The organism is Parachlamydia sp. AcF125 (assembly GCF_018342475.1).
Taxonomy (GTDB): Bacteria; Chlamydiota; Chlamydiia; order Chlamydiales; family Parachlamydiaceae; genus Parachlamydia.
The window spans coordinates 346,030-403,700 of record NZ_JAEMUD010000001.1; the positions used below are offsets into that span (position 1 = coordinate 346,030).

Annotated in this window: 45 protein-coding genes and 1 pseudogene (1 of these 46 running past the window's edge); 9 read left to right on the top strand and 37 right to left on the bottom strand. The window is 41.6% G+C overall.

The features are described 5' to 3' along the window. Nucleotides 1–598: 598 nt before the first annotated feature. On the bottom strand, nt 599–988 hold the full coding sequence (locus PARA125_RS01415; protein ID WP_213156946.1) for a hypothetical protein: 390 nt from the start codon (nt 986–988) through the stop codon (nt 599–601). 75 nt (nt 989–1,063) lie between these two features. On the opposite strand from PARA125_RS01415, the gene PARA125_RS01420 reads away from it, so the two are divergent. Continuing rightward, on the top strand, nt 1,064–1,441 hold the full coding sequence (locus PARA125_RS01420; RefSeq protein ID WP_249274107.1) for a hypothetical protein: 378 nt from the start codon (nt 1,064–1,066) through the stop codon (nt 1,439–1,441). Nucleotides 1,442–1,443: 2 nt separating this feature from the next. Here the strand turns inward: PARA125_RS01420 and proS are convergent, their stop codons facing one another. The 10 genes and pseudogenes from proS to PARA125_RS01465 form a co-directional block, all read right to left on the bottom strand. Next, nucleotides 1,444–2,961 carry a proline--tRNA ligase gene (gene proS, locus PARA125_RS01425; RefSeq protein ID WP_213156947.1) on the bottom strand — a complete coding sequence of 506 codons (1,518 nt, stop codon included), beginning with the start codon at nt 2,959–2,961 and terminating at the stop codon, nt 1,444–1,446. Between the two features lie 342 nt (nt 2,962–3,303). Next, nucleotides 3,304–3,431: pseudogene (locus PARA125_RS10125) on the bottom strand (transposase family protein); the annotation flags it as partial. Nucleotides 3,432–3,600: 169 nt separating this feature from the next. After that, a complete protein-coding gene (locus tag PARA125_RS01430; protein ID WP_213156948.1) occupies nt 3,601–5,148 on the bottom strand; it encodes a DHA2 family efflux MFS transporter permease subunit in 1,548 nt (515 codons plus the stop codon). Beyond that, nucleotides 5,138–6,391: an HlyD family secretion protein gene (locus PARA125_RS01435; protein WP_213156949.1), complete on the bottom strand. Its 1,254-nt coding sequence runs from the start codon at nt 6,389–6,391 to the stop codon at nt 5,138–5,140. Before PARA125_RS01435 ends, PARA125_RS01430 begins: the two co-directional genes overlap by 11 nt. Continuing rightward, nucleotides 6,388–7,878 (bottom strand): efflux transporter outer membrane subunit, encoded by a 1,491-nt coding sequence (locus PARA125_RS01440; protein WP_249274108.1) that lies wholly within the window; start codon nt 7,876–7,878, stop codon nt 6,388–6,390. Before PARA125_RS01440 ends, PARA125_RS01435 begins: the two co-directional genes overlap by 4 nt. Nucleotides 7,879–7,956: 78 nt before the next feature. Next, nucleotides 7,957–10,590 (bottom strand): ATP-binding protein, encoded by a 2,634-nt coding sequence (locus PARA125_RS01445; RefSeq protein WP_213156950.1) that lies wholly within the window; start codon nt 10,588–10,590, stop codon nt 7,957–7,959. Nucleotides 10,591–10,598: 8 nt separating this feature from the next. After that, a complete protein-coding gene (kdpC, locus tag PARA125_RS01450; RefSeq protein ID WP_213156951.1) occupies nt 10,599–11,165 on the bottom strand; it encodes a potassium-transporting ATPase subunit KdpC in 567 nt (188 codons plus the stop codon). After that, nucleotides 11,162–13,255, bottom strand: a complete 2,094-nt coding sequence (kdpB, locus tag PARA125_RS01455; protein ID WP_213156952.1) for a potassium-transporting ATPase subunit KdpB — start codon at nt 13,253–13,255, stop codon at nt 11,162–11,164. The genes kdpC and kdpB overlap by 4 nt, the downstream gene beginning before the upstream one ends. Nucleotides 13,256–13,261: 6 nt before the next feature. After that, nucleotides 13,262–14,953: a potassium-transporting ATPase subunit KdpA gene (kdpA, locus tag PARA125_RS01460; protein ID WP_213156953.1), complete on the bottom strand. Its 1,692-nt coding sequence runs from the start codon at nt 14,951–14,953 to the stop codon at nt 13,262–13,264. A 13-nt stretch (nt 14,954–14,966) separates the two neighbouring features. Then, nucleotides 14,967–15,056 (bottom strand): potassium-transporting ATPase subunit F, encoded by a 90-nt coding sequence (locus PARA125_RS01465; protein ID WP_213156954.1) that lies wholly within the window; start codon nt 15,054–15,056, stop codon nt 14,967–14,969. A 347-nt stretch (nt 15,057–15,403) separates the two neighbouring features. Here PARA125_RS01465 and PARA125_RS01470 point away from each other — a divergent pair, with 347 nt between their 5' ends. After that, a complete protein-coding gene (locus PARA125_RS01470; RefSeq protein ID WP_213156955.1) occupies nt 15,404–24,244 on the top strand; it encodes a DUF3638 domain-containing protein in 8,841 nt (2,946 codons plus the stop codon). 6 nt (nt 24,245–24,250) lie between these two features. Here the strand turns inward: PARA125_RS01470 and PARA125_RS01475 are convergent, their stop codons facing one another. From PARA125_RS01475 to PARA125_RS01495, 5 genes are read right to left on the bottom strand one after another with little or no spacing between them, the layout of a single operon-like run. Further along, entirely contained in the window at nt 24,251–25,186 is a 936-nt protein-coding gene (locus tag PARA125_RS01475; protein ID WP_213156956.1) for a glycosyltransferase family 2 protein, read from the bottom strand. Beyond that, on the bottom strand, nt 25,183–26,124 hold the full coding sequence (locus tag PARA125_RS01480) for an NAD-dependent epimerase/dehydratase family protein (RefSeq protein WP_213156957.1): 942 nt from the start codon (nt 26,122–26,124) through the stop codon (nt 25,183–25,185). Before PARA125_RS01480 ends, PARA125_RS01475 begins: the two co-directional genes overlap by 4 nt. 1 nt (nt 26,125) lies before the next feature. Then, nucleotides 26,126–26,683, bottom strand: a complete 558-nt coding sequence (gene rfbC / locus PARA125_RS01485) for a dTDP-4-dehydrorhamnose 3,5-epimerase (protein WP_213156958.1) — start codon at nt 26,681–26,683, stop codon at nt 26,126–26,128. Beyond that, entirely contained in the window at nt 26,683–27,816 is a 1,134-nt protein-coding gene (rfbG, locus tag PARA125_RS01490) for a CDP-glucose 4,6-dehydratase (RefSeq protein WP_213156959.1), read from the bottom strand. Before rfbG ends, rfbC begins: the two co-directional genes overlap by 1 nt. Beyond that, nucleotides 27,813–28,673: a sugar phosphate nucleotidyltransferase gene (locus PARA125_RS01495; protein ID WP_213156960.1), complete on the bottom strand. Its 861-nt coding sequence runs from the start codon at nt 28,671–28,673 to the stop codon at nt 27,813–27,815. The genes rfbG and PARA125_RS01495 overlap by 4 nt, the downstream gene beginning before the upstream one ends. 378 nt (nt 28,674–29,051) lie before the next feature. Between PARA125_RS01495 and PARA125_RS01500 the strand changes: the two genes are divergently transcribed. From PARA125_RS01500 to PARA125_RS01515, 4 genes are all read left to right on the top strand, one after another. After that, nucleotides 29,052–30,263, top strand: coding sequence for a purine-cytosine permease family protein (locus tag PARA125_RS01500; RefSeq protein ID WP_213156961.1), 1,212 nt, complete (start codon nt 29,052–29,054; stop codon nt 30,261–30,263). Beyond that, nucleotides 30,244–31,329, top strand: coding sequence for an S-methyl thiohydantoin desulfurase family protein (locus PARA125_RS01505; protein WP_213156962.1), 1,086 nt, complete (start codon nt 30,244–30,246; stop codon nt 31,327–31,329). The genes PARA125_RS01500 and PARA125_RS01505 overlap by 20 nt, the downstream gene beginning before the upstream one ends. Nucleotides 31,330–31,339: 10 nt before the next feature. Then, nucleotides 31,340–32,902 (top strand): hydantoinase/oxoprolinase N-terminal domain-containing protein, encoded by a 1,563-nt coding sequence (locus PARA125_RS01510; protein ID WP_213156963.1) that lies wholly within the window; start codon nt 31,340–31,342, stop codon nt 32,900–32,902. Nucleotides 32,903–32,988: 86 nt separating this feature from the next. After that, nucleotides 32,989–33,294, top strand: a complete 306-nt coding sequence (locus tag PARA125_RS01515) for a hypothetical protein (RefSeq protein WP_249274110.1) — start codon at nt 32,989–32,991, stop codon at nt 33,292–33,294. Here PARA125_RS01515 and epmA read toward each other — a convergent pair. The 3 genes from epmA to PARA125_RS01530 all read right to left on the bottom strand — a co-directional run bounded on the left by epmA (nt 33,266) and on the right by PARA125_RS01530 (nt 36,990). After that, entirely contained in the window at nt 33,266–34,210 is a 945-nt protein-coding gene (gene epmA / locus PARA125_RS01520; protein WP_213156964.1) for an EF-P lysine aminoacylase EpmA, read from the bottom strand. The two genes, PARA125_RS01515 and epmA, sit on opposite strands and share 29 nt — an antisense overlap. A gap of 9 nt (nt 34,211–34,219) precedes the next feature. Further along, on the bottom strand, nt 34,220–34,789 hold the full coding sequence (gene efp / locus PARA125_RS01525) for an elongation factor P (protein ID WP_213156965.1): 570 nt from the start codon (nt 34,787–34,789) through the stop codon (nt 34,220–34,222). 851 nt (nt 34,790–35,640) lie between these two features. Then, complete coding sequence (locus tag PARA125_RS01530; RefSeq protein ID WP_213156966.1) at nt 35,641–36,990, bottom strand: hypothetical protein; 1,350 nt, start codon at nt 36,988–36,990, stop codon at nt 35,641–35,643. 564 nt (nt 36,991–37,554) lie between these two features. Between PARA125_RS01530 and PARA125_RS01535 the strand changes: the two genes are divergently transcribed. Together PARA125_RS01535 and PARA125_RS10045 are read left to right on the top strand one after the other, a co-directional pair. Continuing rightward, complete coding sequence (locus tag PARA125_RS01535) at nt 37,555–37,788, top strand: hypothetical protein (RefSeq protein WP_213156967.1); 234 nt, start codon at nt 37,555–37,557, stop codon at nt 37,786–37,788. 1 nt (nt 37,789) lies between these two features. Next, nucleotides 37,790–38,014 carry a type II toxin-antitoxin system RelE family toxin gene (locus PARA125_RS10045; RefSeq protein ID WP_349305663.1) on the top strand — a complete coding sequence of 75 codons (225 nt, stop codon included), beginning with the start codon at nt 37,790–37,792 and terminating at the stop codon, nt 38,012–38,014. A 108-nt stretch (nt 38,015–38,122) separates the two neighbouring features. Here the strand turns inward: PARA125_RS10045 and PARA125_RS01545 are convergent, their stop codons facing one another. The 16 genes from PARA125_RS01545 to PARA125_RS01620 form a co-directional block, all read right to left on the bottom strand. Next, the gene (locus PARA125_RS01545) at nt 38,123–39,553 is read right to left on the bottom strand and encodes an NADH-quinone oxidoreductase subunit N (protein WP_213156969.1); all 1,431 of its coding nucleotides are present in this window, start codon (nt 39,551–39,553) and stop codon (nt 38,123–38,125) included. Beyond that, the gene (locus tag PARA125_RS01550; RefSeq protein WP_213156970.1) at nt 39,550–41,007 is read right to left on the bottom strand and encodes a complex I subunit 4 family protein; all 1,458 of its coding nucleotides are present in this window, start codon (nt 41,005–41,007) and stop codon (nt 39,550–39,552) included. Before PARA125_RS01550 ends, PARA125_RS01545 begins: the two co-directional genes overlap by 4 nt. 8 nt (nt 41,008–41,015) lie before the next feature. Continuing rightward, on the bottom strand, nt 41,016–42,887 hold the full coding sequence (gene nuoL / locus PARA125_RS01555; RefSeq protein ID WP_213156971.1) for an NADH-quinone oxidoreductase subunit L: 1,872 nt from the start codon (nt 42,885–42,887) through the stop codon (nt 41,016–41,018). Between the two features lies 1 nt (nt 42,888). After that, nucleotides 42,889–43,188, bottom strand: coding sequence for an NADH-quinone oxidoreductase subunit NuoK (gene nuoK / locus PARA125_RS01560; protein WP_213156972.1), 300 nt, complete (start codon nt 43,186–43,188; stop codon nt 42,889–42,891). After that, on the bottom strand, nt 43,189–43,701 hold the full coding sequence (locus PARA125_RS01565) for an NADH-quinone oxidoreductase subunit J family protein (protein WP_213156973.1): 513 nt from the start codon (nt 43,699–43,701) through the stop codon (nt 43,189–43,191). Between the two features lie 6 nt (nt 43,702–43,707). Continuing rightward, the gene (gene nuoI, locus PARA125_RS01570; protein WP_213156974.1) at nt 43,708–44,181 is read right to left on the bottom strand and encodes an NADH-quinone oxidoreductase subunit NuoI; all 474 of its coding nucleotides are present in this window, start codon (nt 44,179–44,181) and stop codon (nt 43,708–43,710) included. Nucleotide 44,182: 1 nt separating this feature from the next. Beyond that, nucleotides 44,183–45,160: an NADH-quinone oxidoreductase subunit NuoH gene (gene nuoH / locus PARA125_RS01575; RefSeq protein WP_213157498.1), complete on the bottom strand. Its 978-nt coding sequence runs from the start codon at nt 45,158–45,160 to the stop codon at nt 44,183–44,185. A gap of 2 nt (nt 45,161–45,162) precedes the next feature. Next, nucleotides 45,163–47,457, bottom strand: coding sequence for an NADH-quinone oxidoreductase subunit NuoG (nuoG, locus tag PARA125_RS01580; RefSeq protein ID WP_249274111.1), 2,295 nt, complete (start codon nt 47,455–47,457; stop codon nt 45,163–45,165). 27 nt (nt 47,458–47,484) lie between these two features. Beyond that, on the bottom strand, nt 47,485–48,789 hold the full coding sequence (gene nuoF, locus PARA125_RS01585; protein ID WP_213156976.1) for an NADH-quinone oxidoreductase subunit NuoF: 1,305 nt from the start codon (nt 48,787–48,789) through the stop codon (nt 47,485–47,487). Further along, the gene (gene nuoE, locus PARA125_RS01590; protein WP_213156977.1) at nt 48,782–49,297 is read right to left on the bottom strand and encodes an NADH-quinone oxidoreductase subunit NuoE; all 516 of its coding nucleotides are present in this window, start codon (nt 49,295–49,297) and stop codon (nt 48,782–48,784) included. Before nuoE ends, nuoF begins: the two co-directional genes overlap by 8 nt. Further along, nucleotides 49,297–50,502, bottom strand: coding sequence for an NADH-quinone oxidoreductase subunit D (locus tag PARA125_RS01595; RefSeq protein ID WP_213156978.1), 1,206 nt, complete (start codon nt 50,500–50,502; stop codon nt 49,297–49,299). Before PARA125_RS01595 ends, nuoE begins: the two co-directional genes overlap by 1 nt. Continuing rightward, nucleotides 50,477–50,998 carry an NADH-quinone oxidoreductase subunit C gene (locus PARA125_RS01600; protein ID WP_213156979.1) on the bottom strand — a complete coding sequence of 174 codons (522 nt, stop codon included), beginning with the start codon at nt 50,996–50,998 and terminating at the stop codon, nt 50,477–50,479. Before PARA125_RS01600 ends, PARA125_RS01595 begins: the two co-directional genes overlap by 26 nt. After that, nucleotides 50,985–51,458 carry an NADH-quinone oxidoreductase subunit B gene (locus PARA125_RS01605; protein ID WP_213156980.1) on the bottom strand — a complete coding sequence of 158 codons (474 nt, stop codon included), beginning with the start codon at nt 51,456–51,458 and terminating at the stop codon, nt 50,985–50,987. Before PARA125_RS01605 ends, PARA125_RS01600 begins: the two co-directional genes overlap by 14 nt. Next, complete coding sequence (locus PARA125_RS01610) at nt 51,449–51,805, bottom strand: NADH-quinone oxidoreductase subunit A (protein WP_213156981.1); 357 nt, start codon at nt 51,803–51,805, stop codon at nt 51,449–51,451. Before PARA125_RS01610 ends, PARA125_RS01605 begins: the two co-directional genes overlap by 10 nt. A 159-nt stretch (nt 51,806–51,964) precedes the next feature. After that, nucleotides 51,965–52,864 (bottom strand): hypothetical protein, encoded by a 900-nt coding sequence (locus PARA125_RS01615; protein ID WP_213156982.1) that lies wholly within the window; start codon nt 52,862–52,864, stop codon nt 51,965–51,967. A gap of 643 nt (nt 52,865–53,507) precedes the next feature. Beyond that, the gene (locus tag PARA125_RS01620) at nt 53,508–54,533 is read right to left on the bottom strand and encodes an LOG family protein (protein WP_213156983.1); all 1,026 of its coding nucleotides are present in this window, start codon (nt 54,531–54,533) and stop codon (nt 53,508–53,510) included. Nucleotides 54,534–54,666: 133 nt separating this feature from the next. On the opposite strand from PARA125_RS01620, the gene PARA125_RS01625 reads away from it, so the two are divergent. Continuing rightward, a complete protein-coding gene (locus PARA125_RS01625; RefSeq protein WP_213156984.1) occupies nt 54,667–55,230 on the top strand; it encodes a class I SAM-dependent methyltransferase in 564 nt (187 codons plus the stop codon). A 468-nt stretch (nt 55,231–55,698) separates the two neighbouring features. Here the strand turns inward: PARA125_RS01625 and PARA125_RS01630 are convergent, their stop codons facing one another. Continuing rightward, nucleotides 55,699–56,931, bottom strand: coding sequence for a dicarboxylate/amino acid:cation symporter (locus PARA125_RS01630; RefSeq protein ID WP_213156985.1), 1,233 nt, complete (start codon nt 56,929–56,931; stop codon nt 55,699–55,701). Nucleotides 56,932–56,963: 32 nt separating this feature from the next. Then, a protein-coding gene (gene lpxK / locus PARA125_RS01635; RefSeq protein ID WP_213156986.1) for a tetraacyldisaccharide 4'-kinase crosses the window boundary here: on the bottom strand, nt 56,964–57,671 show its 3' portion. It continues 411 nt past the right edge of the window; the window shows 708 of its 1,119 coding nt (coding positions 412–1,119); its start codon lies beyond the right edge, outside the window — the gene reads right to left on this strand; its stop codon occupies nt 56,964–56,966.

Below are 57,671 nucleotides of genomic sequence, written 5' to 3' on the forward strand. Positions count from 1 at the left end.
AAGTACTCTTGGCGTATAAAATTAAAGCTATGGATCGAAAGAGGAGAAGCACCTTCTGGGTGCTTTTTTTATAGCTGTTTTTTTTATTTTCCATAAAGAACGCTAGGATATTTTGCACTATTCTCTAATGCAATTTTTTTCTTTATTACTTCTCAGCTTTAGCCTACCCAACTTTTTTAATGACAGCCCGAGTTTAAGATAGGGTATTTCCAAGAGAAAAATCGCAAGAAAAGTCCCTGTTGCTTGGATCAGTGTCATTCTTATTTTTTATCGTTAATTTCTAACTTTAACCTTATTGCTGGAGTTTTGATAAGCACGTTAAAATTTATCAAACCACCCTCCTATCTCAAATTGGGCATCCCCTAAAACGAGATGGTTTTTCCTCCTTTCACAAAATAGGAGATAAATCCTTTCATTTAAAAGAACCTTTGGAAAGTTGCGATCACGAATTAAAATTGAAATCTAACAGAAAATTGCTTTGTAATGAAGAACGCTTAGCGGATAAACAAAAGGGGCGGGCTAAGAGTTTCAGGGAAAAATCGAAAAGTCCTATAGACAATGCAAACTTAGGAGCTTTTGCTCGGAATAAGCTTCCTTTTTAAAAATGGAGCTGAGTATAGGAGAAAAGAGCCAAAATGAGCCCACCCCCTAAAAGGGATCCAACTAGCCAAAAGGAATATTTAGACTTAAAGGGTTTGCTTTTATCCGACATAGCCAAGGCTTGAATTTCTTTCCACAACGGTTCCAATTCTTTTTTAGCTGTTTTTTTAAGATTTTCAGCCGTTTCCCCTTTTAAAAACATTTTAGCCATAGGAATTTCTTCTAAAAAACGGGCAAAAACTCTCTCGATAGATTGGTCTAGCAAAAGGGAAAATTTTTCTTCTCTATCTAATATGTCAGGGTTCCTTTTTTTTCTTTTAGACCTACCGAAAAAAAAACAAGCTAAAATGGCAAATGCTCCCATTATTAAAGCAAAATAGAGAGTCATATTATTTTCCTTATACTTTTTTTTTGCTTGAAAAGAGCATCTCCTTTAAAATTAACGATAAAAAGGAGAAAGTTTATGTTATTTAATCAAGACCTTTTTAAAAATAAAACTCAAAAAAGCTCGGAAGATCTTTCATCTCAAATCGAGTCTTTGGAAAAAGCAATCCAAAAAAACTCTTTTAAAATTGAAGAGCTTTCTATTCGCATTGAGGCGATTGACCGGGAAGTGCAAACTCTTATCCAGGAAGAACTTAAAGTTACGGACGATCAATTAACCCAATTTTTGCACACAAAAGAGCACTTTACTCCCGAAAATTGGAATCAAATCCAAGAGGAAAAGGCAAAGCTCTCAGCAAAGCTTCAAACAGATCTTCAAAATATCCGCAATCCTCAACAACAACAAAAACGTTATGCTGATCTTGCGGTAGGGGCCCATTGGGTGTTTGTCAGATAGCTTTAATACGATTTTGCTAAAATCACATCTAACTTGGCTTTTTTTCCAGTCAAAATGCAGAGGCCTTCTGTATTGGATTGGGCTAAAGGCAAGCAACGAATCGTGACTTTCAACTCATCGAGCATTTTTTCTGTTTCTGGATCTCCACACCATTTAGCCAAAACAAACCCTCCATGAATTTCTGGCTTTTCTTGATTTTTTGGAGTAAAAAATTGCCTTAGCTCTTCAAGAGTATGCAGATCTTTTCGAATATGGGAGTCTCTGAACTGCAAAGCTTGTAAAAAGTAGTTGTTTTGTATTTCTTCTAAAATGAGGGGTAACCTTTCCCCTAATTCTGCTAAAGGAATCGTGATTTTGTTTTTGTGAGGCTGATCCCTTCGACAAAGGGTCACCACTTGATTTTCCACATCTCTCGGTCCAATTTCGATCCGAATGGGGATTCCTTTCTTAATCCATTCCCAATTTTTTTCACCGCCCCGTAAATCTCTTTTATCCACATGCACAGAAATCGGCTGATTGTTAAAGGTGGAAGCACGCAATGTCGCAGCGACTTTCTCTGCATGCTCCAAAACAGCTTTTTCGTGCTCCGGCTTTGGCATAATGGGCAAAATAACCGCTTGTCGATGAGCAATTTTGGGAGGAAGCCGAACGCCATCGTCATCCCCATGCGTCATAATCAAAGCACCGATCAAGCGTGTGGTAATCCCCCAAGAAGTCGTATAGCCATACTCCATCTCCCCTTCTTTATTACTGAAACGAATATTGGAAGCTTTAGCAAAATTTTGTCCTAAAAAGTGGGAAGTTCCCCCTTGCAAAGCTTTTCGATCCTGGACCATTATTTCAATCGTATAGGTGCTGACGGCCCCAGGAAATCTTTCCCCCGGAGATTTTTCGCCTACGATAACGGGAATCGCCAAAACATTTTCTACAAAATCGCGGTAAACTTCGAGCATTTTCAAGGTTTCCTCGAATGCTTCCTCGGCAGAAGCATGCACCGTGTGCCCTTCTTGCCATAAAAATTCGGCTGTACGCAAAAATATGCGGGGCCGCATCTCCCAACGAACCACATTAGCCCATTGATTAATTAAGAGAGGTAAATCGCGATAAGATTCCACCCAACGGGAAAAAGATTCTCCAATGATAGTCTCTGAGGTTGGTCGGACGATTAAAGGTTCTTCTAGTTCGCCCGTCGGAACAAGACGCCCATTTTTTTCTTCTAGGCGATGATGAGTCACCACGGCGCATTCTTTGGCAAATCCCTCAACATGCGCTGCTTCTTTCTCCAAAAAACTCAACGGGATAAACAAAGGGAAATAAGCATTTTCATGCCCCGTATTTTTGATCCTTTGATCGAGGTGTTTTTGCATATTCTCCCAAATTCCATAGCCCCACGGTTTGATTACCATACAGCCTCTAACTGGTGAATTTTCAGCTAAATCGGCGGCTTTTACTACTTGTTGATACCATTCTGGATAATTTTCTTCGCGTGTGGGACTAATCGCTGTTTTTTCTTGGGACATACAGATTCCTAAAATGAAAGATAAGAGTGAATGAGTAAGCATACAAGAATGGTGCAAAAACAACAAGATAGAGTGTTTTAGCTTCATTAGATCTGCTTCTAAACCTAAAAGAGGTTGAATAAGAGCTAGGGAAACAAGGAGCGCTTGAATCTCCGATTCAAAAATTTATAATTGAATAGGCGCCCTTTCGAAATTCACTCAGCTAGTTCCACATTTAGTCGCATCCTTGCCAAAATCCAGGCAAAAGATTGGCAGCTACATCAATCTGGATAAGGTACCTGTGGGCCAAACAAGTAAACATGAAACCTCTTTTAGTAACGCCCTACGGACTGGTAAAGCTCAATCTAGATGTTTAACCAAAATATCTTCAACCCATTTGGCTGCTTTGTAGAAATTGCTTTCACTCACACCCCAGTTTGGCTTACATGAAAATAGCTCCTCTATTCTCGCATGTGTTCTAGAATTAATAGATGAAGTTAAACGTTGACCCCTTATAGAAAGCCTATGGCTTAATGCCCGTTAGACGACAAAATTTTTCATCGCCTAGGCTCTTCATTCTTTCAGATTCCCTGGCACCTCGCTCACCTAAAATAAAACGCGTATACTAGGAGAACTTATTTTCGAAGGAGAGGGAAGGGATTAATGCTGAACAGATTGGGAAGCATCGGTTGAACGCTTATGTACCGGCTTGCAAAATAAAAGTATAGGGACCATGCAGATAAACGTCCAAGCCACAATCCAAGACAAATCATTGGTCGCAAGCATGTGAGACTGCTGGGCAATTTGCCTATCCAAGGCTTGATCAATCACACTTCTTGTGAAAGCTGTAGAAACATGTGGAAGCTGCTCATAAAGCTGGGCTATTGCGGGGTGATAAGAAGTGGCCAATTCCGTTAAGCGACCATGGTGAAAGATTTCAAGTCGATCCCACAAAGCCACCGATAAGGAAGTCCCAAAGCCGCTTCCCACTAAAATACGAATAAAATTAAACAGCCCAGAAGCTCGGGCGTATTCTTCATTGGGAATATTTCCTAGCGATAATTGGACTAAAGGAATGAAAAATAACGCTAATCCAATCCCTTGGATCAATCTCACGAACATAATATGTTGAATGCTTATTCCTGAAATAAAATGGGCTTGGATAAAAAAGCCCAGAGAAAAAAGGGCGAAACATAACGCTGTCCATAACCTCAAATCTAAGCTGTGTAGGTATTGACCTATAAAAAAGCTTAAGAGAACAGGAAAAATGCCAATCGGAGCAACGGCAAGTCCTGCACGGTAAGCCGTGTAACCTTGCGCCGTTTGCAGCCACAAAGGAACCACCACAGTACTTGCAAAAAAAGCCAAATAGCCAAGAGTTGTAATGATTGTGCCTAATGTAAAATTGCGGTAAGCGAAAAATTTAAAGCTGACAATAGGATAGGGTTGATAGAATGTCCAAACAATAAAATAGGAGATAGCAATGAGGGATACAATTCCCAATATGCAAATCACATGGGAATCAAACCAATCTAAATCTTCTCCCTTGTCTAGCATCACTTGCAAACAAGCGACCCCAATACTCAGAAGAAAAAGGCCGGTCCAATCGATCGGATTGCGCACAATTTCACTCTCACGATCGCTTAATAAAAGGGCTACCATGACGCCTGAAAAAATCCCAATGGGAACATTGATATAAAAAATCCACGGCCATGAGTATTCTTCGGTCAAGTATCCCCCCAAAATAGGTCCCACCACGGGCGCTACAACCACAATCATGGACCAAAATCCTAGGGCTGCCCCCCGCTTTTCAGGAGGATTGTTTGTCACGATCAAACTCTGTGATAAAGGGATTAAAGATCCTGCGACAGCTCCTTGTAGGACTCTAAAAAAAACTAAAAGGGTCAAATCTGTGGCCAATCCGCACAAAAAAGAGGTTAGGCTAAATAAAAATACCGAATAAACGAAGAGCTTCACTTTTCCAAAATAATCGGATAGCCATCCTGTCAAAGGAAGCACAATCGCATTGCTGGCAGCAAAGGAAGTAATCACCCAGGTACCTTGATTTGCACTCACGGCTAAAGAACCTGCAATATAAGGAATAGCGACGTTTGCAATGGAGGTATCTAGAATCTGGATAAACGTGCCCAACCCTAAGGCAATATTTAACAATAATAGCCTAGAGCCTGTCAGTAAATTATCCTTCATGGCAATCGACTTGGGAAACAGTTGTAAAAATGGAGTGAATCATTTCATCCATGCGAGCATTTAATTCCGTAAAGTCAAGTTCAAAAACACCTGTAACACCAACCGGCTGAGCTTTAATTTCCTCTACAAGCATGGGTAAAGAAGTATTTGCAATATCCACCGTCACGAAAGCTGAAAGCCCTAATCGCAAAGGAAATTTCTTCATTTTCTCAACGTCTAATCCAATTCTCACAGGAAGTCTTTGGACAATCTTGATCCAGTTCCCTGTGGCATTTTGAGGGGGTATTAAGGAAAAAACACTTCCTGTACCTGATCCTATGCCTAAGACTTTCCCCTCAAATTCGACACCTTTCCCATAAATATCAAAGGTCACAGTCGCTGGCTGCCCTACTCGCATATGGGTAAGCTCTGTTTCTTTGAAGTTGGCATCTACCCACATATAATCTTGCGGAATGATTGCCATTAAATTGCTTTGAGGTGTCACCGTTTGTCCAACCTCCACTGTTCGTTTAGCGATATGTCCTCGGCAGGGCGCATAAATTGAGCAGTGTTTTAAATGATAATAGGCCTGTCTTACCGCTTTTTTTTGCGCCAAGAGAATAGGGTGCTCTTCCCTGGGAGTATTCCCTGCAGCATCAAGGGCCACTTGCAATTGATCAAGAGCTTGTTGGTAGTCCAGTTTGGCTGTCATAAATGCATCCCGCGAATGTACGTAATCCTCATTGGTAACAGCTTTAAGATCCACCAGGTTTTTTCTATTCAAAAAGTCATACTGGGCCCGCTGTAGTTGAACCTTTTTATTTTCTACAGTAGATTGGCAAACCTTTACTGTATCATACATTTGCATCACTTGCAGGGCTGCGGAAGATAACTTAGCTAGTTCTTGCTCATATTGAATTTTGTAAAGAGTTGGATCTAACAAGACTAATAGTTGCCCCGCCTCTACTAAATCTGTATCATCTGCAAAAAAGGCAATCGGAGTTCCTGAAATCGCAGGAGTTACCTTGACCAGATTTCCATTCACATACGCATCATCTGTCGATTGATAAAAACGGAAATGAAATAACCATAACAATAGCCAACACAAAGCAATCAGTAAAATCGCGCTTGTCAAAAGGATGAGCGGTTTTTTTTTGGAGTTTGCACTCTCAGTTAATGGCTTGCGGCTTTCATCCGATGGAGTTAAAGCTTCTTTGGAAGGCCCGAGTTTTTTTTCAGCAAGAGTTTGTTTTGATTTTGTCATGGCGTTTTCTCTTCACAGGTATCATAACCGCCCCCTAATGCTTTTATTAAATTAAGTATGGCGGACAGGGTGTTATTAAGAGATACAGCTTCATTATCTAAGGCTGTAAGATAAGTTTCTTCGCTTAAATGCACGTCTAGAAGTGAGCTTAAATGATTTTTGCTCCTTTGGGTAACAAGCTCGAGCGCCTGTTGTTGAAGTTGGACATCTCGCCTAGCCTCCTGCAAACGCATATAACTTTGCTTGACAATCACCAGGGCCTCCAGCACTTCTTGAACAGCATTAATCACTCTTTGATTATATTCATAAATGGCTAGATCATAATTGGCTTCACTTCCTCGCAGATTGGCAGTCAATAAGCCTCCATCGAAAATAGGCAAACTGTAGGCTGGTTCAACCTCATAAACTGAACTCCTGGCTTCAAGCAATTTTCTCAAATGGGTGGTCTGAAAGCCCAGAAGAGTGGCTAAATTGAAATCGGGATAAAATCCTGCCTGTGCAACTTGGATTTGCCTACCCGCAGATTCAATCATCCAAAGTTGGGCCACAATATCTGGACGATGGGCAATTAAATGCAACGGCAAAACATGTGGTAAAGGAATGGTAGGCAACGCTTTATTTTCAATCAGAATAGAATCGATGGAGGTATCGAATTCTCCGCCTATAAAACCTAGCACTTGTAGCTCATCCTGGCAGGCAGTTTGTATCCGTTCAGACAAAGTTTGCTTGGCTGCCGTTAAAAGGCCTTCTGCTTGAAAAAGGTTTAGATCACTATCCAAATGATGCTCAATACGCTGTTGGATTAATCCCCGATTTTTTTCCTGCAGGTCGACAAGTTTTTGAGCTAGCTCTTGCCGATAACGATCAATTTGAAGCTGGAAATAAGATTGAGCAAGCGAAATACTCACAGTTAATTCAGTAAAAATCTTGTCGGCTAAAGTTGCCTGTAATTCGCCAAGAGCGGCTCGATAGGTATTTCTGCGTTTTTCCCAAATGTCAAAATCAAATGTTAAAAAGAAATTAAAATCGTATTGGGTAAAATAAAAAGGAATTTTTACTGGCAACAGCGGAGTTCCTCCCACAGGTGAGGAAGAGGCTTCCGATGGAATTAAAGAGTTTTTACTTAATTTTCGCCGTTGAACATCCGCTTCATGGTAAACATTCGGATAAAGAGAGGAGCGTTGAGCCTCTGAACGATAGAGCGCTGAATAAACCCGCGATTTTGCAGATTGTAACGTTTGATTGTGACTTAAAGCTTTTTCCATTAAGCCGTTGAGTTGCTCATCTTGAAAAAGGGTCCACCAGTCTTGGGGAACCCATTCAGCTTTTTCAAACAAAGGGAGGTCTTCCACATCTTTAACTGCTTTTATCAAAGGAGCATCGCCGATTTCAATTTTTTTAGCAGAGGGAGAGCGGTTTGAACAACCGCACAAAAAGGCCCAGCAAAAAAGTATACTGGTTAAAAGTTGCATGAGTTTTCGGTCCAAGGTGCCTATCCTATGAAAAAAACGATTTATTTTTTTTACATAAGCAAATCCTTCTTTTTTGTCTCTTAATTTATTAAATTAAATTTTTACAGGGAGATAGAGAGAGAATTTTGCTCCTCTGGCGGGCAAATTTTCTACTTTTAGCTTTCCTTTATGCGCCTCAGCAATCGTTTTAGCAATGGCTAGCCCTAACCCCATACCAGAGCCAGTTTCTTCAGGCAAACGGAAAAATTTCTCGAAGATCGTTTCGAGTTGATCGTCGGGGATTCCTTTACCCTCATCTGCAACTGAAATGACAATATAGGAATCAGACTTTTTCGCTTCGACTTTAACCGTTGAGCCTGAGGGAGAATATTCAAATGCGTTGAGAAGTAAGTGATAGAGCAATATTTCTACCAAACAAACATCGAGGGAAATTAAAGGCAAGTGATCTTCAATATAAATATTCAAGGTGTGCCCTTTTTGCCCTTTTTTCACATTGAAACAGCATTCGTGAATTAATTCTTTGATATCTTGTAAGCTTAAATTTAAAGTGACGATCCCCTCACTAAGCTTTACCATGGCTAAAATGTGGGTTAATCTCTTAGAAAGAGTTTCGGCTGCCTCATCAATTTGGTGAATTTCTTTGCTTACTGGATTTCGAGTTTTTAGCATTTGAGCGGAAGCTTGAATGCGGGCTATCGGAATGCTAAATTCACAGGAAATTTTTTCTAAAATTGTCTTGTGAATTTTTTCGATTAACTTCAGCTGTTCGTGCTGCTTAACTTCTTCTTCCGAAAAAGTGCGCTCTAAATAAGCGGTTAATTGTCCGATGATAGTATAAATAAAATTTTTCTCCTCAAGAGACAAATTTTTTTGGGTCTCAGATTTGAAAACAAGCACTCCCACCATACGATGTAATCCTTTAAGAGGAAAATAAAGATTTCTGGCAGAAGGCAGCGTTTCGGTAGACCAACCAGCTTCTTTGCCATTTTCGAATACCCATCTAGCTGTATTCTTTTCTAACTCGTTAACTAATAGCTGATTTGAAGGATCGAGTTTTAACCCGTTTCCCAATTGCTTAACTAAGATCTCAAATTTCCCCTTAAAAAACCGCTCTAATTCTTCTTTAACTGAGTTAAAGATCTCTTGAGTGGTAGGTCCACTCCCCATTTTTTTTACCACATCATACAATAAACGGGTCATCGCTTCATTTTTTTGAAGCATTTCTTTGTGAGCCCTGGCCCGATCGACTAAAACTCCTGTCGATATCGCTGTAATCACATACAAAGCAACTAAGGCCATGTCTTCTTTTTTACTCATTTCGAAAACAAACAGGGGAGGAATAAAAAAAGCATTCCAATATACGGCAAATAGAAGGGAAGCAAAAATGACGGGCCCTTTAGTGAAAAATAAACTTAAAAGCAAAATTCCTAATAAGTAAATAATTCCTACTGTTTCATATCCAATAAAGGGAACGAGGAAAAAATTGGCTAAATTTAATAAGCCCGCCAAGCCAAATACCCAGATATAACTCATCCAAGGAACTTTAAAAAAGGGGAAAAAGCTGATTTTTTTTGAGTACGAGGCATCCTTATCTTTCCTTAAAATATGGATATCTACTTCTGGACATTCGGCTGCTAAAAGGTCAGGCAGAGAAAAATAAGTAGCTGTACCAAAGAGCTTTTTTTCCAAGGAGTGTCCCAAAAGAATTTGCGTAACGCCTCTTTGCCTAACAATGCTTTGAATGGCTTCTGAAAGACTGGGATTTTTTATTGTCACCACCTCTGCGCCTAGATTGCGGGCTAACTGCAAATTGTAGGTCAATTGCTGGATAGCTTGCTCATCTAAAATCCGATTATCATTTACATATAAGGCAATCCAGGGGGCATCAAAATGGACTGCCATACGGCATGCTCGGCGAATAACTTTTTGAGAGTAAGGGCTTGGACTAACTGCCACCAGAAATTTTTCTCTTGCACGCCAAGGGACACGCCGTTCACTGCTGGGCTCCATGTGCTGTAAATCTCGATCGACCTTATTTGCCACATATCTGAGAACAATTTCCCGCAATGCGGTAAGCTTGTCTTTTTTAAAAAAATTTTGAACTGCGAGCTTGGTTTGATCTTGAAGGTAAATCTTCCCTTCTTTTAAGCGTTGCAGCAATTCATCTGGGGTTAAATCCACAAGGTGAACAGAAGTGGCTTTTTCAATGATCGAATCTGGAACAGTTTCTTGAACCGCAATTCCCGTAATTCCCAGAACCACCTCTTTTAAACTCTCGATATGCTGCACATTTAAAGTGGTATAAACATCCATTCCATGCTCTAATATTTCGAGCACGTCTTGCCACCTTTTAGGATGCCTTAAACCTGGAGTGTTGGTATGAGCAAGCTCATCGACAAGTACCACCTCTGGTCTTAAATGCAGGATAGCATCCAGATCCAATTCCTGAAATTCTCGATTTCTATAAGCAATCATTTTTGCTGGGATCTTTTTCAAGCCTAATACCAAGGCAGAGGTCTCGCTCCTCCCATGTGTATCTACGCTCCCAATGACAACATGCGCCCCTTCTCTTTGGAGCGCATGAGCTTCTTTAAGCATCGTATAAGTTTTTCCTACCCCAGCAGCCATGCCCAAGAATATTTTTAGTTGGCCTTTATCTTTGCTCTCTTGCGCTTCTGCTATCTTTAAAAAATCTTCTGGAGGGGGGCGCTGCTCTTGCTCACTCATCGTGCTTCCTACCTCTCATCCAATACATCCAAAGCCTGATTAAGGAGAAGGACATTGACATGAGGTTCTCCTAAAATGAAAAAGCGGGGTGGGATGGTAAGTTCTTGAAGCAATTGAATCAGGCTGTTTTCAGCTAATCCTCTTGCTTTCGCCACTCGGGGGATTTGAAATCGAGCAACATCCAGGCTGATGTGGGGATCTATTCCACTTCCCGAAGTGAATAGCAATTCTGCGGGTACTTGGGAGGTATCCACTTGGTGGGCACTGGCCATTTTGCTTCTTCTTTCTTCGATCGTTTTAACAAGAATTTTACTAGTAGGACCTAACTGACTGCCTCCTGACGAAAGGGGATTATAGTCGACAGCAGAAGGACGCGGCCAAAAATAACGCTCACTTTCAAATTTTTGTGCAATGAGGAGGGCGCCTAAAGCTTTACCTTCCTCTCTGATGATTCCTCCGTTTGCTTTGTCTTGCATCCCCACTTGAGCAATGACTGTAATCATTAAAGGATAGAGGATTCCTAAAACCAAAAGCATCCAAATGAGCATCCGAAAAGCTTGAACAAAGAGATTCATACCCATCCTAAAAAAGTAATCGCCAAATCAATCAGCTTGATTCCAAGGAAAGGAACGATCATTCCCCCAAGTCCATAGATTAAAAGATTATTTCTCAATAAATCATGAGCAGATTGAGCGGTATATTTAACACCTCGCAACGCTAGGGGGATCAAGGCCACAATCACTAAAGTATTAAAGATTAAGGCGCTCAAGATTGCACTATGAGGGGATTGTAAATGCATGAAATTTAGGATCGACAAAGGGCCTTTTTGATTTGGAGCAGCCGCATATAAAACCCCGAATATCGCGGGGATAATGGCAAAATATTTGGCCACATCGTTGGCTATGCTAAACGTGGTCAAAGCCCCTCTCGTCATCAGCATCTGCTTGCCAATTTCAATAATTTCTATCAACTTAGTTGGATTGCTATCCAAGTCAATCATATTTCCCGCTTCTCGCGATGCCTGCGTGCCTGTATTCATCGCTACGGCCACATCAGCCTGGGCCAATGCAGGTGCATCGTTTGTTCCATCACCGGTCATAGCCACCAGCCTTCCCCCTGCTTGCTCTGCCTTAATTTTGGCTAGCTTCATTTCGGGAGTGGCGTCAGCGATATATTCATCTACACCTGCTTCTGCCGCAATAGCAGCAGCCGTCATGGGATTATCGCCGGTTACCATTACAGTGCGAACGCCCATTTTACGCATTTCTGCAAACCGTTCTTTAATTCCACCTTTGATGACATCCTTCAAGTGAACAATTCCTGCAATTTTATCTTGATCGCTTACTAATAAAGGAGTCCCACCTTTATGGGCGATCGATTGGATCCCAGCATCTAAGTGAGGAGTATATTTTCCACCTAAACTCAAAACGTGCTTCTTAATTGCTTCTACAGAACCTTTTCTGATTGAACGAAGTACTTTCCCTTCGTTATCTTTAAAGTCGATTCCACTCATCCGGGTTTTGGCAGAAAAGGGAATGAAAGTTGAGGCTCCTGCTTCAACGGTTTCTCCTCTCAGACTAAATTGATTTTTTGCCAAGATTACGATAGAGCGCCCTTCTGGGGTCTCGTCAGATAAAGAGGCTAGCTGTGCAATTTTGGCAAATTCTTTCTCCTCCATGTCTGTAGCAGGTAAAAAAGCTACAGCCATTCTATTTCCGATGGTGATTGTGCCTGTTTTATCTAAAATCAACAGATCGATATCTCCCGCAGCTTCCACGGAGCGTCCGCTTAAAGCGATGACGTTTCGTCTAATAAGCCGATCAATTCCCGCAATTCCTACAGCATTTAAAAGAGCGCTAATAGTTGTGGGAATTAGGCATACAAGTAATGCGGCTAAAACAGGGATAGTTAAAATTTGGGAAAGGTCTTGCTTTGCTGCATAGCTACTGTAGTCCCCAAACATTTTCAAGGAGCATGTCGCCAATAGAAAGACAAAGGTTAAGCCAGACAAAACAATACTTAAAGCCACTTCGTTGGGGGTTTTTTGTCTTTTGGCGCCTTCGATAAGATGGATCATTTTATCTAAAAAACTCTGTCCCGCATCTGAAACGACCTTAATTTTTAAACGATCACTTAAAACTTTTGTTCCCGCTGTCACAGCACTTCGGTCCCCTCCGCTCTCTCGAATAACTGGAGCGGATTCCCCCGTAATAGCAGATTCATCCACAGTGGCAACCCCCTCAATGACTTCTCCATCTGCAGGGATAAGATCGCCCGCCTCGCAAATCACCATGTCCCCTTTTTTCAACTGGTTACAAGGAACCTTAATTGCTATACCATTGCAATCTTGTTTGGCAAAGATCTCGGTTTTAGCTTTTCTTAAACTGTTTGCTTGAGCTTTTCCCCGGCTTTCTGCAATGGCCTGGGAGAAATTTGCAAAAAATAAAGTGAGCCACAGCCAAAGGGTGATTTGGAAGTCAAATCCCGTTAAGTTTCCATAAAAGAGTTGCGATAAAACATACAAAAAAGTTGCAAAGGCTGCTACGTACGTCACAAACATGACGGGATTTTTAATTTGCGCTTGTGGGGTAAGCATACATACCGCTTCTTTTAAGGCCTTAAATACCCCCTTTGCATCTAAAATATTTCCTTTTTTTGGTGGCATACTTCCTCAAAATGACATTTTTTGTAGCATTAAAAGGTGCTCTGCGAGGGGCCCTAAGGTAAGAGCAGGAAAAAATGTGAGCCCTCCTATAATCAAAATTATGCCTCCCAAAAGGATAGCAAATAATAAAGACTCAACCGAGAAAGTCCCCATTGACGGAGGAATGGCTTTTTTTTCTGCTAACAACCCCCCAATCGCTAGGCTGGGTAAGAGGGTTGAGCCTCGGCAAATCAACATGACCGTTCCCAGCATTAAATTATAATAGGGAGTATTTGCATTTAGGCCGGCAAAAGCACTCCCATTGTTTCCTGCAGCCGAAGAAAAAGCATATAAAATTTCAGAAAGCCCATGCGGTCCCTGATTTGAAATGCTGCTCAAAGCTGTAGGTAAAATGCTTGTAATCCCCGAACCGAGTAAAATCAAAGCACTTGGCGTCAGGACAGAAAGCATCACCCATTTTACTTCTCTTGCCTCAATTTTTTTGCCTAAGTATGCGGGCGTCCTTCCTACCATCAAGCCCGAGAGAAAAATCGTTAAGAGGGTATACATCAGCAGTGCGCATAAACCCACCCCGATTCCTCCAAAAATAAGTTCTCCTAGCATAAGGTTGAACAAGGCGCTCCCTCCGGCCATTGGAGAAAGGCTTGAAAGCATGGCATTAACAGAGCCGTTGGATGTTCCCGTGGTGGTTACGCTCCATAAAAGACTATTTGCAAGCCCGAAACGGGTTTCTTTGCCTTCCAAATAAGGTAAGCTATTCAAAAGGGGGTTTGCTAAATTTTCTGCATAAATAGACACGCCAAGACTCCCCATCCATAATGTCAACATCAGCGCATATAAGATCCAGGCATGCTTTTTAGAACTAATCATGAGGCCATAAGCATAAACTGTAGCAGCTGGAATGATCAATAAGGCAAACATTTCCAAAAAGTTGGTGAATGCCGAAGGATTTTCATAGGGATGGGCACTATTGGCGTTAAAAAATCCTCCCCCATTGGTTCCCAGCTGCTTTATAGCCACTTGCGAAGCAACAGGACCCAGAGGGATCATCTGCTTATTTCCCTCCAATCCAATTGTTTCCACATAAGGAGAGAGCGTTTGCACAACCCCTTCATTCACAAGAAAAATGGCAAAGAGGATAGAAAAGGGCAACAATAAATAGACAATCGTTCGAACAAGATCGCGCCAGAAATTTCCGACTGTTTTCTCCCCTTGGCGAGTCATTCCTCGCATCAACACAAGCAATGTGGCCATTCCGGTGGCAGCGCTTAAAAAATTTTGAGTGGTTAACCCCAACATTTGAGCCAAGTAGCCTAACGTGGTTTCTCCTGCATAAGATTGCCAATTGGTATTCGTGACGAAGCTTATGGCTATATTATAAGCCAGATCACCTGATATGCCTGAAAAATGTTGGGGATTGAATGGAAGAAAGCCTTGCATAAGCAAAAGAAAAAAAAGAAATAAAAAACCCCATAAATTAAACATCCCTAGGGCTTTAGCATATTCTTTCCAGGTCATTTCAAGTTGAGGATCCACCCCAGCCGCCCAATAACAGCTTTTTTCCAGCCATCCCAAATAACGCTTCACTACCGTTTTTTTATCGGAAAAAATATCCGCGATATAGTGCCCGAGTAAAGGAGTAACGAGAAGAAGGAGCGCTATAAATACGAGAATTTGTATCCCATCCAAAGACGACATGCCTGCTACCTTTTCAAAATTTTTCAGGGTGTAACACGGTATAAATCAGATAAACTAAAAGAAGCATGACAATAATGCCTGCGAAAATAAAATGGGTGGGCATACTTCCCCTTGAGATCAATATCGGCCTTAACGAATATGAATAACAATTCTGCTAAAAAATTGCAAAATTTTTTTATATATTTTACGGTTCAAAATGAAGGTTAAGAAATGCCTTACCATCCGTTTAATTAACCCTTAAATGCCCTATATTTCGATGATTAGAGCCCCTCTATACCCTATTCACTCCTTAATCCCTTAACCAAACAGATGTGAGGAATTAAGGCTTTTTTATTTTATTCGAAAATCTATTCTAACTGGCTGCTTTCCGGATTAGATTTTTCTTACTTTTAAATAAAAAAAATAAAAGTTATAATTTTTCTTTTTTTTTGTTATAAATTAAGGCTTTTTATGAAATCGGTCTCGCGCAAAAAAGATCACCTGAATGCTTCGTTAAATTGCATCGCTCCAACTGTCAAAAACAAAAACTTTTGGATTCGTCCAATAGTCCAAACTTGTTCAACTATTTCCCTTTACCTTAAGCGTATTTTTTATTTAATCCTTTATCGAGAGTGGCATAACAACCAAAGCGCCCTCAAAATTGTAAGGTATTACTCTTATAAGGCCAAAGCGGCAGAAAAAACCCCTGAAAAAATAAAAAAAGTCGAAGCAATTTTTCAAAAACTTTCGCTTTTAAAAAAAGATAAGCAGCTCAAATTAAAGGGTCTTAATCTTTCTTTGCTGCAAGCCAGCCAAGCTAATGAGGCAGGCGGAACAACGCTCAAATTTCCGCGCATAAAAAAAATGCCAACCATTACTGCGCGAGAACTTTTTCATATTCACGGCAATGCTTTTGGGGCAAATAACAATTCTCTTGAGGGTTCTACCCTCCAAACCACGCTCAGCTATTTGCAGCTTTTTTTCACAAAGCGCCAATCGCAAGGGCTACCCTGCTACGGTTTAACAGAGGATCATTTGCGCCAGCTTGCCGATGCGGTCGAACTGGCCCGCGATTTTAAAAAGCATAGCTTAGCCAAAATCACGACCGCCTTTGAACATCAAAAACGCTTATTGCTCCCGGGCGGATGGACGGGTTTACCTGCTGGCCATGCGATGTGCTATGAAATTATTCCCACCTCTTATCAACAAGCAACCGTGAGAGTCTTTAACCTAGGAGCCGGCTCTGAGAAGCATTTTCGTGCGCTTGTCGGAAATAAAGTTAAAACTCTACCTTATGTCGATTTTGTGGGAGTTTCGAAAGAAGCTCTCACCGATCCCCACACTTTACAAGCTCTCTACGAGCTTTTAACTTATGCTCTTCTTCCGGAAGATGAAAGCCAAAAAACAAAATATGGCACTGAAGATATTTATACCGGGATCATATCTTTATTAAAGCCAGATAAAATGAATTATCCGGAGAACCCTCCTGCCTTAGATTTGCTTAAAACGCCCCAGCGTGCCGGCGTTTGCAGCATGCGCTCACCCCTGGTTTTTCTATCCACATGCATGCCTAAGAAGGCTTACAAACAATTCATTTGCGATCTACGGATGCAAAGTCTGTGCGATTATATCAGCCAAGTGCAAGATAGAGCTTTGACAAATGCAAACTGGCGCTTATTAGAAAAATCGCAAACGAATTTAAGCAAAAGAATTGCAAAAAACCTAAAAAACTCTATTTTAGACGAGCAATATGCCCTGAGTTCGGCCGCCAAATTGACAAAAATTTCCCATTTCCTGAAGGGCAAAAGAGATCAGGCCTTGTGCTCTCAAACAGCTTCTGCAAATGATAATCCAGGTTTTGAAATAAGAAGTGTTCATCTTCCGAAGGACTTAAGTACTCCTTTACATCTGTTAGCGAATGAGCAAAATAAGCCAGTCTCCCAATCTTACTCCTTTGTATTTCATGCCGTTAATCAACTGGATTCAAAAGATTTAACTCGTTCGCTCCCCGTGCTTATCCAACTGGCTGAGGAGGCTAAAGGTAGACAAGAATATCTGGCTTTGCACCATGCCCTTATCCATTTTTTTTCAAAAATACCTGTATTAGACACTTACCAGCTCACTGAGACTGAATACAAACAGCTCCTCACGCATTTGGGCAAAATTTCCGAAACTTTCTTTGAAACGTGTTTTCGGGTACCCAACCCTGAACGAATTCATCCAGAACGCTTGAATGTTTTGCTAAAAATTTTATACATGCAAAAACGTCTGATAGGATTTGAGGGAAATTTAGATTTAGGCTGTTTACGTTCTTCCTCTCCAAAAGACTCTTTGCTACAACCATTTTTCTTTAAAATTCTCGACTTCGAATTGCAGCGAGAATTTTACAATACGTTAAGTTTTTTTGATTCCTCCGCCGTTGAACACTGTTGGGGGAAGATGAGGCTCGATTTTTATCCAAACGGCGCTTTTACAAATCAATTGCCCAAGCTTTTCCCAGAAATCTCAAAAGAGCTAGCTAAAGAAAATGCTCAGTTTCTCTGTTTAAATGAAATAGGGCAAGCTGCATGCATTTATGCCAGCGATAAGCTTCCTGAGTGGTTCAAAAGCTTTAGAAATACCCATTTATATTTTCTTTATCTAAGTCACGGAGAGGCTATCAATCCTCCTACAGATAAGCTAGATTGCTCTATCTCATTTGATTTAACACATTCTTCACACGAATCAATCGTTAAGTTTTCAATAAAAGGCATTTCTGAAGATAAATTTCAGGAGCCAAATTTTCAAAAAAATAAAGAGTATTTTGAAAATTTAGTAAGACCGATCCAAAACCCTGAATTAAAAAAAATTACCGACTCTTTTTTAACTCGGAAATATTCCAAGGAATCAGAATTACTGAGCGATCATGTGAATAAACATTTTGAGGGGGTTTCGGATGAGTTGTACAAAATGCTCCGCCATATCCATATTCATCCACATCTCCAAATTTCCGAAACGTTAGCCTATTTTGAAAAAAATCCTAGCAAACTACACGATCCCGATTACCAAGTTCTTTTAGAAATTTTTTTCTTCCAGGGAAAGCTGCTAGCCAAGGAAATACAACTTCAGGGATTTGTTGGCCTGCTTGGAAATTTTTTAAGGCGTAACTACCAATCTGCCTGTGATAAAAATGCTATTCAAACAGCTGTATTTATATTAAAAATGCGCCGTTTATGCCAAGATTATCTGAGAGATGATCCCATTTTTGGTTATGAGCATCCCCTCTATGCTGACACATTCGATGACTTAAAAAGCCTTCTACGCCATGAAAACTTATCGGTGGAAGAAAAGAGCGTGATCCATGCCGAAATTGTGTCTCTGTTGTCAAGAAAACAAGATTTAGACCAACAATCAATTAAAGATTTACTTATAGGATCTTGCTATCTTCAACGCTATCCTGTCCCTGTGAAATGGATGTGCCCGGAAACGGATAAAAATGTTTTAAGTGCCATTCATATTCACGCTTATTCTATCAAAGAATTTTTCCTGAAAAAGGAAAAAAAGGAAATTTCCGCCTTCCTCTCCATTCTTTTAAAAGAAGTTCTAGGCATGGAAGAAATAAACAATTGGAATGCAATACGACAACCGGGCGAATTTCCTTACTTTGAATCGAATGATGGTACAAGAATCCTATATCATCCTCTTATTTCCCGTTTTTATATAAAAAATGAAGAGCTTATTCTTCCCATTGAAATTAGAGAACATGTGCATTTTAGGCAGCTATTTGGATCAGTCAAAAGGGGAATCCAACGAGCCAATGGAATTTATGAATTGCATTTAACTAATGGAAACCCAACTTTCATTCGATTACAAAACCGGCAGCTCATTATAGAACAACAGCGCCATCAAAAATGGTATCGCTTTATCCCTCAAGAAAGCTTAAGGGATGAAAACGGAAAATCCTCCTTTTTTAGCCACCATTTAGCTCGAAATTTTCAGCACTGGCTACCCCTTTCAGACTCTTCTCAGCTAGATTTGGTTCATCCTCAAACAGGCAAAACAACCTACCAAGCTCACCTATCAAACGACTGTATAAACAGAATTTTTAATCTCGAACAGAAAACAGCTCTACATTCTCCTTCCGACCGGGTTAGACATTTTGAAAATAAAGACTATATCCAGGAATGGTATTCAAAAAAATGGTATTCTAAAAATATTTGCACCCAAATCGAATTACCTCGTTTTGGCTTAAATTTTGAGCGCTATCTTAAAACAGGTAAACTTGTTTGTAGCCTATTTAAAGAGCAAGGCTTTTATCTCGCTAAAAAACAATACAGCCCCTTTCTTGGTGCCTATAAAAATGCTTTAATCCTGAAAAATGCTCAGGGAGCAAGAAAAGTTGTAATTCCTTACCATTTTTTTAAGAAACAGGAAGATGATAAACTAGAATCCCTTAAGCCTAAATACAGTTTGGAACAAAATATTTCGAACGCACTTCCTTCGGGGCAAAAGTTTTTTACCTACGATGTGAATAAGGAGGGAGAACTAAAAGCGCTCTCCAAAAAAGCGAATTTTTTTCTAGCCTATGTGCTGGCTGGCGTGGGAGAATATGCGACGGCCGCTAAGTACTTGAAGAAATACGGGACAAAATTAAGTGCTTATACCGAAGAAGAAAAAGAACTGCTTCTGCATTTAACCACCTTAGGCGATCTGATTGGCGATATGGATGGCAATGCAGTTGCCTTGCGCCTCTATGCGCACTATTTACTCATTAAAAATGGCGCTGATCACAATCAACCTGTTACAAAAAATGCTCTTAGCTCCTTCCCTGCCTGCTATAACACTTACTTGATGAAATACCATCACGCCACAGAGCTTAAACTTAACCGATACGAGGAGCTTTTTGTGCTTAAGTATTTGCTCAAGCAAAATTATGATCCCCTGCAATTTGTGCGCTTAAACGAGCTTGATTCAGCCTACGCTCAAACTTACGTTATTCCGCCAAAAGAAAACCCTAAAAATAGCTTTTGTTCCCCACATTCTTTTAAGAGAATGTTTTCCTCAAAATTTTCTAAAGAACACAAAACTTTTGATATTCAAACAGCCTTAATCACGCAGATAAATGTTTATATCCAATCTAGCTTTAACCAAATTTACGAAATGGCGCGAAATGGCTCGCTGCAAGAAAAAAAGTGGCTAAAAGTGGCCTTGCAATTTTACAAAAATGAAAAGACAAATTGGAAAGCCCTGATTGAATGTGTGATCAATTTTGCTGAAAAATTTACCCCGTTTGAAAAAACGCAAGCATGGTGGCAATCGATGCTTGAAACTGCCGATCAACTTGCAAAAGATGCTTTAAACTCTGAAATAGCGAAAGAATGTCCCCCAGATATTCCCCATCTAACTCCTCCCGATTTTAAGCTAGATGTTGAACTTGAGAAAATCAGCGCTATTCACCCCACTTATGCAGTTCCAAAGCTGCCCTTGTTTAAAACAGAATGTGAAAGGGAAAAATGTTTCAAACAAGCTAAAATTCAAGAAACAGGGGATCAAAATCTAAAAAATTGGTTAGAAGCTGAGGCTCTTCACCCCAGTAGCCCAGAACCGCTCTATCACCAAAAATTCGCTCAACTTAGCCAAGAGCTCAAGCAATTTAAACCTGAGCAGCCCTTTCAATATACGTTGGATAAAAAAGGGATTAAATCCATTGAGCAAATTTTAAATCGCGGAAAAGCAGAAGCAAAAGAGCAGCTACAGCGACTAAAAGTTAAAATAGCCGAAATTGCCAATACACGTTCATCTAATGCCTTTCAGAAGGTTTTAGAGCAGCACTTGCTCTTAGCAGGAGAACAAAAAGCATTAACTTTAGATGAGCTGATGGTTTGTTTTGGAAGAAAGGATACCGCTAGTCTGCTCAAAAAAAATCCCGGCCTTGATGCGCAGGTGATTGAAACCTTATTTAAATTAGTAGGGGAATACCTCGCCATTCAAACCAAAGAGCAGCAAAGACAGCGGGCAAGCGCACTTCTCAAGCAGGCCAAAGCTTGCAAGCCTTCCGAGGAAAAAAAAGAACTGACTCAGCAGCTTGCCACAGCTTTGCTTGAAACTAGGCAATACAACCCTAACGCTCACCCAGCCTATTTGGTATTTGAATATTACGCCAATATTTGCTTGCGCCAAGCCCAGGTGCAAAAGCTCGCTAAGTTTTTAGAAGCAGGGGATCTAAACCCCATCATGGAAATGATTATGGGCTCTGGCAAATCCAAAGTGCTACTTCCTCTATTAAGCTTGTTGCGCGCCGACAGAAACACCTTATCCACCCTGATCGTCCCCACTCCTCTTTTCAAAAGCGTAGCCACTGATACCCAAACCATCCTCAGCGAGACCTTCGCCATGCCCTTAAGAGCTTTGCATTTCGATCGCAGCACCACCTTCTCAGTGCATTCTCTGCAAACTATTCTAGACGATTTAAGAAGGGTTCAAAAAGAGCGAGAATGTCTGATTATGACAAGCAAAAGCTTGGAATGTTTTATTTTAAAATTTATGGAACGGTGCCACTATTTTATTCCCAAAGGGGAATTTCCTGAGGAATTAAAAATCATGGCCGAGATTCTCTCCCTATTAGCAACAAACTCCCATCCCTTGATAGACGAAGCCGATACTGTTTTAAACGTCTTACATGAAGTGTGTTTCAGCATAGGGGAAAAACAAGCTCACAATAAAGATGCCATCGTCACCATTTCGCTTTTATTGGAATTGCTTTTCACCGATCCCGAGCTCAAAGCCCTCGGCCAGTTAGATAGCGATCCACAGCCAGACTCACAAGCGCCTATTTTTACAGAAGAGCTGTATCACCAAAAGATCAAAGCGCTGCTCGCGGAAAAATTTGTAGAACGTTTGGAAAACACCCTCTTTGACACAAATTCTACCACGCATAACATACAGAATTTCTTAAAATCGCTTGATCGCACCCAAAAGAACCTAGTGCTGGCGTATTTATGTCGCGAACCTTCCCATATTTTTTCGGCGCAAAATTTTTACGATGCTCAGCAAGACGATGTGAAAAATATTCTAGCCCTCGCAGCCGAAGAGGTCTCTAGCTTCCTGCCACATACCTTAAGTAAAGGGATTAATAAAAAATACGGTTTAGATCTTGAAAGCCAAAGTAGTATTGCCATCCCTTATAGTGCAGCTAATACGCCAAGTAAAGGCTCCCAGTTTGCCAATCCGTTCATCACCATGAACTACACTTTTCAATACTATGCCAAAGAAAATGTGAGCGAGGCCATTATCATGCAAGAGATTGAACGGCTTCAAATCAAAGCTATGCATGAGATGAAGGATAGTCCTCACTTAACTCTTGAAAAGACAGACGCCTGGAAAACGTTTTGCAAGATTAGAGGCCCTTTAACGACTCCCTTATTTAATCTCAATCAACTGCATATCCAGCAGCTCACCCAGCATGTGAATGCCAGCATCCCGCAAAAAAATACTTTTGTGATGCATGCCATCTTGCCTCAGCTGGAAATCTTTAGCCACAAAATCAGCTGCAATCCCCACAATTTAATTGGACTATTTAAAAAGAATCTCTCTGGCTTCACGGGCACGCTTTGGAATAGCCAAAGCATGCATTCTAAGCTTAATCCGGAAGCCGAAGTGGGCACCGACATTAAAACCATCAAACTTCTTCATCAGCATAGCTTAAACGAAGTGTATGTGATCAAAGAGGGCTCAACCGCTGAAATGCTTGCTGAACTTGAACGGCAAAAAATCAAATTTGATTTAATGAGCGATGCGGGAGGCTATTTTAAAGAAGGGGGAAATGCGGCGATTGCTAAAACGCTTGCCCGGAAAAATGGAAACCCGGTCGTGTTTTACAACCGAAAAAATGAGCAAGTAGAAACTGATGGGGAACGGGAGATTCCTTTAAACGAATCAAAAACCTCCCTAGATAAAAGGCAAACCTTCCTCGACCAAAGCCATACGACAGGAGCGGATGTCCCCCAAAAAATGGGGGCTATTGGGATTGTGACCCTCGATCAAAATATGTTGCTGCGCGATCTTTTACAAGCTGCTTGGCGCTTACGCGGGCTTGAAAATAAAGCCCAACGGGTAAAATTTGTTTTAACCGAAGAAGTGGAATCCATTATTCAGCAAAAGCTCCAGATTGCACATAAACCAACCTTTTGCGATATATTGCGCTTTACCATCCTTAACCAAGCTAAACAGCAAGGAAACGATAATTTTAAGGCCCTGAGGCAAGAGTTAGAGCAGGCTTTCCAAAGTATTCTGCTAGATGCTTTGATCGATATGACCTATTCCGAGGAAGAAAAAAAGCTGCTTTTTAATTACCTGCAAAAAACATGGATTCAAGAAGACAATGCTCCTCCAAAAAACCTATATGGAACAATCAGTAGAGAAGAAGATAGCACTTTGGTTCGTCAAACAGTTGAAAGAGATTACTTAGAAAAAATTCAAACTCTCTTTTCAAATTTTCCTTTCCTCGAGCAAAAGGGACTTTCCTGCGAAGTCATCGAAACTAGCATTAAGCAAATTTGTAAAAAGCATCAACACTCGCTTGCTGCTAAAGTTTTAGTGCCCATTCGCTCGATTGATTCTGATCAAACCGCAGAACGAGAACAAGAAACCGAAATAGAAAACGAACTAGAAGTTCAAGCACAGAAGGAAAGGGAAAATATTCAGCTTGGCCGTATTGAAAGCTTCTTAGGCATATTTCCCCTTAAAATGCTCGAATTGCATTTTTCGGCTATCCCAGGCGATGTTTTAAGTAGCAGGACGCCAATCCCTCGGCCTTATATGGCACCTTATTTTGAAATGAAAGATTATTGCCCTTATGATCCCATTTTGAAAGACTATGCCGAGGCATTTGAGGGAATCAGCATTTCCATCAATGCAATTGAGTGGTATGAAGTTCATCCGGCCATAAAAGATTTCAAATTATTAGGCAATCACCGTGTCCCTTTTCACTATGTCCAAGTGATCGAAGGCCAGGCTGTCATCCTGAGCCAAGATGACGTAAGGGATGAGAAAAACGAAAAAAATAATTTATATCGCTTAGGTCTAGGATATTATGATCAATCCCGTCCTGTCCCAAAGGACCTTCTCAAAAAAATCGTCAAAATTGAATTTCTGAATGGAGAATCCTCTTATTCGGAAGAAAAACAGAAAATTTTAAGAGAATGGTTTGCTGAACAAGGGGTGGAAAAAATGCAAATGCTCTTTCAAAAACACATTTTAGCAGGATTTCCCGATAAAACCGCTGCTTATGCCCATAGTCACTTGCAGAAAATTTTCCGGGAAATGTCTAGCTGACTAAGTCTAATTTGAGCAGCCTTGAGTGAAATCTTGGGAAACCCAATAAAAATCTTGGCTGCTTAATTTCTTTTTTAACCATAAAGGAGCGCGGCAACTCATTCTGCCGATTTTATACCCCATCCATTTAGCAAGAATATGCAAAATGGCATAAGGGATCATCAAAGGCTGATTTTTTAAAAGCCTTTTAAACATTTCTTGAGCGTATCTTTTCCCTCTATCGCTATCTAAGCCCCCTCCTTGTAATAAGGCTTGAAGCTTTTTCCTCGCGAGTCCGGTGTCAAAATGACGTTCAAATTCTTGCTTCAAGGAGTAGCGATGGGAGTGATGGACAACCGCTTCTGCCACATAAGCAATGCGATGCCCTTTTCTTAATAATTGCGCCACAACAGCCGTATCTTCTCCTAAGAGAACTGCAGGAAATCCCCCTATTTCATCTAAGGCTTGGTTGCGATAAGCCGCACAGGAATTTGAGCAGAAAAAAATATAAGCTCCAAATTGGGCAGCATCCTCAATCCCTCTTAGATGGCTTTGTGCAGGGTAGTTAAATTCTCGGGGAAAGGCTTCAAAAAAGTCCGCGCCTGTATGGGCGATTTGGCGGGCATAGGTAATGGACGCTTTTCTTTGAAAAATAGGCTCTAGCAAATATTCTAACCCTTGCGGATGTGTCAGATACGCATCGGGTGTCATCATCACCACAATGTCGGTATTGAGATACTTCCGAGCCAATTCCCTGGTAGACCCGTGATTAAACAAAGCGCGTTTAATCACCAAAGTTTCTGCGCCCAGCGATTGCGCTAGCTCAACAGTTCCATCGTAAGAAGAGGAATTCACCACAAGGATACGAGGTTTCAAGGATGAATTTAAGAGAGGTGGCAAACAAAAGGGTAAATGCTTTTTCGCACAATGGGTGATCAATACTACACCTATAGACTCGGTCATGCGTGGGATTCTCCATATGTCTGTTGATAAAAAGAGGCCAACTCATCCCAAGCTTTTTGTTCACTCCATTCCAAATCATGAAGCAAACCTGTATTATAGCGCTCTTTTGGCTCACGAAAATCTGTCTGCATAAGCAATTCATATTCACAAGGTAAGCCTAAACGAGAACGTAATTCAGCCGCAAAACGGCTAGTAAAATCCCCTTGGCTTTCCACATACCCACTCGGATTGAACTTTTCAAATCCAGCTTCATCGCTAAGATTTTCGGCAAACTGAGCATAAGCTTTGGCAAGCAAGGATACATGGATATTATCGCGGATATAGGCAGGATGGCTTACCATGGCCACCTCTTTTTTAAACCATTTTTGGATGAGATAGGTGGTAAAACGCACCTCTTCGTAGGGACCAAAAGGATTAGGAATGACAAATTTTCCTAATTTCATGCTTAATTGTTCGGTATAAAATCGAAAAATGTCAGAAGTGACACCTTTTGATAACCCATAGGGGGAAAAAGCTTTTAAAGGGTGTACCCCTTCCCCCTCATTCTGTTCAAAAACAGTGCCTGTCAATAATACACGTTTGCAGTGTTTTCGCGAAAACGCTTCCAAGACATGCTTGAGATGAAAAACGTTATTGGCTACCGCTTTTCCCACATCAAACTCGGGACTTTTATAATTTGTCACGTCTGCTGCATGGTGGCAAAATAGATCCCAGGAACTTTCATTTTCAATCTGTTCTAAAAACTTTTGACTACCAAAAGTGCAATTAAAAACTGGATTACAAATCGGAAGAACCGCCTGAACTCGTTGTCCTCTTATTCCAAAATAATCAGCTAGAGGCCGTTTAAAAATGGCTGTTACCCGGTGCCCTTGTGCGACAAGTTGTTTTACAATCCACATGCCTGAAAACGAGCTAGCTCCCGTAAAAAGGATTCTCATTCTACCTGGCCACCTTATTTAAATGCTCACTCAAATCAAAGTCTGGATGGTTCTTATCCCGCTCTGAAATAAGGGCGGGCGCTGCAGGCCAACCAATCGCAAAGGCTGGATCATCCCACCGCACACCTCTTTCATACTCTTGGGAATAAAATTGAGAAACAAAATACATGATTTCTGAATCGGGCTCTAGCGTCATAAAACCATGGGCAAATCCTTTTGGCACATACATCATTAAGCGATTTTCAGAAGACAATACGGCTCCAAAAGCTTTTTTAAAAGTTGGCGAATCAACGCGCAAATCCACGATCACATCGTATAGGGCTCCTTGAATGCAGCGCACCAGCTTTGTTTCCTCATAAGGAGCAAGTTGATAATGCAAGCCTCGCAAGGTTCCTTTTTTAGCACTGAAAGAATTATTCACCTGCACAATACCCGACTCTAAACCATGCCGAGCAAATTCTTTTTGGCAAAAAAGGCGAGCAAAAAATCCCCGCTCATCTCCGAATTTATTTAAATCAATCATAAAAGCCCCTTCCAGGGGTGTGGGTATAAATTCCACTATTCCTCCACAGCTTGCTGATTTTTGGATTCCGCCCACCCTAATTTGCGCTTTTGGGCTTGCAAGCAATATTCTTGGATATGCTCCAGGGTCAACTGAAAGATCTTTTCATACTCCCCTTCCAGGGAAAATTTTTGGAAAGATTTAAACCAATTGACTGTATCTTTTAATGCCTCTTGCCAACCATACACAGGACTCCATTTTAAGCGGTGTGCGGCGTGCTCCCAGTTAAGGCGCAAAAGATTCATTTCCTTTTTTTGATTAGGCGCTTCCAAATTGATCCATCCCCCTTCTCCCCAATAGTCAACAGCTTTTTGCACAAGCGCTTCTACGGAAACCCCCTGCTGTTCTAATGGGCCGAAATTCCATGCTTCAGCAAAGGCTTGTCCCTGTGTCAATAAATTTTGAGCAAGACATAAATATCCACTCAGAGCATCTAAAACATGTAGCCATGGACGCACGCTGTAAGGGTTTCTGACTTCAATTAATTTCTTATTCATCAGAGCTTTCATGCAATCTGGCACAAGGCGGAAATCTGAAAAATCGCCTCCCCCAATCACATTTCCCGCTCTGGCAGAGGCGATCGCTTTAGAGGACTCGAAAAAGGAGGAGCGGTAAGCTTGTGTGGCAAGCTCAGCCATTGCTTTACTTGCGCTATAAGGATCTTTTCCTCCTAATCGATCATTTTCCCGATATCCCCAAACCCATTCTTTGTTTTCATAACATTTATCGGTCGTGATCACTAAGCACCCTTTCACACAATCACTTTTTCGCACTGCTTCCAATACATTGACAGTTCCCCCCACATTCACATCGAATGTCTCTTTGGGATCTGCATAAGATTTTAAAACAAGCGATTGCGCCGCTAAATGGAATACAAAGAGGGGTTGATGCTCCTGAATCGTGTCGTAAATTTTTTCGTAATTGCAGACATCTCCTGTCACATGCACGATTTTTTGACCTAAATTTGTCACTGAAAAATGACTTGGCTGGGTAGGCGCAGGTAAACTATACCCGATCACTTTTGCCCCTAATGCTTGCAACCAAATGGAAAGCCAAGAACCTTTAAAGCCGGTATGTCCTGTCACTAGAACGGGTAGGCCTCTAAGTGTGTTTTTAAAGTCATCGATCATTGCACTTTATCCTTTAATACCCGATTGGAAACTGTGCCCCTCTCCACAAAGGGAAGCGTGCGAATCCAGGGAGCATGCCCAGAAGCCCAAAGCTCATTCAAATAATCCCGCTCCCGCTGCGTATCCATGCATGCCCAAAATCCGCGATGCCGATACATGTTTAATTCCCCATCCTTAGCGAGATCGACAAGCGGTTGCCTTTCTAGCACACAGGTTTCATCTTTGTTCAAATAACGGCTAAAAAATTCCTTTTTAAAGAAAAAAAAGCCTCCGTTAATCCACTTTTCTTTAAATTCCGGTTTTTCAGAAAATTCAGCCACATTGTCTCCATTTAAGCGAATTTCGCCAAATCGAGAAGGAGGATTAACTCCTAAAACTGTTCCAATATTCCCATGTGAACAATGAAACTCATATTCCATTCTTAGATTCGCATCTGTCAAAGCGTCTCCATAAGTTACTGCCGCATGTTCGGCATCTAACAAATATTTTTCAGCGGCTATAGCCACGCGCCCACCTGTCATGGTCTTCTCGCCAGTATAGGCAACCGTTACTTCCCAATCTTCTTCGTGATCTATAGAGTGAACAGTCAGGTGATTTGATTTTAAATCGACAGTAAAATCGCTGTTCATCGAGGCATAATTCAAAAAATAGGATTTAATCACTTCCGATTTAAATCCCGCGCATAAAATAAATTTTTTAAATCCATGGCAGCTATAGGTGTGCATGATATGCCATAAAATGGGATAGTTTCCAATGGGAACCATGGGTTTGGGCCTGAATTCAGTTTCTTCTTTTATGCGGGTTCCCAAACCTCCGCAAAGGATAAATACGGGAACATTTTTGAAAGAATTGTTCATCTTGAAAATGCTCATTGTAGTGGATAGTAAAAGATATAAGCCCCCATACTACTTTTATCGTCCGATGAGAGTCAATCTTAAACCGCAATTAAGCAGAAAAATAATTAAATTTTTATTTTTAATAAGGTTCTTAAATCATTTTAATTTCCTTTTTCTAAACCCTCCTTCAAAAATTTCTCTTATTTTTAATTGACTAGTAAGACTCAATCTGATTTACTGCCATACAGTTTTTTATTAAAAATTTTAATCATTTGTTGTCTTTTGAAATGAACTTTAACGACCTAAAGCAAAATTTTGCTGTAAAGAAATTCAAACAACTCAGCAGGAATGTTCTGAATACGTTAATCAAAGTAAACCCTTTAAAAAAATAGGCGGATTATGATCGAACAACAAAACTGGTGGAAATTATCTAGTATCCAAATTGGAGGCGTGGTATGCCTCCCGATGATTATGATAGGTCACACTTTAAATCAACAATATGGCTTTGCTTCCGCTATTGGTGGAATTCTTTTAGGCAATGCTATCCTTTTGCTGATGGCTGTCGTCATTACTCATATGACCTGCAATAATCGAAAAACCACGATGGAAAATGCGATTGAATATTTCGGTAAAAAAGGGGTTTCTTTTTTTGCCTTGACCATGTCTATTTCCTCTTTAGTATGGTTTTCTGTTCAACTGAAAGTGATGAGTTTAAGCTTCCTCGATATTTTTGGTATTTCTCCTGAAAATCGTCTCCTTGAATTTATGGCAAATACAATTTTTGGGCTCTTAATCACTTTTGTTGTTTTTTATGGAATTCGAGCCATGGAAATTATCAGCAATATCAGCATGCCTTTACTTCTTTTAACCTTGGGATATGCTTGGTTTACAGCTGAGGCAGACACAACCCAAACCAACCATCTTCCTTTTACTTTTGCCGCCATCTCTACCGTTATGGGTATGGCGATTGTGTATGTGATCGACCTCCCCACCTTTATGCGCCACGCTCGCTCCTCAAAAGATGGAATGATTAGCATCCTGATTATTTTTGTCCTTACCATGCCAATGTTGGAAATCATCGGCGTCTACCTAGCCGCAGGCAAAACAGGAACCATTATCGATGTTCTTAAAAGATACAATGGGCCTGTGTGGAATCTCTGGGTATCCCTATTTCTCATTTTAGCTGGATGGACCACCAATAATATGAATCTCTATTCAGGCTCCACTAGCGCTCGCTCTATTTTTCCAAAACTTGATTATCCCTTTAACAGCACGATATTAATAGTGGGCTTGCTTGGAACTTTACTAGCCAATTTTGATTTGCTTACTCATTTAAACCTTGTTTTAGAAGTGATGGGAGTGGTGGTGACAAGCATGGGTGCTGTCATTATTACGCGCTATCTGATCTTGTTAATTTCCGGACAAGCTATTACCTCTAAAGATTACCCGTGGCATTTTGCAGCTTGGTTTATCGGCACTGTAGCCGGTATCTTAAGCATGAATGGCTTTGCGATCTCCTCTGTTTCAGCTATCGATGCAGCTATTGCAGCCCATTTAGGAACATTTTTAATTTTATTAAGCGGAAAGCAGCATGAAAAAGCTTACAGTTGATCAACTCGACGATCTCGCCATCGGGAGTGCTATTTTAGGATCTGGCGGCGGGGGAGATCCCGCCTACTTTTACATGATGGCAAACTACCTGATGGAAAAATTGGGACCTGTTTCAATTATTAAAACCTCTGAGCTAAAACCAGACGATTTTATTCTTCCCCTGGGAATGATTGGAGCTCCTTTGGTTGAGACAGAAAAATTCCCTACAGGACGTGAGTATGTCTCTCTTATTCGTGATGTAGAAACCGCGACAGGTAGAAAGGTAACAGTGCTCATGCCATGCGAAGCCGCGGGGAGCAATGCTTTTGTGCCTGTCATGATTGGGAACCAGCTAGGCCTTCCTGTCTTAGATGCAGATCTTATGGGAAGAGCTTTTCCCGAAGTTCAAATGTGCTCAAACCGCTTATTAGGACTTCCTCCGGCTCCAGCCTTTATTTCCGATTGCCTGGGCAATTCAGTCATCATCAATGCTCAAAATTCTTTAACACTGGAGAAAATTGCCCGCCAGATCACTATTTCCATGGGATCTTGGGGACTTTTTGCCGATCGACCCATGACAGCCCAAGAAGCAGAAAAATGTGTCATTCATAAAAGCATGTCGCGGGCTCTTTCCATTGGAAAAGCCCATCGTGAGGCCAAAGCCAAAGGAACAGATCCGTTAGAAGCTGTTTTGAATTTGTGTAAAGGCCTTTGTATCGGTACAGGCAAAATTACCGATATTGACCGGACCATTTCTAAAGGATTTCTAAAAGGTAGCGTCGCCATTCAAAATAAAAATGACCGGCTGGAAATCTGTTTCCAAAATGAATATTTGCTCGCTAAATGCAATGGCAAAATTCTAGCTACCACCCCCGATATTATTATGCTCATGGAGCAAGAAACGGGAGAGCCTATTACAAGCGAATCGCTTCGGTTTGGATTAAAAGTCGATCTCATAGTCCTCCCCTCCCCTTCCATTTGGACAACTAAGCAAGGCCTCGCCGTAGTAGGACCCCGTTATTTTGGCTATGAAACAGATTATTTACCTATTCAAAAAAGTAGACAAAAAGTCTTGTCATTAACTTGAGAAAATTTCTATGAAAAAACAAAGATACAAAATCGGGATTGACATAGGTGGAACAAATACAGATGTGGTGCTTGTCAATTCTGAAACAAAAATCGCCGCTTACACCAAGGTTGCCACAACCCATGAAGTCAATGATGGCATTCGGACGGGGCTTAAGCAAATCATGCAAGACACCAAAATTAAGGGAGAAGAGATTTCAGGGATTTTTTTGGGAACCACGCAAGCCGTTAATGCGATCCACCAAAGACATAATCTGAGCCGAGTAGGCGTCATCCGCATTGCGGGCCATCACCCCCAATCCCTCCCTTCTTGCTTTTCTTGGCCTAAAGATTTGCGCGATACCCTCTATGTTGGAACCGAAACAGTGGATGGAGGTTTTGAATGCCATGGAGACCTTATTACCCCTATTAACCCTCCTCAAATTCGTAAAGCTGTCGAAAACCTTCAAAAACAAAAAATGGAAAGCTTGGCGATTGTGGGGGTCTTTGCCTCGCTCAATCCCTGTCACGAGTTGCTAGCTAAAGAGATTAGCCAAGAAGTGACCAAAGGAAAAATTCCTATTTCCTTGTCTCATCAGATTGGCGGAGCGGGGTTCATTGAACGAGAGAATTCCACTATTTTGAATGCGGCTTTGAAATCTGTCATGTCTAACGTTTTTAAAAATCTGGTGGCTACATGCAGCGATTTAGGCATTGCTTGTCCTATTTGGGTCACTCAAAATAATGGTAGCATTTTGGATTTAGCCCATGCCATTGAATATCCCGTCTTAACCATTTCTGCCGGCCCGACAAATTCATTCATTGGTGGGGCAAGACTTGCCCAACTTGAAGATGCCATTGTGATTGACATTGGGGGAACTTCTACTGATATTGGGGTGATTCGCCGGGGGATTCCAAGACAATGCTTAAATAATTCAAAAATTGGGGGAATTAGTTTGAATTTCTCTATTCCTGATGTGTGCTCCATCGCCTTAGGAGGGGGAAGCCAGGTGAGGATTGAGCGCAACAAGTTCGAACTTGATTCTAAAAGCTGTGGCAACCGTACCTTTATTGAATCAGTCTCATTTGGGGGAAAGCAACTGACATTAACAGATATCGCTTTAGCACTTGGCCATTTAGAGATTCCGGGCGCACGCCCTAAAAATGTGACTCTCTCTCACCGGGGGTGTAAATTAGTGATGGATGAAGCCTTAAGAAAAATTTATGACCTCATTTCCACTATCAGCCCAGAAGAACGTTCCCTCCCTATCGTCATGATTGGAGGAGGAGCTTCTCTACTTCCTAAAAATCTTTTAGGTGGACGCTGCGTTATTCCTCCTTATGCCAATGTGGCTAACGCCTTTGGAGCAGCATTGGCTGAAATTTCTGCCACAGTTGATACCGTGGTTTCATTGTCCGAAAGGGAGAAAACGCTGGAAGCTTTGCGGCAACAGGCCATTCAGCTAGCCATCCAAAAAGGAGCCGATTTTAAAACCATTAAAGTCGTGGATTTAGAAATTTTGCCATATCCTTATATCCCCAACCAGCTGGCACGCGTGATTGTCAGAGCCTCGGGAAGTCAAAGCGCTTTTTAAAGATTTTTATGTACGAACGTGCCAATTCTCCTCTTTTACCCCCTAGAGCCTTTTATCGACGTCTACTGCGTAACCTTGGATGGGCCATGAGTTTTATTGGCTTCTCTTTAATGATAGGGATGCTGGGCTATCGCCACTTTGAAAAGATGCCGTGGATCGACGCTTTTGCAAATGCCTCCATGATCTTATCAGGAATGGGGCCATTAGGCTCCCTCCAAACAGCAGGCGGAAAATTATTTGCGGGTTTTTATGCCCTTTATAGTGGCTTAACCTTCATTTTTGCTCTAAGTCTTATATTTGCGCCCCTTTTTCACCGCTTCTTGCATAAATTTCATTTGGAAGAGGGAGGAGCCGCGCCTAAAACTAAGCTAAGTTCCAATCAAAAGGAATAACTTCAGCAAGGGAGAGGCATCGATGCCTCAACATCATCAGTCGATCAAAGCCAACCGCTACTCCACAACACTCGGGCAAGCCTTTTTCTAAGGCAGCTAAAAAATGCTCATCAATAGGCAAAGATTCTTTTCCTAAGAGCTTTTCACGATGTGTATTGGCTTCCATCAACCGTTTTTTTTGCTCTTGAGCATTTGCTAACTCATGGTAGCCATTCGCAAGCTCTACGCCTTCAAAATACACCTCAAACCGCTCTGCAACGTGCTCATCGCCATATCTCACTGTTTGGGCTAAAGCTGCTTGCGAGGCGGGATAATGGGAAAGCACAAATAAGCCATTGCGTCCTAGCTGAGGCTCTACCACTAAGCCAAGAATAATATTGAGCAATCCATCTTTATCTTCACCTGCTATAGAATGGATGTGATCAATGCCTGCATCCTGGATATATTGGCGCAATTCTTCTGTCGTGACTTGCAGGTAATCGAAGCTGGCAAAATGTTGAAAAACTTCTCGATAGGTCATCGAAGTAAAGGGAATGTCCCCTAGAAAAAGACGGATAAAATCAACCGTCTCGACGATCATTTGATCGAAAGAAAAGCCTAAACGGTACCATTCGGCCATCATGAATTCTGGATTATGTTTACGTCCATACTCTCCATCGCGGAAAACATGCGAAAGCTGGTAAATATCCCCCATCCCCTCCACCATTAAGCGCTTCATCCCATATTCTGGAGAGGAGTGTAAATATCTGCGATCTGTTCCCATATATTGCACAGGAATTAAGTCGATATGCTCATCCACAGCAGCATATCGACTAATCATGGGGCAATCAACTTCTAGAATTCCTCGCTGAGAGAAAAAATGGCGCGCTTTTGCTAACATTTGAGCGCGGTCTTTGAGAAGGGCAAGTTTATGCATGGCACTCGTCTAAGAAGATGCCCGAGAAACATACTCGCCAGTGCGGGTGTCAATTTTCACAATTTCACCTTGCTCGATGAAAATGGGGACTTGTACTTTGGCTCCGCTTGCTGTTACAGCTGGTTTTAAAACTCTGCCTGAAGTATCACCGCGCACACCCGGTGAAGTTTCCACAATTTCCATTTCCATGAAAGTGGGAGGCTCTACCGTGACGGGCTCTCCTTTATAGAAAATAATCTCATAAACAATATCTTCCATCAGCCAATCCATTGTCTCGCCAATGTTTTGGTTAGAAATCTTAATTTGTTCAAACGTTTTATCATCCATGAAAACAACGCCATCAGACTCTTTGTAGAGCATGCGCATTTCAGATTCTACCACGTCAGCAAGCTCAAATTTATCTCCCGATTTAACCGTGCGCTCGATCACGCGCCCTGTCATTAAATGCTTAAGTTTAACGCGATTAAAGGCTTGGCCTTTGCCGGGCTTAACAAATTCATTTGCCACGATTGTATAAGGTTGTCCTTCTACTTCCACTTTAAGCCCTTGCTTAAACTCGTTTGTGCTCACATATGCCATAAAAACTTTCCTTAAAAATGTTCATCCATAGCACGCAAGTTTAACAAAATAAAAGTCCCCCTGTCTAGCTTTTTAGTGTAGCTTGTACTTCTTTGATATAAGCAAAAGTATTAGCGATGCTAAGCTGCTGCCCTTTTAGAATTCTAGCAGGCTTCCCCATAACCATTCAGCCTCGTCGTTCTCAAGTTAATCGTTGCATTTCCATCTTCTCATAAAAAAAATCCTTTCCCCTTCAAAACATTCAAATTATAGTTTTTAACTATGGCAAACATGGAGAACGAGTTAATGATCCAATAATTGGGGTAGCAGAAATTTCTAAAGGAATTTTAACTTTTAGCACGTATGATCCAGAAATAAATTTAAATACAAAAAAGGTTTTAAAGAAACGTACGAAGAAGCTTTAATGGCCTTGTATGATTTCTCAGCTATGTACTGGGGCATATGCGCACAACTAATCTTCTAGAGAGCCAACCTTTGCCACAATCAGACATTGTACAAAACACATAAAGGATGCAGATCTAGGATTTGCGCGCTTACTAAGGTATACAAGCTAACAATAACAGCTGAAAGCTGAAAAGCGTGGAAGAAAACCTAGAGGGTATAAATGGGCAGAAAAGATTAACAATACAACCAAGTTTAAAGTTGATGAAAAAGCCAAAGCAAAAGAACAGATAGCATAGAAATTTCAAGAAATTGGGGAACGCTCATCCACACTATTTGACAATAGCTCTCCAATAAAACTCGGAGAGAACCTTTTCCTCTATGGGTTAATTTGGGCTGTGCAAGCAGTTCAGATAAAAAAGCCCATCGTGAAAATGCATGATGGGCTAAAACACTGGCATGCTGTTAGCTTAACAGGCCTCTGTCTCTTTATATGGCGTACCTTCAATATAGGCAAAAAATTGTTTTGCTATTGTTTCGTGTCTTTTCTGATGGTCTTTGACAAAATCTTCATTTTGCAATGTTTGCATTGCTTCCTGTATCTTAGGCGAAATTTCCTGCTGTTTTTTTGTAAAAACACAGTTTAAGTTCAAAAAAGAAGATTCTTCTGGTACTTTTTTCTTTAGGTAGTTCTGTACCTTTTCCTTCAGCTTTGCATCCATTAACTGAAGCTTTTTAAAGACTCGTTTTGTTAATTGAGTTTTCACTAAAGCAACCACAGCATTTACCAAGGGAATCAAGCCCAAGCTAAAAATACTCACTGTGATTTTCCATTTAGAAAGCTTTGGGACTACCGCTTTCTCATAATCACTTTTCACCTGCTTATGAAATTCTTCTAGACCAGCTTTAGCACTACCAAGGGATGTTCCATCAGGACCTCTTTCAGCTGATTGCCTCATTAAACCCCACAAACCGATTCTTGCGCACTTTTCCACACTTGCACCTTTGGGACCAAAAAGTTTATGCCATAAACCCGACTTTTTTGCGACCATGAGGCCAACCGGCTCAGTATCAATAAAGGCAATTTTCCCATCAGGAGTTAGGCGAATATTGTCAAAAGAAGCGTCTACAAACCCAGCTTTTTGAACAATGATCGATATTTTTCTTGCTATTTCCTTTTGGTGCACTGCATCCATCCCTCTAATAGTCAGGAAGGTGTCTTCAGCACTTAGAATATCGATTTTTTCACAAACTACGCAATACTTTCTAGTGGGTTCTGTCACGCCATCCGAATTTGCATAGGCCACAAGTTTCTTCTTAGGAAGGACGACTTGAATATTTGCCTCTTGAGCCACTTTTGCAATTCGATTGGCCATTTTTATTCTTAAAAGGCTTTCTTCATCGGTAAAAAAGGCCATTTCATTTCTATCATTAAAAGGCCCCATCGTAAATTGCCCTTTTGGAACCCTGGTAGCCCCTGATTTAATTATCCATCCCGGTAGGTCCTCATGCTCGAGAACGCTATAAAAAGGAAGCGGCTGACCTTGTAAAGTTGATTTAGTGCTCAGAAGTTTAAACTCATGCCGTTCAAGCATGGCATTCCTTCTTGGAACTCTCTCCGTCAGATCATAAGTTAGGGGCTCAGAAAGAACCTGTTGGACCTCAGGATTAGAGATTAACCGCTGGGCTGTTGCTGCAGCTTCAGGATTTTCTGTTTCTAGCAAGTGTTTTGATACTCCTTGCTTACTCAAATCCACTGGGGGCACATAAGTATTTGAATAATAAAATGATTTAAAAAATTCAGAAAAAGTTGGCGTCATGATTTTTTACCCTTTAGTCTAATTTATAATTTTAATAGCAAAAAGTGGCTGTTAATATTTTTTAAAATAAGATATATGTCAACTCATTTTATTGGCAGCGTAGTGCTACCCTAATAATTTTAATCACTTTTATCAAAGCTTATCTTGAAACCCAAAAAGAGAAAAGACGCTCATCTACCTTTAGAAACCAACGTTTTAGAATGTTTATTCACAACCTACCATCAATCAAGATTTGCGACGCCTTTCACAAAAGGTGCCGTATAGAAGGCTTTCTTAAATCGATAAAGCTAAATACTAGCTTTGAGAAATTATCCACCCTATTGTTCCCTCTTAAAAGAATTGCCTTTTCGCATCAATAGTTGCTTATTACAAGCTGGAACTTTTGAAGATCAAGAGCTCATCGAACCACCTTGCTTTGAAATACAGGTTAATTGTGAAAACCAATCCAGGAGATTTTCAAAAAAACTCCTTGAAGAACTGCTCATGTGTAAGGTGAGAGCCTCCTCAAATTCAAGCTAAAAGCCTAGTTAATTTTTCATTTACTCTATAATTAGGAGAGAAGATATGAAAAATACCGTGCGCTTAAATTTCGAGTTTCCAACAGAACCCTACTCTTATTTAAAAATGCTGTGCTTTAAAAAGGGGATATCTTCGAAAGAGTTTGCCTCTATTTTGCTCATCCGCGAAATAGAAGAGTACGAAGACCGTTTATTGGCTAAAAAAGCTCAAGAGTGCCTTTTTGAAATTGATGAAGATAAAAATATAGACTTTGAGGAAGCGAGCAGTTTTGCCGGATGAGATGAAGGAGAAAAAGTATAAAATACTATTTAGCAAAAATTATTTAAAGGGCCTTGAAAAGATCCCCAAAAAAGACCAAAAGGCTATTCGTGAAAACATTTCATCCCTCGCTCATAATCCCCACCCCGAAGGATGTGGGGATTATCGGGTCGTTTATACAATCAAGGGCACAATTTTGCTTATACTTGTCATTGAGGTCGGACATAGGAAAGATATTTACCGTTGAAAACAATTCGGAATTTTATGAAATCACTTAAAATTAGGAGAGCTAATCACCACCCGTTTGTGTAGGAATAAGCGAAGTTCTAATTCTCTCTCGACCCAAAGCTATGCCCTAGTTCAACCAAGCCAATAAAGGGGTTGGATAGCAAGAAAGAACTACGATAGCTGCGCATGAAAGAACGCCCACGACTGCTGCTGGCCAAGAATAAAAGATCGATACCTTTTCGGAAGGCTCTTCTGCCAGCATCACAGCAACAATGCGCAAGTAATAGTAGGCTGATAAGATGGTTGTCAAAAGTCCTATCGCCACAAGCCCATGATAACCGGCCTGAAAGGCCACTTTAAAGACATAAAATTTGGCAAAAAATCCCACGGTAGGAGGAATCCCTCCGAGAGTTAAAAGACAAAGGATAAAGCTTCCTGCTAAGAGGGGAGATCGCCTAAATAACCCTTGTAAATCTTTTACCACAAACCCTTCATCAGCCCGATCCAATAAAGCAAGCGTCGCAAAACAACCCAAAGTCGCGATCACATAAATCGCTAAATAAAATAGCAAGGCTGGTAGGGATTCGGAAGTTCCTGCTACTAAAGGAAGGAGTAAAAATCCGGCATGCGAAATTCCAGAATAAGCAAAAAACCGGCGCAAATGCGTTTGCTTTAATGCTAAAAAATTCGCATAGATTAAGGTGAGATAAGCCAACCAAACAATCGCGTCGTTCCAAACCGGATCAAATTGGGGTAAAACTCCCAAAAAGAGACGGACAAAAGCCGCAAAAGCACCTGCCTTAGTTCCGACTGCCATAAAGGCTGTCACAGGCGTAGAAGCTCCTTCATAGACATCGGGCGCCCAAAGATGGAAAGGCACGATAGCAGCCTTAAAGGCAATTCCCATCGTCACCAAAGCGATGCCACTGAGAAAGAGGGTTTTATCCGTAACCGAATGCAATCCTCGATAGCCCGGCAATAAGGCGTTAAAATGGGTGGTCCCTATCGCCCCATAAATCAAAGCTATTCCATAAAGAAGAACGGCTGCAGCAATCGACCCCATTAAAAAATACTTGAGGGAAGCTTCTTGAGAAAGGGAGCATTTCTTCCTATAGCCACATAAAATATAAAGAGCAATGGAAAGGGTTTCTAATCCTAAAAACAGCACTAAAAAGTCCACCGCGGTTGTAATTAAAACCAACCCGAAAAGAGAGGAAATCAGCAAAAAGTAAAATTCTCCTCTCGAACTTTCAACGCGTTGAAAAAAAGTAGCAGACAAACAAGCCACGCCAAGGCCAATCCCTAAAAATAAGGTGGTAAAGTAGCGTCCGATGGCATCAAACTGCAGCCAAGCGGACAACAAGGGATGCCCCTCAAAAGGTGCTTTAAAAGTAGCCCAAAGGGCTGCTAGGATCACTGCTATAGAGAAACCAAAAGCCCCTTTTCTGGATAGTGATTCTGAAAAACTTTCGATAAGAATTAATAAAAGTGCTCCTATTAATAAGATCGGCAAGGGGCTGATCGAAGCGAAATCAGCAAAGTGCAGCGCCGTATTCATGGAGCCTCCTGCGATTTAGTGAGTAGGGACATAGGTGAAATCGATTCAATTTGTTTTAACAAAGGGTCTGGATAAAGACCAATCCACAAGATCAAGGCAATAAGAGGAAAAGCTACTGCCATTTGCTTGCCTGACACATCCTTTCCCGTTTGTTTAAGAGGGGTTGGATTTTCAAAGTATACCTTTTGCATAAAACGGAGCATATAAGTTACCGATAAAACGATAGCCAAGCTTAAAAAACCAGCTAACCCAGCATTTTGGCTAAACAATCCATAGAGAATAAGCAATTCCCCTATGAAATTATTTGTTCCCGGTAAAGCAACGGACGCTAAAACAAACATCAAAGTGATCCAACAAAGCTGGGGAAAATATTTTGCCAATCCGCTGATTTCACGCATAGAGGTTGTACCCACTCTTTCCTCTAGCCATCCAATGACCAGAAAAAGCCCCGCAATCGTTACTCCGTGGTTTAAAGCTTGTAAAATCGCTCCAGTTTGGGAGGATGAGCTCCAGATAAAAAGCCCAGCTAGAATAAAATTGACGTGTGAAAGGCTAGAATAAGCGATTAAACGTTTGAAATCTTGCTGCCGCCAAGCCGCCAAGCCACCGTAAACTACTCCGACAAGCGCCAATCCTAATAAGCAAGGATTCCATTGTTGCATGATGGTGGGAAACAAACCATAACTTACTCGCAAAATTCCATAAATCCCTGCTTTTGAAAGTAACGAGGAAAGAAGAATGGTGCCTGAAGTTGAAGCTTGGCAATAGGCATCCGGCTGCCAAGCATGAAAGGGAAAAAGGGGCGTTTTAACCGAAAAAGCTAAAAGAAAAATGGCACATAATCCTGAGGCATAAGGAAGATTGGGGGCAATTTTAGTCAGAGCATCTAAATTAAAAGTCGCAGGGCCACTTGAAGATGAACTAAAATAAAGCGCTAAAACAGCTAAAATCATGAAAGCCGAGCCCGCAATCATGTAAACCAAAAACCTAAGAGCGGCAGATTGGCCATGCGGCCCTCCCCATAAGTTAATCATCAAATAAAGAGGGATAAGCATTGCTTCCCAAAAGATGGTAAAAAGAGCTAAATCTCTCGCTGTAAAAAATCCGATGAGGAGACCTTGTAAAATTAAAACCAAGGCATAAAAAATTTTGGGAAAAGGGAGTTCGCCCCAAGCCGATAGGATCGCCACAGGAATAATCACCGCTGTTAAATAAAGAAAGAGCAGCGACAACGTATCCACCCGTAAATAGAATTCAATCGAAAGGGGCTGCAACCAGGGAAGCTGAACAGAAGAGCCATTCAAATGTGCCCCATGATAAAGTAACATTCCTAAAGGCAATAAACCCAAGAGGAACGCCACCCTTTTTAAAAATTTTTGATATCCTATTGGCAACAGTACTATTAAGATTGCAGCCAAAAATGGAATCGAGAATAACGCCAATAACGCTTGCATGTTATCTTTCAAAATCCTAAGTAAAAAACCAAAATGACTATTCCTATCACCATCCAAGCCACATAGGAACGGATCTGCCCGCTTTGAATTTTCTGTAAATAGCCTGCCCCTCTTTGCACTCCGCCGCTTAGAATTTTTATCGATCCGCCAAATACAAGAGGTTCAAAAAAACGGGTAGTAGACTGGGCTAAAACTTTTAAAGGTCTGACCAGGCTTCTTTCATAGAGGGTATCGACATAAAACGCTTTGTTGAACAAAGGGAGCGTTTTTTTTAACTGCTCTGAATAACGAGTATAAGCAAAGACAGCTGCACCCACTGATAAAATTCCCCCTATAATGGATAACCATGTCTCAAAAGACCGGAATAGATTTGTGTGCAATACTTCCTCTTCCATACTTGGGTCATGCCCTGCCAAGAAATGTTCTAAAAGGGCCGGCTCCCCCACCCCAAACCCTAAAAACCCTCCAAATATCGATAGCAAGGCCAGCAAGGCAACCGGCCAAATCATGACAGCAGGTGCTTCTTTAATCGTTTTCAATGCCTTAGCTTCCACAGACATTTTTCCCCTGAAGGCCAGGACATAAGCCCGTGTTAAGTAAAAAGCTGTTAAAAGAGAAGTCAACCATCCTACGTAAAATAGTTTTTTAAAACCGCTCAGATAACCTTTTTCTAAAATTAAGTCCTTGCTAAAGAACGCTGACAAAGGGGGAATCCCCGACAAGGCTAATACGCCTATTAAAAAGAAAAGATCCGTTTTAGGTAGCACCTTGTATAATCCCCCCATCTTTCGCATATCTGTACTTCCTTGCATCCTATGCACTACGTTCCCCGCGGAAAGAAAGAGGAGAGCTTTGACAAACGCATGCGTGGTTAAGTGAAACAGCGCTGCATAAAACGCTCCTGTTCCGCAAGCTAAAAACATATAGCCTAATTGGCTGACAGTAGAGTAGGCTAGAACGCGCTTAAGATCATGTTGGGCTAAAGCGCATAAAGCTGCAAATAAGGCAGTAGTAGCTCCTACATACCCCACTAAATGCAGAGTATCGGGGGTTGCTAAAAAGACATGCCTCAGTCGCACGACGAGGTACACTCCCGCCGTCACCATCGTGGCAGCGTGAATGAGAGCCGAAACAGGCGTGGGCCCTTCCATGGCGTCCGGTAACCAAACATGCAAAGGAAGTTGAGCCGATTTACCGATAGCTCCAACGAAATATAACAAAGTCAAAACGGATAAAAGGGGGGCTCCTACCAAAAATCCTTGGGAGACCCGATTAGAAATTGCCGTAACATCACTTGTTCCAAAAAGATAAAAGGTCAATAATAGCCCAAGTAATAAACCTAAATCTCCAATTCTATTCACCACAAAGGCTTTTTTGGCCGCAGCAGCAGCTGGAGGGCTTTCATACCAAAATCCAATCAAAAGGTAAGAAGCCACCCCTACCCCTTCCCAACCCATAAACAACAGGAGGAGGTTTGCCGACAAAACTAACAACAGCATGGCAAATACGAAAAGATTTAAGCAGGCAAAATAGCGCGCATAATCGTGGTCGTGCTCCATATAGCCGATCGAGTACAGATGAATTAAAAACCCTATCCCTGTAATAATTAAGGTCATTAAGAGGGAGATAGAATCTATGTGCAAAGAAAAATCTGCTTGAACTTTTTCTATAGAGATCCATCGATATAGCTCAATATTAAAAGGTTGCAAGTCTGTTTGTACATAGTGGTAAACGGCGCTTGAAAAACAAAAAAAAGAAATGAACAGGGTCGTACAAGCTATTATCCCTGCCAAACGGCGCCCCACGCAGCCAGAGGAACACATCAGCACAAAAAAGCCAACTAATGGTAAAAAAAGTCCGATCAAAATGGCATAGGGCATTTTATCCTCTCAACGTATTGAATTGATCCACATCTACCCCCTGTTTTGTGCGAAATAGATGAATCATAATCGCTAAACCTACTGCGGCTTCTGCGGCAGCTACCACCAAGACAAAGAAAACCCACATTAAGCCAATTTGGTTTCCCCAGTGATACGCAAAAGCGACAAAGAGAAGATTGGCCGCGTTAAGCATGAGTTCTATAGAGAGAATAAAAATTAGCGCATTGCGCCTAGCCAATACTCCCACAACGCCAATCGAAAACATGGCCATACTGATAAAAATAATCAGCAAAATATCCATTCATTCCCCCTTCCTTGCAATAAACACAACCCCAATCACCGCCATCAAAAAAAGTAAAGTCACGGCCTCAAATGGGAAAAAGAAATCGGCATAAAGGGCTTTTCCCAGGGTTTCCACAGAGCCAAAGGCTTCAGCTTCCGGGGGACCATTGGAGGTAGTCAGGTAAAAAAAGCGCGTACTTAGGAACAGCAGGGTGAATAAAAATAATCCTCCTGCTGCAAATAACAAAAAGGGGGCACTTTTTGCTCTAATACGCTCCATTTTTTCATGGGCGTCCTGAAAAAGAACGATCACAAACATGAAGATGACTAAGATTGCCCCGGCATACACTAAAACCTGCATGACCGCAATAAAGGGAGCAGAAAGTTGTTGATACAACCCTGCAAGGGCCAATAAGGTCAACAGAAATGAAAGGCTTGCGTAGATAGGCTTACGCGCCAAAATCACCCCCAGAGAGGATAAAATAAGAATGGCTCCAAAAACCCATTCAGCAACGTTCGGAAGTCCTGACATAACCCCTCAAATCTCCCGTTTCGGATCGCGGCCTGAATCACCCGGATTTTTCTCAGTCAACATATCTTTAGTATAGATGAGCGATTCGCGCGTATATCCAGACAACTCATATTGATTTCCTAACACAATCGCTCCCGTCGGACAAGCTTCTTCACAATATCCACAAAAAATGCAACGAAGCATATTGATTTGAAAATCGGCTGCATACCGTTCCCCATGCGAATGCTCATGGTGAGGCTTATTTTCAGAAGGCTTGACATAGATAGCTTGCGCGGGACAGGCGATAGCACATAACTCACACCCCACGCACCGTTCTTTCCCATCTTCCCATTTAGTGAGGTAATGGCGTCCTCGCGAGCGCTCCGGTAACTGGCGCTTTTCTTCAGGGTAGGAAAGCGTGACGGGTTTGACAAACATGTGCTTAAGCACAATGAATAAACCTCGCAGCATGGCTAAAACTTGTTTGAGCGTTTCTTTCATTTTACTCCAAAATAAAATAGGCGGTTACCAGCAAGTTTAAAGTGGCAAGCGGGATCAATATTTTCCAACCGAAACTCATCAGTTGGTCATAACGAAAGCGGGGCAATGTGGCTCTTACCCACATAAATAAGAAGACAAAGAAAGCCACTTTTAAGCAAAACCAAATAAGGGGAATATTTCCCGGTCCATGCCAGCCCCCCAGAAATAAGGTCACTGCGATCGAGGAAACCGCTAAGATATTGATATATTCTCCCAGAAAAAAGATGGCAAATTTCATCCCTCCATATTCAGTATGGTAACCCGCCGTTAATTCCTGTTCTGCTTCAGGCAAATCAAAGGGAGCCCGATTTGTTTCAGCAAATCCAGTGATCAGGTAGATCAAAAAGCTAATCGGATTGCTCCATAAAAACCAGTGATGGCGTTGAGCTTCCACAATCTCAGAAAGATTGAGAGTCCCAGCAGCTAAGACCACCGTCAAAAGAGATAATCCCATGGGGATCTCATAGCTAATCATTTGGGCCGTGCCACGCAACCCTCCCAATAAGGAATAACGGTTATTAGAGGCCCATCCTGCTAAAACAACTCCATAAACAGCCAAGGAAGAAAAAGCCAGTAAAAATACAATGCCTGCATTCACATTGGCAATTTGTAAATGAATTTCTCTCCCCCACAATTGGACCGTTCCCCCAAACGGAATTAACACAAATAAAAATAAGGCAGTAAAAAGAGAAATGGCCGGCGCAAACCAGTAAGTCAATTTCTCAGCCCCTGCCGGTTGAAATCTCTCCTTGCAAAGCAATTTGATTCCATCCGCAATCGGTTGTAACAAACCTAAGGGACCTAGACGATTGGGTCCCATCCGCAACTGAAGGCGAGCTAATACGATCCGTTCCAGAAAAGTCATATAAGCTGCAGCGCCCATCAAAGCCAGAATTACAATCAAGCCTTTTATTAAAACTTCAACAGCATCAAGCCACATGATCACAATACTTCTTTACTTATTTCTACAATCAAGCCATTTAACAAATTCACACCCAGTTCATGCACTGGCAGCTGGGGAAATCCAAGCGGCAATACCACCGTTTTTTGAGCGACATTTTTATCTAGTTTCAGTTGCCCTACGATTGTATTTCCCCGCGCAGAAATCTTCACCTGATCTCCATTCATTAGCCCCCTTCTTTGCCCCTCAAGGGGATTTATCCGAATAAAAGGCTCTTTTGCTAAATGGATGAGATGCGGATTATGTTTCATCCGATTTCCTTTATCAAATAGAGCATGGGCGAAGGTCGCATAAAAAGAATTTCCACCCAGTGGACCTAAAAAAGAAACTTCGCTTCCATGCAAATCCTCGTTCCTATAAGAGGATAATATTTTTGTTTTTAAACTATCTTCCAAGCCGATATCCACTGTCAGCTTTTGTCCTAAATGCTGAGCGATCAGCATAAAAATCTCCCCATCGCTATACAAATTGGAAGGGATCTCTTTGCCTGGAGATAGCTTTTGCACCCGGCCTTCGATATTGATAAAGCTTCCTTTTTTTTCAACAAATGAGAGTGCGGGTAGTACCAAATCTGCTTGTAAAGCCGTTTTGGTTAAAAATAAATCTTGAACGACTAAAAAATTCAATTTTTCCCGACATTCTTTCCACAATGTGGAAGGAAATTTAATGGCTGGATCTGCCCCTACCACGTACAAAAAATCCCAACCACTTTGGGCTGCCTTTTCCAAAACTTGAATCGCATTCATCCCCGAATTTTCAACAATCCCTTCAAAAGGACCTCTATCTGGTCGCATGCCGGCTAGCCGCGCTCCCATGCTGTTTCCCCTTCCCTCCATCACATTTAAAGATAAAGAAGGGTTTTCCCGTCGAATTTTTATGAGCTGAGAGACTATTTGAGCTCTATGGGGTGTGGCTAAATATTGGGTCCCCACAAAAATAGCTCCCGGCCCTTTTTCCGCCATTCTTTCAAGGAATATTTTAGCCTGTTGAATCATCTCCACTTCCTCCCCGGGAGGATGAATCACTACATTTTGCAGTTGAGAGGCAATCTCAGGGGCATAATGCCCAAAATAATGCACAATGGCTCCACGATTAAGAGCCTGCTTCAGTCTTAACCATATCACCGGAAACTCTTCCGTCAAATCAAACCCAAGCAAGAGTGCATAGGCTAATTCTTCACACTCTCCAACCGTGCCTTCCATCCCGGGGGAGGCCCCCTCCTCTTCTTTAGGCATAATGGGCATACCGATACGGTGATCGAGATGATGGACTCCTGCACCCTCACGCATCAGTTTTTGCAAGAGATAATTCTCTTCTAGCGTCAAAGGATTGCCTCCCCAAGCAGCCAGCTTACCTTGTGGCTTCGCTTGGCTAAGCTTTTCTGCAATTAAGCTGAGCGCCTGATCCCATGTGGTGGGTTCTAGCTTATCGCCCTTGCGAATCAAAGGAGCTTGCAAACGATGGGGGTGTGAGGCAAATTCATATCCAAACCATCCCTTATCGCATAACCACATGTCATTTAAAGAAAGGTTTTCTTGGGACCGTATGCGCATGATTTGCCCATCTCTCGCATCGATTGTCAGGCTACATCCAACAGGACACAGGGTGCAAGCGCTATTGGTCGAATCGTTATCCCATGGTCGGGCCCTAAAACGGTAAACCTGGCTCGTTAGAGCCCCTACAGGGCAGATTTGAATAGTATTTCCTATAAATTTTGACTGGACCGGCCCCTGACCCGGCGTTCCCACTTCAGTGCGATAACCTCGATTGACAAATTGAAGAGCATGATCTCCCGCTATAACCTCCCCAAAACGTGTACAGCGAGCACAAGCAATGCACCTCTCCCGATCCAACATAAGCACATGCCCGAGCGGCAAAGCTTTTTTAAAATGGCGCTTTTCTTCAAAAAACTGGCTTTCCCCTGGCCCAAACTTCAATGTTTGATCTTGTAAGGGACATTCTCCCCCTTTGTCACAAATCGGGCAATCTAGAGGATGGTTGATCAATAAAAATTCGAGAATGGATTTGCGCCCCTCCACAGCTTTATCGGCTTGCGTGTGCACTACCATCCCCTCGGTAGCTTCTAAGGTACAGGAAGTTTGAAGTTTTGCCATTTTTTCCACTTCCACCAAACACACTCGACACGCTCCAAAAGGAGGCATCCGATCTTGATAACAAAAAACGGGAACTTCAATACCCAACTGCTTGATAGCTTTATAGACAGTCGTGCCTTTAGGCACACTCACCGTTTGCCCATCAATCGTTAAATTTATCATCGTTGTTTCTATAGGCTTTTGCACAGGCTACCTATAATTATAAGGGTATGCGATTTTCATTTCGGGTTCTCGATCGGCTTGAGGGTTTCTCCGAATATAAGCCTCAAATTCGCTTTTAAACGCATGCATAGCACTCACCACAGGAGGAGCAGCCCCTACTGCCAGGGGACAAAAAGATTCAACTTCCATATGCTGGCAAACTTGTTCGATTTTTTTTAAATCCCCAATCGTTCCTTTGCCCGCTATTATTCGCTCAAGCATTTGAACAACCCAACGAGTGCCTTCCCGGCAAGGAGTACACTTCCCACAGGATTCATTTTGATAAAATTGCATCAATCGATGCGCCACTTTTACCATATCTGCTGTATCATCCATCACAATCAGGGAAGCGGTGCCTAAGGCAGTTTTTCTGGCAGCTAATGTTTCAAAATCCATGGAAATGTCTAAATCCCGCTCCGTGAGGAGCGCACAAGAAGACCCACCCGGATAACAAGCTTTGAAATGACGTCCTGAAAGCATTCTTCCAGCGGCCTCTAAAACTTCTCTTAAAGAAACCCCTAAAGGAAATTCAAAACAACCAGGATTCTGAACATGTCCGCTCACTTGAAAAATTTTTGTGCCTGTATTTTTGGGCTTTCCAATGCTTTGGTACCATTCCACCCCTCGATTGACGATATGGACCACATTAGATAACGTTTCGACGTTATTGATAATCGTCGGCTTTCCATAAAGACCTGCGGCAGCCGGGAAAGGAGGTTTAAGTCTAGGGGTAGCTCGATACCCTTCCAACGAGTTAAGCTGAGCAGTTTCTTCTCCCGCAATATAGGCACCCGCTCCTGGATGAATAATGATATCCAGGGAGCTTTGTGAACCTAAAATGGAAGGGCCCAAGTATCCTCTTTTTTTAGCTTCTTGGACCGCTTTTTCTAGCCTTCTAATCCCTTCGTAAAATTCGCCTCGACAATAGATAAAGGCTAATTTTGCCCCAATCGCATAACTGGCTAAAATAACCCCTTCGATGACTTGATGGGGATCCCTTTCTATCAATAACCGATCTTTAAATGTCCCCGGCTCACTTTCATCGCTATTGCACACTAAATACTTCGGAATGTTAGGATCTTGGGGAATAAATCCCCATTTCACGCCCGTCAAAAAGCCAGCACCTCCCCTTCCTCGCAATCCCGATTCTCTAACCCATTCGATTAAGCCTTCTGGCTTAAAATGAGGAATCGCCTTTCGAATAGCTTGGTAGCCCCCATTTCGTTCATATGTCTCAATCTGATGTTGGTTGGGCTCTTTTATATAAGCCATTAGGATACGCGTTTCAGGCATGAGGACCTTCCGCCATTTGAACAGGTGAAGGATGGCCTGAACTCTTTTTTGCTTCTTCGAGAATATGGTCGATATCGCTTTCTGAAATAGGTCCTATGACTTTATCGTCAACTAGTAACATGGGCGCGCGATCGCAAGCAGCTAAGCATTCTGAAGGAATCACGGTAAACTCTTGGTCAGCTGAAGTTCCATGAGATTCTATATTTAGCCTCTGGCAAATTTTTTTTAGCACCCCATCCGCTCCTCGCAGCATACAGGAAAGATTTTTGCAAACATGGATTACATGTTTTCCTACAGGCTGGTCAAAAAACATGTCATAAAAGGTGACCACTGCATGCACTTCATTCGGCTCAATGTCAAATAGCTCAGCCACTTCATTTTGCACTTCACGCGGCAAGTAACCTATTTCTGCTTGCGCTATATGGAGAGCGGGAATTAAGGCCGAACGCTTACTAGGGTAACGTTTTTGCAGCTCCAAAATCGAATTTTTTGTTTGTTCGGTTAACATTAGCGATCTACATCCCCTAAAATTGGATCCACACTGGCAATTGCCACCACCACATCCGATAGAAAATGGCCAGGTAAGACTTTTTGCAAAACTTCTATATGAGGAAAGGAAGGTGAGCGCACCCTCACGCGGTATGGTCGAGGAGTTCCGTCACTCACAAGATAATAGCCTAACTCTCCTCTTGCCGATTCCACACATTGATAAAGCTCTCCAGGAGGGGGACGAATCCCCTCGCTGACCAATTTAAATTGGTGAATCACAGCTTCCATACTCCTAGCAAGCTCTTTCCTAGGAGGCAACGCAACCTTCCGATCGCTTGTAATCACAGGTCCCGGTTTTAGGCGATTGAGCGCCTGTTCAACCAATTTAGCACTCTCTAACATCTCTTCCATGCGCACTAAGTATCTGGCATAGGAATCCCCTTCTGGTCGCGTAGGGATATCAAACTCATAGCTGTCGTAATTGAGATAGGGATAAACTTTTCGAATATCATAAGGAACCCCGGCTCCCCGAAGGACGGGGCCCGTGCACATGTATTGCTTGCACAGCTCTTCATCAATTACGGCTACCCCTTTCAGCCGCTCACACCAGACATAGTTGTCGGTTAAAAGATTATCTAAATCTTTCCAAGTTTTAGGAAATTCCTTTAAGAATTTGCGCACATGTTCTTCAAAAGTAGGGTTAAGATCTCGCGCAATGCCTCCAATCCTCCAAAAAGAGGGAAACATGCGTGCCCCTGACAGCTCTTCAAACAGATCGAGGATTTTTTCTCGCTCTACAAAACAATACATGTAAATAGAGGACATATTGAGCTCTAAGGCGCTGGTTCCAACCCAAATCAAATGGCTGGCAATTCTAGACAATTCGAGAATTATCAACCGGATAATTTGCGCGCGCTCAGGAACTTCAACTTGCATAAGTTTTTCCACAACACTTGCAAAGGCTTGCTCCTCTGCAGGCCCGGATAAATAATCGAGACGATCGACAAGCGTAAACACCTGAGGATAAGTACGCGTTTCACACTCTTTTTCAACGCCTGTATGCAAATATCCAATGACAGGTTCTGCAGAAACAACAATTTCCCCATCTAGATGCAACTTAAGGCGCAAAACCCCATGGGTGGAGGGATGCTGAGGTCCTAAGTTAAGCTCTAATATCTCTCCAGATAAGCTGGGCTGATTAAGATTTTTGCTTGTTTTTGTCATGTGAAATAATCTGTGAAGGTATCTTGGGTTCTACACCATGTTTAAATTGGACAGGCTGTTCCGTTAAAGGATAATCTCGCCGTAAAGGGTGGCCTTTCCAGTCATCAGGCATGAGAATTCGCTTAAGATCTGGATGCCCCTCAAAATGCACTCCAAATAAATCAAATAGCTCTCTTTCATACCAAGACGCTCCTTCCCACAACCCTGTCACGGACGGGAGGGATTCTTCTCTCCCTACAAATACTACAATGCGGATCCTTTCCATATTTTTAGGATTATGCAACCAATAAACCACTTTTGTGTAGGAACTTGGATTCACATAATCTACCGCTGTTAAATCCATCAGGACTTCAAAATCCCTTTTAAGTAAACCTAGAACCGCTATTAAAGCCTCTTTTTTAACTTCTATAGTTGTTTCCCCTAAAAACTGTTTTTGCCCTAAGACAGCTTCTGGGTAGTGACTTTTTAAATTTTGGGCAACTTCAACGGACTTCATTTCCATTCCGAATTTTATTTTGCAAAAGAATCAATCCATCGATTAACGCCTCTGGACGCGGAGGACAGCCTGCCACGTACACATCTACAGGCACGATTTGATCGACGCCTGGAACAACCGCATAATTATTATAAACGCCCCCAGTGGACGCACAATCCCCCATGGCAATGACCCATTTGGGTTCCAGCATTTGTTCGTATATCGTTTTAAGCACCGGTGCCATTTTCTGGCTCACCCGTCCTGCGACGATCATCACATCGCTTTGTCTGGGAGAAGCGCGAAAAACTTCCATTCCAAAGCGAGCCATATCATAACGGCTAGCAGCCGCCGACATCATTTCAATGGCACAGCACGCCAACCCAAATTGGGCCGGCCATAGGGAATTTGCCCTAGCCCAATGGATGAGTTTTTCCAACGGAGCCACGAGAAAGGGAATGGATTCTTGTTGTGTTATTGCCATTGCAATCCTTTTTTGCGCCATACATAGGCGAATCCAACTAAAAGCACGATGATAAAAAAACCCATTTCATAAAAAGCAAACCGCCCGATTTGCTTGGCTACCACAGCCCATGGATAGAGAAAAATAACTTCGATATCAAGCACGAGAAAAATCAACGCAACCAAGTAATGGCGCAGAGGAAAACGCTCTTGCAATAAGTGAGTTTCTGTTTGAATACCCGATTCATAGGGAAGAAATTTAACGGGGGAAGACTTTTTAGAGGGGAAAAGCGCCGACAAGCTTAAGGTAAATAAGGTGACAAAGAGGACCAAACCGAAATAAATGTAGACAGGAAAATAGTCTGACACGATGTCTCCTCGTTTAAGATCGCTCCATCTTCAAAAAACTTGAAAAAGCCTTTTTCCAAGCGATTTTCACCTCATATCAACAATTTCTTTATGATGTCAATATTTATTTGATTAGATAATTTTTTTAAAGGAGCCTGCCTCATACTTCCCTTAATGAAGCTAAGTATCTTGCAGAAAAAAATTTGCAAAAACGTCTAGCATAAATCCGTTCAGGAAAACATTGTCATCGAAAGGCTCCACAATATCCCAGCTGAGAAGTGTTAAAAATTCCCTTTGCGTATTAAGATCTAAGACTTTAACCAAGCCCAACTCTTCCTCATATTCAACTATAAAAGGAAAAAGCTTAGGCCCTCTACTTTCTAAAAAACTTATCCATTTATTGCCGACAGCCCCTTTTTCACGTTTGTCTAGCGCACAAAATAAAACGCATCGGTTAGCTGCAATTAAAAGTGGGTAGTCCCTTCTTAACTCTACCGTTGCTCTACTTTTTACATGGATCAAGCTCACAAATTTTTTCGCGGGGACAAAAAAATCGTAAGGGTTATTTCTATTGGCATGCGCCTTCAATAAACGAGCAATTTTAGCCATTAAAATGGCTTTTTCTTCCTCTGCCATATGGCTGCTTTGAAGGTCTCGAATTAATGTTTCCGAGGTAAAACATCGCAAAAACTTATTAACCCATTCCTGAAAAGCTTGTTTTTCATCTTCTTTTAAAGGGTTTTCTTTAAGGTAATTTCCTACAATTTCAGGCCCCATTAGATTTAAGACTTTTTCATGCAAGAGTGAAAAAGAATGAGAGGTTTGCATACTTTGAAAAAATTTAGACTGAACAATTTTTTGGGCTGTTAGTGAAGCTCCTTTTGCTTGGTTTTTAAACACTATTTGGCAAAATTTTTTTCGTGCTAAAGGAGAGCTGTCCGAATTTTCTTTAAAATTTTTTTCGAGCAACTTGGCATATTTTTTCAAGTTTTCTACTTCCCGAAAAGAATGAGCCATATCAAAGACGGCTAAAGCTAATCCTAATGGGCCTTGAGGATATCGATGAATTAAAGTTGTCATTTTTACCTTTGAGTAACAAAATTAGGTTAAATGTCTAAACAAGAAGAAAATGAAGTGGACGATAAGGGGCTGAGTCAATTCTCCAATCGCTTCTATATGGCAAGAGTGAAAGAGGCTGGTTTCCTTTTTCATTCGGGCTCTTATCCTTGGCTCCCATTTTTCGCCTCCAGTTTTGCATTGAAGCAAAAATTCTTTTTTCTCAATAAATTCCGCCAATATTATTTTCGCAACTTTTTCTTGAAATTTTTTAATAACTTTTTGGCTCCTTGAACCTGCTTAGGATGAATGGGGCTATTTTAATTCGGCTGAGATTCACGCTAAAGCCCATTATTTCACCAGTAAGTTAGCGTAACCCTAACATATTGGTTATTTTTCAGCACCCCATGCGGATTATTTTTGGGAAGCGGCTTTAACGCTATCCTCTTATCTCTTAAGCCTAATTTTAGGGGCCCCTTTTCACTAGCAAAAGACAAAGAAAACTGTCTGAAATTCGGCACAATGCAGCAATTAAACCATTACTTAGCAAAATTTAATGCTAAAATTCGACAGTTAATCTTGTTAGATCCTACGCCAGCGCCTACTAGGAGGTGACAACCAACATAAAAGCGGAAAGAGGTATCTAATTCTCGTAAAAAAGCGTCGCTTAGAATTGGTTAATCTTGTCAATTAAAGCGCGTACCATTGCCATATCGCGTCTTGTATGATGAAAAATGATTCGGGGAAAATCGAGAAATTCTCCCTCTTCAGGCAAGGGTCCCCTCTGCTCAATTTTTCCCGATTTGACTAAGATTGCAAATTCCTTATTTAACTCCTCTACTTGCTCATCTAAGAGAGGGGCCAACATACGAATCACAAATAAATCTTGGACGTATCGGCTTGAGTGGTAACGTTTGTAAAACTGGAGGATATGCGCTACTGCTTCATCGACGGAAGTGGTGATAAAATACAAGCGCGTATCTTCTTGGCTGATGAGGTAAGGCTCTAAAAGGTGCTCTTTGATATAGGCCTCCCATGCGCTCCAATAATTCCCACCAGGCGCTTCCATCAGAACAAGGGGAATAATATCCGCTTTCCCCGTTTGAATGAGTGTTAAACATTCAAATAATTCGTCCTGAGTTCCAAATCCTCCAGGAAAAGCGGCAAGGGCATCTGAATGGCTCATAAACATCAATTTGCGCGTAAAAAAGTAGCGAAAAGTGATCAGCTTAGGATCCCCTTCCATGACTGAATTTACTCCACTTTCAAAAGGTAATTGGATAGATAAACCAAAAGATGAGCCTCTTTCAGCACCCTCGAGACCTGCTTTCATAATCCCATTAGCGCCCCCTGTCATGCACATCCAACCTTGCTTTGCAAGCTCATTGCTGAAGGCTTTAGCCATTTGATAATTGCAGTTTGTCTCAGGAGTGCGGGCTGATCCAAAAATGCTAATACGCCGCCTTCCAGGGTATTGATTAAAAACCCGGTAGGCATACCGCATCTCTTTAAACGTTCTTGTAATCAACTTTAGTTTGCCATGATCAAATCCCTCGCTCAAAAGTTTTAAGCTATTCTGAATTTGTTGGATGATGAGACTAGATTCAAAAGTTTCAGGATTGACTTCACACAATTTCAACAAGTCGTGAATTTCCTTAAGAATTTCAGGGGAATTGACATCGATTTTGGCCATGTAACAAATTCTCCGTGTATTTTGATATAAGGTTTTCGTAAAATGGCAAACTTGGAATAGCGTCTTAGGACTGAGTTAAATAAACAAGGCTTTTTTCTTTAGACTAATTTCGCAATCCTTTATCTAAGTGAATATGGACATTTTATTTTATTCCTTTTTTTTCATTCTCTCCACATGGATTTTAATTTCCATCGTGGCGTGGTCTTATAAAACCGGCATTTCTCCCATGCCGACTGCCCCAGCTGTTAGTAAAACTATTTTTTCAAATATGGCATTTTTGCATTTAATGGAAGGGGCAATTTACGAATTGGGAGCTGGTTGGGGAACTTTAGCCTTTCCCTTAGCGCGCAAATACCCTGCTTACAACGTGATAGGGTGTGAAGTCTCCTTTTTCCCCCATCTTTATTGCTTAGTGCGGCACCATTTTAGTCATGTGCGCAATCTGCAATTTTTAAGACAAAATTTTTTCTCTCTAAAATTAGAAAATGCCGCACTAGTGGTATGTTATCTCTATCCTGCTGCAATGCAAAAACTTAAGATAAAATTAGAAAAAGAATTAAAACCAGGCTGCCACGTAATTAGCAATACGTTTGCAATTCCCGGATGGACACCTTATGACGTTTGGACAACTAATGATCTTTACCAAACAAAAATCTACGTTTACAGAATCCCCGCCTCAATTTCTTCCAAGAAGTAATTGCTTAATTTGGGTATTATCGAAAGAAGCTAGCACCGTTTTTTTTTAATTTTGAAGCTCATTCTCATGCCCATTTTCTATCGCTCTTGGAATTACTCCCTTTCTTATTACAGCTTTATATACTTTGCTTGAGCAGTTTTAATAGAATTCTATTCCCTCTCAGGTAGAGAAATAAGAGTCCCCCGAAGAAAAGGGCAAAAAGTTAACTTAAGCTCGAAATCACTCCCTTGTGTAGCCTACTTTTACAATCCTTTTTGATCGATAATCTAAATCGTTAGTTCTTCTTTAAGAGACAAAAATTTACGATCGTTTCGGAGAGGAAAGAAGTCTGAACTTCAGGGAGTTTTAGTGAAACACTCCTGACATAAAAATGAAGGGCCCTCCCCTCATCCATTTATACTTGATAATCACTTGCAAGCGGGAGGCCTAAGTAAGAGGATGTATGTAAATGGCCCGATAAAAGCTCAATTAAATATCGCTTCCCTCTAATTCCACCAGTTCTTCATGGTAGTATTGTCGCTCATCCAATTCTCCCTCACGCTTGGCCACATATACAGCGCAAACAGCATCTCCCAAAATATTTAATACGGTCGAACCCATTTCACGCATCCGATCGATGCCTGCCAAAATGGCTAGCCCCTCAATCGGCAAACCGATCGAGCTAAACACCACGGTCAGCATAATAAAGCCTGATCCTGGAATCCCTGCGGCTCCTATAGCAGACAAAGTGGAGGTAACCGTTAACGTTAATAAACTTTGCCAATCCAGATCGATCCCATAGGCACGGGAAATAAAAACAGCGGCCATTCCTTGAAAGATCGCGGCCCCATTCATATTTACAGTAGATCCAAGGGGGAGCACGAAGTTGGAAATATTCTTAGAAACACCCAAATTTTCTTGCACGCAATGCATGGAAACGGGAAGGGAAGCAGAACTACTGGAAGTGGAAAAAGCCACCATGATTGCATCGCTCATCCCCTTAAAAAAAGGCAGCGGACTGAGTTTGGCCATAAACCATAAAATGGAGCAAAAAATAATTAAACAATGCACAATGGCAGCCGTGTAATAAGCCAGCAAAAACTTAATAAGGGGAATTAATACGGCAATTCCAAATGAGCCCGCAACTGAAGCCATGATTGCAAATACTCCAATTGGAGAAAACTCCATCACTATGGAAGTCATGCGGTACATCACATCCGCTAAGGATTCCATAAATTCAAGCAGCGGCTTTCCTTTTTGCCCAGCAAAATTAATAGAAATTCCTAAAAAGAGAGCAAACACAATGACTTGTAAAACGTTTCCTTCTACCAGCGATTGAATAGGATTGCTAGGGACTATGGAAAGGAGAATTTCGCTTAAACCGGGTGGCGTTTCAAGCACAATTTCCTTTGATTGCTTCAAATTTAGGCCTCCCCCCACTTGAAAAATCTGGGAAAAGAGAAGGCCCATTACAATCGCTGCCATCGTGGTGGATAAAAACACCATGAGGGATTTCAGCCCTACACGCCCTAATTTTTTTGGATCATGAATACTCGTAATCCCTACAGTCATTGATGCAAGCACCAATAACATGATGATCATATTGATGAGACTTAAAAATACCCCTCCAATAGGCTTGAGAATCTCGGCCTGAGGGCCCCAAATGAGTCCTGTTGCCACACCTAGAGCAAGGGCTATTAAAATTTTTAACCATAGCTTCATTAATCTCTCCTCACGATCTGCCAAGTGTCACTTTATATGCGATTCTGTAGGTCGCTCTTCACTTCTGCAATAAAAGTATTCCACTCATAAATTCCCTGTACAATTTGAAGTTGGATTTGCACCCACACGACAGGAAGGCAAAGTTTTTGCGGCTCTACCAGCTTTACTTGATCTTTTTCGGTACAAACTAAAAAATCAGCTCCGCAGTTGTTGCATAATTTAGCAAAATTATTTAATTCTTGGGCTTTAAAGTCTAAATGGTCCCTTTCAAAATGGGAAGCAACCACTTCAGCTCCCAGTTCTTTAACAGTTTGAAGGAAGTAATCGGGATGAGCAATCGCACAAAAAACCCCGATTTTTACCCCCTTTAAACTAACTGGAGAGTTATCAACCAAAGACCAAACCCCGCAAACATTCGCTCGCGTTGCGACCACGGGCGCAGGGGTATAAACAGCAAGTTGTGTTTTTAGCTCCTCATACGCTTCATCAGAGTGCAGGTTGTTTAGGATAATGATATCTGCACGTGCAAGCGATTTTAAACTTTCCCGTAAAAACCCGCGTGGTAAGTAGTATCCCTCTCCAAAAAGGTTGGATCCATCCATCACAACGACTTCAAAATCGCGCGCTAATCGTCGATGCTGCATTCCATCGTCCAATAACAGAAGCTGCCCACCTGTTTTGGCGGCTAAAATAGCCCCCTTTCGTCGATCTTTTCCCACCACCACCACTACCTCGGGCAA

Bases quoted from the DNA above. Each gene is read 5' to 3' on its own strand.
- kdpB (WP_213156952.1), bottom strand. From the start codon at position 13,255: ATGCCACCAAAAAAAGGAAATATTTTAGATGCAAAGGGGGTATTTAAG.
- PARA125_RS01545 (WP_213156969.1), bottom strand. From the start codon at position 39,553: ATGAATACGGCGCTGCACTTTGCTGATTTCGCTTCGATCAGCCCCTTG.
- nuoE (WP_213156977.1), bottom strand. From the start codon at position 49,297: ATGTTAACCGAACAAACAAAAAATTCGATTTTGGAGCTGCAAAAACGT.
- PARA125_RS01435 (WP_213156949.1), bottom strand. From the start codon at position 6,391: ATGACAAAATCAAAACAAACTCTTGCTGAAAAAAAACTCGGGCCTTCC.
- PARA125_RS01605 (WP_213156980.1), bottom strand. From the start codon at position 51,458: ATGGCAATAACACAACAAGAATCCATTCCCTTTCTCGTGGCTCCGTTG.
- nuoF (WP_213156976.1), bottom strand. From the start codon at position 48,789: ATGCCTGAAACGCGTATCCTAATGGCTTATATAAAAGAGCCCAACCAA.
- kdpA (WP_213156953.1), bottom strand. From the start codon at position 14,953: ATGTCGTCTTTGGATGGGATACAAATTCTCGTATTTATAGCGCTCCTT.
- PARA125_RS01470 (WP_213156955.1), top strand. From the start codon at position 15,404: ATGAAATCGGTCTCGCGCAAAAAAGATCACCTGAATGCTTCGTTAAAT.
- PARA125_RS01445 (WP_213156950.1), bottom strand. From the start codon at position 10,590: ATGAGTGAGCAAGAGCAGCGCCCCCCTCCAGAAGATTTTTTAAAGATA.
- PARA125_RS01510 (WP_213156963.1), top strand. From the start codon at position 31,340: ATGAAAAAACAAAGATACAAAATCGGGATTGACATAGGTGGAACAAAT.
- PARA125_RS01530 (WP_213156966.1), bottom strand. From the start codon at position 36,990: ATGACGCCAACTTTTTCTGAATTTTTTAAATCATTTTATTATTCAAAT.
- PARA125_RS01430 (WP_213156948.1), bottom strand. From the start codon at position 5,148: ATGAAGGATAATTTACTGACAGGCTCTAGGCTATTATTGTTAAATATT.
- PARA125_RS01500 (WP_213156961.1), top strand. From the start codon at position 29,052: ATGATCGAACAACAAAACTGGTGGAAATTATCTAGTATCCAAATTGGA.
- PARA125_RS01475 (WP_213156956.1), bottom strand. From the start codon at position 25,186: ATGACCGAGTCTATAGGTGTAGTATTGATCACCCATTGTGCGAAAAAG.
- nuoK (WP_213156972.1), bottom strand. From the start codon at position 43,188: ATGGATATTTTGCTGATTATTTTTATCAGTATGGCCATGTTTTCGATT.
- rfbG (WP_213156959.1), bottom strand. From the start codon at position 27,816: ATGATCGATGACTTTAAAAACACACTTAGAGGCCTACCCGTTCTAGTG.
- nuoI (WP_213156974.1), bottom strand. From the start codon at position 44,181: ATGAAAGAAACGCTCAAACAAGTTTTAGCCATGCTGCGAGGTTTATTC.
- PARA125_RS01465 (WP_213156954.1), bottom strand. From the start codon at position 15,056: ATGCCCACCCATTTTATTTTCGCAGGCATTATTGTCATGCTTCTTTTA.
- PARA125_RS01625 (WP_213156984.1), top strand. From the start codon at position 54,667: ATGGACATTTTATTTTATTCCTTTTTTTTCATTCTCTCCACATGGATT.
- PARA125_RS01505 (WP_213156962.1), top strand. From the start codon at position 30,244: ATGAAAAAGCTTACAGTTGATCAACTCGACGATCTCGCCATCGGGAGT.
- PARA125_RS01420 (WP_249274107.1), top strand. From the start codon at position 1,064: ATGTTATTTAATCAAGACCTTTTTAAAAATAAAACTCAAAAAAGCTCG.
- kdpC (WP_213156951.1), bottom strand. From the start codon at position 11,165: ATGAATCTCTTTGTTCAAGCTTTTCGGATGCTCATTTGGATGCTTTTG.
- PARA125_RS01495 (WP_213156960.1), bottom strand. From the start codon at position 28,673: ATGAACAATTCTTTCAAAAATGTTCCCGTATTTATCCTTTGCGGAGGT.
- epmA (WP_213156964.1), bottom strand. From the start codon at position 34,210: ATGCATAAACTTGCCCTTCTCAAAGACCGCGCTCAAATGTTAGCAAAA.
- PARA125_RS01565 (WP_213156973.1), bottom strand. From the start codon at position 43,701: ATGTCAGGACTTCCGAACGTTGCTGAATGGGTTTTTGGAGCCATTCTT.
- PARA125_RS01535 (WP_213156967.1), top strand. From the start codon at position 37,555: ATGAAAAATACCGTGCGCTTAAATTTCGAGTTTCCAACAGAACCCTAC.
- PARA125_RS01550 (WP_213156970.1), bottom strand. From the start codon at position 41,007: ATGCAAGCGTTATTGGCGTTATTCTCGATTCCATTTTTGGCTGCAATC.
- nuoL (WP_213156971.1), bottom strand. From the start codon at position 42,887: ATGCCCTATGCCATTTTGATCGGACTTTTTTTACCATTAGTTGGCTTT.
- PARA125_RS01415 (WP_213156946.1), bottom strand. From the start codon at position 988: ATGACTCTCTATTTTGCTTTAATAATGGGAGCATTTGCCATTTTAGCT.
- efp (WP_213156965.1), bottom strand. From the start codon at position 34,789: ATGGCATATGTGAGCACAAACGAGTTTAAGCAAGGGCTTAAAGTGGAA.
- proS (WP_213156947.1), bottom strand. From the start codon at position 2,961: ATGTCCCAAGAAAAAACAGCGATTAGTCCCACACGCGAAGAAAATTAT.
- PARA125_RS01630 (WP_213156985.1), bottom strand. From the start codon at position 56,931: ATGAAGCTATGGTTAAAAATTTTAATAGCCCTTGCTCTAGGTGTGGCA.
- PARA125_RS01515 (WP_249274110.1), top strand. From the start codon at position 32,989: ATGAGTTTTATTGGCTTCTCTTTAATGATAGGGATGCTGGGCTATCGC.
- nuoH (WP_213157498.1), bottom strand. From the start codon at position 45,160: ATGTGGCTTGATGCTGTTGAAGTTTTAATAAAAGGCTTGATTGTAATT.
- PARA125_RS01480 (WP_213156957.1), bottom strand. From the start codon at position 26,124: ATGAGAATCCTTTTTACGGGAGCTAGCTCGTTTTCAGGCATGTGGATT.
- PARA125_RS01620 (WP_213156983.1), bottom strand. From the start codon at position 54,533: ATGGCCAAAATCGATGTCAATTCCCCTGAAATTCTTAAGGAAATTCAC.
- PARA125_RS01615 (WP_213156982.1), bottom strand. From the start codon at position 52,864: ATGACAACTTTAATTCATCGATATCCTCAAGGCCCATTAGGATTAGCT.
- PARA125_RS01595 (WP_213156978.1), bottom strand. From the start codon at position 50,502: ATGACAAAAACAAGCAAAAATCTTAATCAGCCCAGCTTATCTGGAGAG.
- nuoG (WP_249274111.1), bottom strand. From the start codon at position 47,457: ATGATAAATTTAACGATTGATGGGCAAACGGTGAGTGTGCCTAAAGGC.
- PARA125_RS10045 (WP_349305663.1), top strand. From the start codon at position 37,790: ATGAAGGAGAAAAAGTATAAAATACTATTTAGCAAAAATTATTTAAAG.
- PARA125_RS01600 (WP_213156979.1), bottom strand. From the start codon at position 50,998: ATGAAGTCCGTTGAAGTTGCCCAAAATTTAAAAAGTCACTACCCAGAA.